Genomic DNA, 57671 nt, shown 5'->3' on the forward strand with positions numbered 1-57671 from the left:
TTTTTCAGACACCTCAAAAATTAAAACTTATCCAGTTTTTAAGTGCGACCCCTTAAAGGGTCCGCGACCGAGTGTCGGCCAGTTGGCGAATCTCGTTTCCCGCTCCAAATTTTCAAACATCACGAAAATCTAAATATTTGCAGATGTATTGATGCGACCCCTTGATGGGTCCGCGACCGAGTGTCGGCCATTGCTTCGCAACGAGTTCAAATCTGTTTCCCACTCCAAATTTTCCAGATAACACGAAAATTTAAACTCTCTTACACCCGAATTCATATTCCATAGTCACTGTTATTTTCTACGTGAAAGCTATCTGAACTTTCTGGTTTATTAGTGCTCAACTACTAGGTGCTTTTATGGATGGATGCATTAATGGTAGAAGGAAGGGTTAATAGATATGGGCTTGAGTGGTACTGTTTCGCTCAAATACGCCTGCCTAGTTCTTCTGCGCTTCATGCACTTTTGCTTTCACTTGGTATTAATGGGGGATTGTTACTAGCGTTGGCATTCACCACCGCTAACAAACCTGCTGGTCAGCAACCTTTGCCTCCACTTTTGCTAAAAGCAGTTTTATTACAGCCGCCAACTATTACGCAAAAAACCGAGACTAAGCCAAAATTAGTACATAAGACTAATGCCGAGGTAGAGGGTGGTGTTGTACTCATAGAAGCAAAAAAGAAGGAAACCCCCTTAATCGCTAGTAGACCGAAAAATGAATCTGAAGGGTCACAAGCGACTTTGGAAAAAGAAGTTTCTGCACAATCTTTGCTAAGGACAAAAGATGTCAGGCTGAGAATTCAAGATGCGACGAAAAACTATATCAATCGTTTAAACGCACTACGTTTGCAAGACATCGCTAATCAATCACCTTCAAAGAAAACCCATTCAAATGTAAAAAGAAACCTAAAACTTTCTAATCCCTACAATACCGAAAACGAAGATTTTCTCGAAAGCATAGAAATTGTTGTAGACTGCAGCACTTTTAAAGGAAAGTTATTTAGCGCCCTCAGTAAAAATAAGGGCGTCACGATTAAAGAACGTGATTTTCCCACTTTAGCGGGCGACGCAAAAAAGTCAGTTCAGGGTACGGTGAAGTGTCGAGATCACAAACGTTTTCAAACACACATTGATAAGTATTTAAACAAGCTACAATAGCCGCTATTTTTGAAGTTATACTAAAGTGTAAGCCTTGCGTTATCTCATTCTCTATTACTGATTCTATCTGCATTTACGCACTGTAATGAATCCTTATTCATCCTGATTTGCACTCATTTAGTGCGTTACTGCCTTGATTTCAACCCATTTCTCGTTAAATCTACGTTTTGGAAGTACTTCTGCACAATAAATGTGCACTCGATAGGGTATTAACAAGTCTATTTGAATATTAAATAGATTTTGGTGGGTAAATATGCATAATGCGCCGTTTTTTAGCGGTAATTTTGCTAATTACTCGTATTTTGATAGGCACATTGTTTGCAGAAATAGTTTGCAAAAAAGAGGCAGTGTAAAACGCATACCTCAAACATATTAAAAACAACTATCGCTTTCAAACTCCCTAATAAGCGCCAAAAAGAGCGCAACGGAGAGAAAGTATACTCGGAGAAACACACATGGCTTTTGATTTATCGAAGCAAAATAAGATGACTGTACTTGCTTGTGCAGTCGCTTCAGCGCTCGCGCTTAATTCGAGCGTAGTTAACGCTCAAGAAGAGACTACTATTGAAGAAAAAGATGTCGAGAAAGTTGTCGTTACAGGTTCTCGTGTGGCGCAAGACTCTTCTTTAGAAGCCGCCAGTCCAGTACTAGCAATTAACGCGGGTGATATCAAAACATCAGGTCAAATCGACTTAGGTGCTATGCTTCGTGAATCGCCACAGCTTCAAGCTTCATTGCCGGGGTCATTTTCTGCGTTTAATGGCACACCACTTGGTGCGAGCTTACTGAACCTGAGAAACTTGGGCAGTGAACGTACCCTTGTGATGGAAAATGGGCGTCGCCATGTGTCGGGCATTGAAGGCACGGGTTCTGTTGACGTAAACACGATTTCAACAGCACTAATGCGAAATGTCGAGGTGCTTACTGGCGGTGCATCAGCGGTTTATGGTGCCGACGCTGTGACCGGTGTTGTTAACTTCAATATGCGAAATGGCGCGTCTTTTGACGGCTTGGAGTTGCGTACACAGTCGGGCGTAAGTGATGAGATGGATGCTAATGAATTCTTCATCTCATTGGCAAATGGTTTCTCGTCCGATAAAGGCGAGCTAGTTTTTGCTGTTGAGTATCAAGAAACCAGTCCAGTTTTCGCGCGCGACAGAGATTTTGCTGGTTCAGGCCTCTACACTCAAGTCGCCAATACTTCTGCTACGCAAGCGGCTTTTGGCGTCGACTCTCGTTTTGCTAACACGTGGGTTCCTGATTATCGTCTGCCAATTTCTAGCGATCGCGGCGTAATCTCGTTAACAGGAAGTGCGTTCTTCGACGTGTTAGGCTCTGGCGGTGCAGCAGGGTGTTCAACCCTTGGCTCTGCGATGATCCCTGCTTGTCAAGTTATTGGCGACAACGGTCTGAGAGCCTATAACCCGGGTGATGTGTATATCGGGCCGTTTGACGCCAGCGGTGGTGACGGTGTTCCAGGAAGCCCAGACAGTGAACTTATCCTCCCTGAGTCAAAACGCATCCTTGTTCAAGCCATCGCAAATTACGAGGTTAATGAATATATTAACTTCTTTATCGACACCAAGTTTGTTCAAAGTGAAACCAAAGAGACTAATCAGGTAAACGGTTTCAACGATGATATCCCTATTTCACTGGATAACCCGTTCATTCCAGCGGAACTACTATCACAAATTAATCAATTGGAAGCAGAGGGTGAGAGCGTAAGCTTGGTCATGTCTCGTGATGTTCTGGATTTTAATGCAACATCAAACCCAGAAGCACAGCGTAAAACCTTCAGAGTGGTAACAGGCTTTGACGGTTACATTCCAAACACTGAACTTGAATATGAAGTGTTCTATAACTACGGTCGTACAGATGCAGACATCACAAGTCGTCAACGTATCGAAGATCGTTATTTTGCAGCAATTGATGCAGTTGTCGATCCCTCTACAGGCAACACAGTGTGTCGTTCAGACTTAGATAGCAGTGCGTTGCCACCAACGTCACCATTTCCTACAGTAAACGGTAACTTTGGCTTTTTAACGTTCCAACCGGGTGATGGTTCGTGTGTACCAGTTAACCTATTTGGTAAAGATTCGATTAGTGCAGAAGCTGCTAACTTCATTTTCCAGCCGGGTACAGATCAAAACGATATCGTGCAAGAGAACTTCCTTGCCGTCGTTTCTGGTACGTCCGCCGACTTGTTTGAGTTACCAGCAGGTCCAATAGCTTTTGCTTTAGGTTATGAGTGGCGCAGAGAGTCGAGCGAGTATACACCAAACACCTTCTCAGCTTTAGGCCTAACATTCGGTGAGTTGGACTCTCGAGCAGGCCCAACAAATCCATCTAATGGTGAATACGACGTATCGGAATATTTCATGGAGGCAACAATTCCTCTACTAGAGGGAATGGAGTTTGCGGAAAGACTTGAGCTTCGCGCAGCTTACAGAAGCTCTGACTACGATCCATATGGCACTCATGACGCATGGACTGTTGGTTCTATGTGGTCGCCGGTGGATACATTCAGCGTAAGAGCCACCTATTCAGAAGCGGTGCGTGTTCCAAACATCAATGAGGCGTTTGCTCCAACATTTGCGGCAACCTTGGGTGCTGGTAGTGACCCTTGTAACCAAAACTTCATTGATGCAGGTTCTGAATTCCGTGAAGCAAACTGTATTGCACTAATTGGTGACGCAGTGGCTGACGGTAGCTATGACTCAACCAACTTCCTATCCGCGTTTGTCGCAGGTACGACAGGTGGTAACCCTGATTTGGACCCGGAAGAAGCCGAGACGCTAACAGTGGGTACTGTTTGGAGACCAGAGGGTGAATTTGACGGTTTATTTGATGGCCTTGTAGTGACGCTTGATTATTACAACATCCAAATAGATGGCCTGATTGATAGCCTGACAGGTTTTGATATTGCATCTAACTGTGTTGATGCGCCAACTATCAACAACCAATTCTGTGATGCAGTAGACAGGGATGCAAGTAATGGTTTTATTACTAACTTCCGTTCAGGCTTTATCAACCTAGCAGCAGTAGAAACGTCAGGTATTGATTTCCGTGTTGACTACGGTTTTGATTTATCTAAATTTGCTGAGACCGATGGCAGACTTGAGTTTAGTATCAACGGTACTAACTTCTTGAAGAACGATGAAGTGCGTGATGTCAGCGCACCAAATGAAGTTACAGATGTGCTTGGTACGTTCACCCGTCCTGAGTGGATTGTTAACATGAACGTTGATTACCTTATTGGTGATTTCGTTATTGGTTGGCGTGGTCGTTACGAAGGAAGTCAATTACTTCCTGGCCTAGAAAATCAAGATATTGAAAACAACCCTGACTTTATCAGTCAGACGCATACTGGGTCTGCGGTGGTGCATGACTTCTCGCTATCTTATAACTTCAAAGATAACCTAGAAGTTTATGGCGGTATTAACAATGCATTCGAAGAAGACCCGTACCTTGGTACACTTTCTCGCCCAGCTGGTCCGCGCGGGAGATTCTACTTCGTTGGTGTTAACTACACCATGTAAGGTCAATCAGTAAACATTAAAACCCAACATGCGTTTTCTCATGTTGGGTTTTTTTATTTGTGCATCTCATACACTAGACTTACTAAGGAATGGCAAAGTGTACATTCTTAGTTGAAACGTCACCTAGTAAAGATTATGTTAGTCATTATGTGACTGGTCTAACCAGGTGGGGCTTTCTTTTTTAAAAGTAAAGCAGTAATTCATTTTTTGAGCTTATAGAAAGTCAGCGTGAACACGATGTCAAACAACTACGTACTTAATACCTATAATAAATTTCTAAAACTGCCCTTTGGCAAAAAACTGTTTAGCTGGTATTCAGCACGCAGAGCGCCTTATTTTTCAACCGTCTCCCCGCTTATTACTGACATTAAACCTAACTACTGTGAAGTGCTTATTAAAAAGCGCAAAGGGGTAGAAAATCACATCGGCACGGTTCACGTTATTGCTATATGCAATGGCTTAGAGATGGCTATGGGTTTCATGTGCGAAGCATCGATTCCTAAAAATCTTAGGTGGATCCCCAAAGGCATGGAAGTAAAGTATCCGGCAAAGGCAGACTCAGACATTCGCTGTGTCGCTGAAGTGCCTGCCGATGCGTGGAAGCCGGGTGATCTACCCATTGTAGTAAAAGCGTACAACGCGTCAGGCAATGTGGTTGTCGACGGCACTATAACCGTTTGGGTAAGTGAAAAACGTTAACACGTAAACGTGTGCTAAGGCGGCCGCATCAGCGGCCTTTTTTGTTTTTTCCAGCTGCTGATTATTACGTATTTACTACACGGCGTTTTGTATTTGACAGAAAAACATTATCCAACTAAGAATAACAGAGCAAACGATTGAGGCGCTAAATCGGTAGTTTATTTCATTCAACTATTTTTTGTGGCAAAGTCCTGGCGAATTATCTCAGGTTGTCACGATTGAAGAGGTTAAGATGTCTGTGATCACAAAAGAGCAAGTTACCAGTAAACCCTTTGCAGATAAGAAACACTATCCTTACGGTTTTGCCCGTTCAGGCGATTTTTCTATCAATGAGAGTAAACTGCTTCAATCTTATGGAGGCTTGTTTGCTGCCTTAGTCGATGGAAAAATAACGCCAGAGAATGATGAAGAACAGGCGTATTTAGAGTCGGCACTCGGACACCGTGAACCTGCGACACCGCAAGAAAAAGCGTGGCTAAAATACCAAGCGCGAATTAATAGGCCAAAAACGGCAAGTATTTACGGTTCTAAAAAACCTGCTGTTGACGACGTAGACGATGATACGGACATGAGCGATAACAGTGATTTAGATATTGACCTTGATGACTAAGCGATAGCCTTTGTGCGCTTGATTGTTGCACAAAGGCAAAGCGAGAGGTCCTGTTTTTTCTTTTCTGTTAAATTAATGTAAATTCCCATCCTATTTTTCGTGAAAATAATCTGCATATCGAAATATTTATCCTAATTATTACGAATATTGGGATATATATCTCACTTTTACGCAATTTGGTGTTTTATCTTCCTATTACCTTAGATATAGTCGGGGCATCGTCAACGTACGCTGACAAACCCCCCAACCCATTACAGGAGAAAAGCACTGTGAAAATGATGTCGGGCGCAGCCATGGTGGTTGAAGCGCTAAAAGATGTAGGAGTGACACACGTGTTCGGTTACCCAGGTGGTGCCGTACTAGACATTTATGACGCATTATTTGCGCAAGATGATGTCAAACACGTCCTCGTACGTCATGAACAGGCAGCCGCTCATATGGCGGATGGTTATGCACGTTCAACTGGCAAAACCGGCACAGTGCTCGTCACGTCAGGTCCAGGCGCTACCAACACTATTACAGGTATAGCTACTGCGTACATGGACTCTATCCCGATGGTTGTTTTGTCGGGACAAGTGCCTTCCAAGCACATTGGTGAAGACGCATTCCAAGAAACTGACATGGTAGGGTGCTCACGCCCCATCGTTAAGCACAGCTTTTTGGTAAAGCGCGCGGTAGATATTCCAGAAGCGATTGCTAAAGCTTACTACATTGCGAACACAGGTCGTCCTGGTCCGGTGGTAGTAGATTTGCCAAAAGACATTGTGAACGTAGCAGAAGAGCACCCATACGTGTTCCCAACTGATGTGACTATGCGTTCTTACAACCCAACCGAAAAAGGTCACCCTAAGCAGGTCAAAAAGGCGGTTGAGTCACTACTTAAAGCGGAGCGTCCTGTTCTTTATGTTGGTGGCGGCGCGGTAGCCTGCGATGCGTCAGAAAAAGTCATTGAGTTAGCTGAAAAGCTAAATGCACCGGTAACTTGTACGTTAATGGGCCTTGGTGCTATGCCGGGTACACACAAACAATTTATCGGTATGCTAGGTATGCACGGTACGCTGGAAGCGAACAAAACCATGCATAATGCCGACTGCATCATTGCGTTAGGGGCACGTTTTGACGACCGTGTTACCAATAACGTTGATAAGTTCTGCCCCCATGCTGATATTATCCACGTTGATATTGACCCAGCGTCTATATCTAAGACCGTAAATGCTCACATTCCTGTGGTAGGTTCGGTCGATAAGGTACTTGATCAGATCTTGAGTCAGGTAAATAAAAAAGATTTATCAGGCCAAAGCGAGAAGCTAGCCGACTGGTGGCAGCAAATTGAAACTTGGCGTTCTCGTCAGTGCTTAAACTACGCACAAGGCGAAGAGGTCATTAAACCCCAGCGCGTTATCGAAGCCCTGTATAAACACACAGACGGTAAAGCCTATGTAAGTTCCGACGTAGGTCAGCACCAAATGTTTGCGGCGCTTTATTATCCTTATGATAAACCGCGTCAGTGGATTAACTCAGGTGGTCTTGGCACCATGGGCTTTGGTTTACCGGCTGCAATGGGCGTGCAGTTCGCACACCCAGGCTCAACGTCTGTGGTCGTAACCGGTGACGGTAGTATTCAAATGAATATTCAAGAGCTATCGACCTGTTTGCAGTACAACTTGCCTATCAAGATTATCTCATTGAACAACCGTGCGTTGGGTATGGTGCGTCAATGGCAGGATATGATTTATAAAGGGCGTCACTCACATTCATACATGGATTCAATGCCTGACTTTGTGAAGTTGGCAGAAGCCTACGGACATGTGGGTATAAAAGTAGACAAGCTCGACGAGCTCGACGCAGCAATGGAGAAATGTTTCAGCTACACAGATCGCTTAGTGTTTATGGACATAGCAGTAGACCAAAACGAACACGTATATCCAATGCAAATTAAGTTTGGCGCAATGGATGACATGCGCTTAAGCAAGACGGAGCGAACCTGATGAAACGAATTATCTCTGTATTAATGGAAAATGCCCCGGGCGCACTATCTCGTATCGTGGGTGTGTTTTCCCAACGTGGTTACAACGTTGACTCACTATGTGTGGCACCGACTGATGATGCGAGCCTTTCACGCCTTACCATCATTACACATGGCGATGACAAGGTTATCGAGCAAATTACTAAGCAAGTGAATAAGCTTATTGATGTGCTTAAAGTGGTCGATCTCACCGAAGGTACACACATTGAGCGCGAGCTTATGTTGATCAAAGTAGCCACGCGTACTGAATCCGTTCGTGCCGAAGTAAAGCGTAATGCCGATATCTTCCGTGCGCGCATCGTGGATGTGAACGTAAACAATTACACCATTGAGATCACGGGAACCACCGATAAATTAGACGCATTTGCTACAACAATGGGGCAATGTGCTGAAATTATCGAATCATCGCGCACCGGTGTGTGTGGTCTTGCACGAGGTGATAGGGCGCTTCGTCCATAGGTGATACGATATAAAAAGCAAAGAGTGACCAAAAAGGCTGTCTTTTAGACAGCCTTTTTTTGTGCAGACAGTTACTAGGCGCGTGTAATAACGCAGTTATGGCAGAAAGAGGGAACAGGCAAGATTGTCGAACTTAATTGTGGTTTCCGTAGTAGGCTTCAACGCGCAAGGCTACGCCGTATGACGTTTTGAAATCTTCATCACGTAGCCATAAAACGAAAGGTTCAACTTCAAAAAATAACCAGTCACGCAGTGAATTATTACGCCATCTGAAGCCTGTATAGACTTCTTCAACACGATAATTAGGCTGACTTAAGCCCTCTACGGTTAAGTGAGGTACAACGGCGTTATTTTTATCTACAGAAAACAAATGGTGGATTTCGTGGCGCCACAGCCAGTCGTTAGTTTCGTCACGAAAGAAGAAACGGTTGTTTTGCCGCACCAGATGTTTTTTACTTATTTCATATTGAATTGCTACGCCCAACTCTGCGCCGAAACGATCGCGTGTGTAGTAATAAAGCTCGGTGTCATAGAGCATGGCCCATTGTTTCGAAAAAGCGAAGGCATCTTTGTATCTCGCCATGCCATAAAGCTGGTCGCGACGGCCTGCGCCAATTCGAAACGAGTAGTGAGAGTTTTGCTCAGGACGAAAGCGAAGCGCAATAGTCGTTCTGTCTCTATTATTGTTTCCCGTATCTCGGGCTGCGCGAATGGTATTGGTTTGTGTCTCGTCCTCGTTATCGCTAAGCAGTAAATCGACTCGCTCTTTCAACGCCGGTAGCCGTACTCGTATGCGAAACCGTAAATCTGTATCAGACAGCATTCCACTTCTTGGTTCCCACGCCAGTTGAATACGCCCTTCTGCTCTTGCTTGTTTTTCCCCCTTAACGTAAGTGTGCTCCTCGCTTTCAAACAAGCCGTCGAGTTGTTTTACCGTAAAGTCCATTGTGTCGGTAAAACTGCGTTGCCAAATATCGAACCACGCTTCTTCACTTTCAAGTGTTGAAGAGTGCGACGTGTTAAGGTTAGTAACGTTCTGCGTTGTAGCACGTTGGGGATTCATAGGAGTAGTGTTGTTATATGTTTCGGGGGCGCTGGTCGCATCAGCAGTGGCTTTCACCGTACTATTTAGGGGCGCGGATGGTATAGGGGCAGTGAGCAGCAAATAGCAGTAGGCCACAGTAAGACAAAGCATTACTCACTAACTCCTTGTAAAAATTAGAATAGTTGAATGTTTTTCTATTCGTGTTAAGTATAATCAGAGAATGAATTGTCGTAGTCAAAACGTCAATCTTTATTCATTGGGATAAATATTCAGGTGAAAGCGATGGCGTGCAGTGGCATACTGTATCAATCGTTGTTAGGGAGAAGAATTATATGGGTGGTATTAGTATTTGGCAGTTGCTGATCATACTGGTTATCGTGGTGCTTTTGTTTGGTACGAAGCGACTTAAAGGCATAGGCACTGACCTAGGCGGCGCAATCAAAGGTTTTAAAAAGGCGGTCAGCGAAGAAGAAAAAGACGCGGACTTCGAGCAAAAGAAGCAAGTTGAAGAAAAGTCAGCCTCAGAGCCTGTTACAACACAGACAAAGAGCGACGTTAAAGAAAAATCCTAATGTTCGATATTGGCTTTTGGGAGCTTTTGGTAGTTGGTGTCTTGGCCCTTCTCATTCTTGGGCCAGAGAGATTACCAGGTGCGATGCGCTCTACTATTAATACAATTCGTAGTGTACGAAATGTAGCAACAGGCTTTAAGCAAGAAGTTGAGCATCAGTTGCGCGTGCATGAATTGCATGAAAACTTGAAAAAAGCCGAGCAACAAGGGCTTAAAAATCTTTCACCAGAACTTGAACAGAGTGTCGATGAGCTTAAAAAGGCAGCAGAATCGGTTCAAGAACCTTATAAAAAGCAATAGATGTCTGACGCTAACAACCTAATTTCGCATTTAATTGAACTGCGCAGTCGTATTCTCAAAGCGCTGTTGAGTGTACTTATTGTGTTTCTTTGTCTTGCTGCATTTGCACAAGACTTGTATCAAATCTTAGCAATGCCGCTACTTGACGCCCTACCTGAAAATTCGAGCATGATTGCAACCGACGTTGCGTCGCCCTTTTTCGCACCTTTTAAGCTTACGTTGGTATTATCATTTTTTATTGCCATCCCTTACGTGCTCTATCAGGTGTGGGGGTTTGTAGCGCCAGGGCTGTATAGAAACGAAAAGCGCTTAGTCGCGCCGCTGCTGCTTTCGAGTACGCTATTGTTTTACGCCGGCATGGCATTCGCTTATTTCGTTGTATTCCCCATTGCGTTCGCATTCTTTACCAGTGTCGCGCCAGAAGGTGTAACAGTCAGTACTGATATATCGAGCTATTTGAACTTCGTATTGAAACTGTTTTTTGCATTTGGGGTCTCATTCGAGATACCAATAGCCATTATTTTGATGTGTTGGACTGGCGTTACGGATGCCAAATCACTTCGAGCGAAACGTCCTTATGTTGTGGTCGGAGCGTTCGTGGTGGGCATGTTACTGACTCCGCCAGATATTATCTCTCAAACACTTTTAGCCATTCCAATGTGGCTACTGTTTGAAGTTGGCGTTATTGTAGGTGGGTTCTATGCAGGTAATAAACCTAGCGATGAAACTTCTAGCGAAACGTCGGACAACACATAAAGTTCATAAAAAGAAAGGAATAAAAATGAAAACTCAACTGCTTTCTGTTGCTACTTTACTCTGTGCTTTTAGCACGTTTAACGTTTTTGCTGAATCAATAGGCGATGCGCTGGAGAAATGTCGGAATACTGACGACAGCTTGAAGCGTCTGATATGTTACGACAAGGTAGCGAAATCTTTAAACCAGTTCGATGGCGTTGATGCACAAGTTAATCAGCTTTCAGAATATAAAATGGCTAAAACGAACGCTGGAAATTCTCGACAGCAGGCACCCTCGAAGCGGCCAGACTTGCCAGCAAAGCCTGCAAAACCAGCAAAACCAGCGAATGAATTTGGTTTAGAGCATAAGCGTGACTTGGCAAGCGAAGCGTCTGAAATAACAGTGACTATTAGTTCGTTTGACAAAAATTCGCGCGATAAGCACACGATTACTTTCAGCGATGGTTCGATATGGCGTCAGACTGACGATACCTACTTGAAGCTGCAGGAAGGACAAGTTGTTTCTATTGAACGCGGCTTGTTTGGCGCTTTCTTCCTCAGCGTGGAAGGCCTTAACAAACGCATGAAAGTAAAACGCGTTAAGTAAATGCCTTGGTTCGATGGTGGCGTTAATTTACTCGATAGGCGATTTGACGCTGACGAGATAATGCTGCGGGCTAAGGATGCTGGCGTCGATAAGCTATGCATCATTACCACTCACCCCGATGAGTGGGAAAAGGCTGTTGCCCTCTACAAGCAATATCCTAATGAATGCTGTTATACCATTGGCGTGCATCCCCATAATGCAAAAGACGTGTTCGCTGAAGACTATGTTCTTTTACGTGAATTCGCGCAGCATGAAGGATGCGTCGCTATCGGTGAGTGCGGACTGGATTTTAATCGAAACTTCTCTCCTCAATCCGTTCAGCGTGAGGTATTCGAAGAACAGTTAAAAATAGCGGCGGACATTCATTTGCCCGTTTATCTGCACGAGAGAGATGCATTTAGTGAGCAGCTGTCTCTTTTAAGCCGTTATATGCCGCGTTTAAAAGGCGGCATCGCGCATTGCTTTACCGGCACCGCCGAGCAGATAAAGCAATATTTATCGTTAGGCCTTTATATTGGGATTACCGGTTGGGTATGTGATGAAAAACGTGGTGAAGAACTGCGTGAAGCCGTAAAGCATATACCAATGGACCGCCTTATCTTGGAGACAGACGCTCCTTATCTTTTTCCTAAAACTCTGCGACCACGAAAACGCAATAATGAGCCGGCTTTTTTACCTCACATAGGGCAACAGTTAGCAGAGTATTTGCAGATAGAAACTGAAATGTTACGTACTAGCAGCTATGCTAATACGTGTGAGTTGTTTTCACTACGCTTACCCTAGGTTCATATGCAAACAAACCGTAAAGCTATGCGCAAATATGATGCAGGTCTCATATTTGTCACTCTCATTGCTGCTGTTGGCTTTATTTCTGTATTGCTGAATCTTTCTCCCATTACCAAGGTTACGCCCAAATACACGCAGTTAAGCCACTTGAAAGAGAGCGACGGTGAAGCGCTGGACTTCGTGAGCGTGTCAAAAAAGTCGTTAGGTGAATGGAAGTCCGTTTCGTCGCCGGTGAATTTGGGCATGGATACCAGTGTGCATTGGTTCTCTATGATGGTGTCTCCCACCCAAAGTACAGGGAGTCGTTATTTACTGCACATTGATTATTCGTTGATAGACCATCTGGATGTTGCCGTTTTCAGCCAGGTAGGTAGCGCTCCTGTGGTAACTTATTCAAGCGGTGATGCTAAACCTTTTAATGAACGCCCCATTCTGCACGTGAAGCCGCTTTTTCCGCTGCCTGAAAGCGCACAATCACAGCGTGTTATCGTTCGGGTTCAAACCTCTGGGACAATCCGCTTGCCTATCAGGATATGGGAAGAGGCTGAGTTTATTTCATTTACTTCAAGCAGAAACCTTGCGCTCGGTATTTTCTTTGGAATATTGGTGGCAATGGGGGTCAGCAACGCTTTTCTTACCGTTACAACGGGTAACGTATCGTTTCTGTACTATTCGGGCTACATTATCAACCTGGCGCTTACGCTGGCTACGCTCCACGGTTATGGTTTTGCATATATATGGGCAGACAGTGCTTTGTTCCAATCCAAAGCTATTCTCTTATTTTCAAACGCTACCATCTTGTTTGCCACTCTGTTTACCAGAAGTCTTTTACCCATCAGCGATTACAGTGGCAAAGTAGATGCTTTGGTAAGGGCGAATGCCTGGATTTATGCGATTAATATTGTCGCCAGCCTCTTTCTTCCATACTCACTGATGATAAAGGTGTTCTTGTTTTTACTTAGCATCACTGTGATTTTTACCATGTGGCTAGGCGTTTGGTTGACATTAAAGGGGGTCGTGGTAGCCCGTTATTTTTCTATAGCATGGGGGTTCTTGTTAGTGAGCGGCTTAAGCGCGAGCTTAGACAATGTGAACCTTATAGAGCTTCCGATACCATCGAATAGTTTGTTGATTATCGGCGGTGCAGTAGAAACGTTAATTCTGGCGCTGATACTTGCTATTAATTACAGTGCTAGTCGTGATGATTTAGTCGATGCGAAGCAGTTTGCCCTAGAACAAGAGAAGCAAGCAAACATTGCAAAAGAAAGGCTTATCGAAGCGCAGAAGCGCCATCAAGACGATCTTGAATATAAAGTTGAAGAGCGCACGCTCGAATTAGAAGTCACGTTACGTGAGCTATCGGAAGTTAATCAGGAACTGGAAAGATTGAATGCCATCGACCCGTTAACCGGCGCACATAATAGACGGCATTTCGACAAAAAATTGCGCTCAGAGGGCCGACGTAGTCGTCGTGAACAAACGCCACTTTCCCTTATTATTATCGATGTTGACCATTTTAAAACTATAAACGACAAGTATGGGCACGATGGTGGTGACGAGTGCCTTATTCACGTAACAAAAATGTTTCAAGCTCACATTCATCGCCCTACTGATGACTTGTGTCGCATTGGGGGTGAAGAGTTTGCTGTTATATTGCCTAATACCGATATTGAAGGTGCGCTTCACGTTGCTCAGAGTATGCGACGCGGCCTCGAATTATCGACTTTTGAGTACGGGGGCGAAACTATTCGTTTAACGGCTAGCGCGGGCCTGTCTACCACTGTCATCGTAGATGAAGACCATGCTCAAAACTTGTTTAAGTTTGCTGATGAACTTTTATACCAAGCGAAAGCGACAGGCCGCAATAAAGTCGTCCACAAAAAATTACAGGAAAAACTATGACATCTTCTTCTTTCCCTCACCGCAGAATGCGTAGACTTCGAGCAAAAGATGCATTGCGGGGACTCGTTGCCGAGCATCGCTTAACAACCGACGATCTTATTTACCCAGTATTTGTGTTACCTGGAAAACAGAGCCGGGAAGCGGTGCCATCGATGCCTGGCGTTGAAAGACTGTCTATCGACCTACTTGTCGAAGAGGCGGCAAACTGGGTGAAGCTGGGGATTAAGACGCTCGCTCTATTTCCTGTTACACCCATGGAACTTAAGACAGAATGCGCCAGCGAAGCTTTTAACCCAGAAGGTCTTGCACAACAAGCAATGAGAGCGCTTAAAAAGGCGTTTCCTGATGTCATGCTTATGTCTGATATTGCATTAGATCCATTTACATCTCACGGTCAAGATGGTCTGCTGGACGAGAGTGGCTACGTGATGAATGATGAAACCGTTAAGGTATTAATTAAACAAGCGCTGTCACACGCAGAAGCTGGGGCCGATATTGTTGCACCGTCCGATATGATGGACGGCCGTATTGGTAGTATCCGAAAAGCACTAGAAGATGCGGGGCACATTAACACCTGCATTATGGCTTACTCTGCAAAGTACGCATCAGCGTATTATGGTCCATTCAGAGATGCGGTGGGCTCGGCTGCAAATATAAAAGGCGGCAACAAGAAAACCTATCAAATGGACCCTGCCAACACGGACGAAGCGCTCCATGAGATCGCTCTTGATATTGAAGAAGGTGCAGACATGGTTATGGTCAAGCCAGGTATGCCTTACCTTGACGTTGTGCGCCGCTGCAAAGATGAATTTAAAGTACCGACCTTCGCTTATCAAGTGAGCGGTGAGTATGCCATGCATCAAGCCGCTTTTGCCAATGGCTGGCTAAACGAAGAAGCGGTGGTTCTTGAATCACTCCTTGCGTTTAAGCGTGCTGGTGCAGACGGTATTTTAACGTATTTTGCTCCTAGAGCGGCAGCGCTGCTTGCGAAGTAACACTGAAGCGAGTTCAGCTCGTTTTTCTCAGGTATGACATAGAAGTTAAAAAAAGCGTGCATGGGCACGCTTTTTTGATCATATAAGTTCAGAAATGCTTATTTATCTATGCGGACTGGTATAAATAGTAATTACTTACATACTAGCTCGAAACCAGCCTTGTGCTGAAGCCAGCATTCATTCGCTAACTCTGCGTTAATCAGCGGGTGGGCTTTAAGCCAGCCTTCTGGGAATGTTAGTGTCCACTTACTATCTTCACAGAGAAGCTTTACCTCGGGAATGTGTTTGTTCTGACGACGTAAGCATAACACTACAGCAACACGCAGAACGCGAAGCAGTCCTTTTAACATAGGGCGATAATCTTCGTGGTATTTCTCAAAAACCTCTACGCCCATTGTTAAGCGATGCTGAGCGACTAAATCACGGATTGCGGCTCGCTGAAGGCGTGTAAATCCAGGTAGGTCAATGTAAGTAAGTATGTACTCACCATGCTCGTGATGACGCTTATATTCAATATGCAGGCCGATTTCATGTAGCTGCGCAGCCGCACCTAAGATAGTTTCAGTATCAAGATGACAAATATTTTGTTGCGCACATAACTGGTGGCACAAGTTCAAAGCAACGTGTCTTACTGAGTTCGCGTGATTTTTATCAATGTGATAGCGCTGTTTAGTTTGATTAATGGTTTGCTGACGACGGTCATTTTCAGTGACATTATCCAGCATGCCATAGATGAGCCCTTCGCGAAGCGCGCCACCAGAAATATTCATGTGTTCGATATGCAGCGCTTCAAACAAGCTGATTAATATGGCGAGCCCGGATGGAAAAATCGCTTTTCTACTGTCTTCAAGACCATCGATATTAAGTGACTTTACGTCGCCACAGTCGATACATTGTTTTTCTAGGTGATACAAATAGTCTAAGCGAATGGCGTCACTAATACCTTGGGCAACTAAAATTTCAGTAATTGCTTGCGGTGTGCCTGACGCGCCAAGACAATTTTCCCAATCAAAACACAAAAACGCGTCAGCTACCTGCGCTATCAGTTCATGAGCGGCAGATTTCGCTTTATCAAAACAGCTTTTTGATATTTCGCCGTTGGTAAAATATCGCTCCATGAAAGTTACGCACCCCATATCCAAGCTTTTTAGATGGATAGGCTGCATGTCATTACCAATAATGATTTCAGTGCTAGCACCACCGATATCAATGACCAGGCTATTTCCTTGGTTCGCTGAGGTGTAGGCTACACCGAGGTAAATTTGCCGTGCCTCTTCTTCACCACTTATCACTTCAAGTTTGTGATTGAGAATTTCTTCTGCTTTGGTAATAAACAAATGGGCATTCGTTGCGAGCCTTAGAGTGGCTGTCGCAACGATTTTGATATTCGAAGGAGGGATGTCTTGTAAGCGTTCCGAAAATACTTGCAGGCATTGCCAGCCGCGTTCCATGCTAACGTCATCAAGTGCTAGGTCATCGTCTAAACCTGCCGCTAAACGAACTTTTTGCTTTATTTTCCCAATGATCTGCACACTACCGTTAACCACATGAACAATAACCATATGAAAGCTGTTTGAGCCTAGGTCTACGGCTGCATAATATTCACCGTAAGTTTGTGCACTGTGCTGGAGTTCTGCCTGCATAATATCTCGATTCTTATTAAATAATCTTTACGCCTTGTGATTGCGCTGCTGTGGCTTGCCTCGGCCCCGGCTGTTGCCACGACGTGACGTGTTCCGGTTGCTTGGTGCACGTCTTCTGCGCGGCTTCGGCGGGGTAATATCCTCAAGAAGCGCGCTGCGATCATAATCGGTCACAGGTATAGTTTGATTAATGTACTGTTCAATCGCAGGTAAATTAAGGGCGTATTTCTCACATGCAAAACTAATGGCGATACCACTTTGCCCCGCACGTCCCGTGCGACCTATACGGTGAACATAATCTTCAGCGTCATCGGGTAAATCATAGTTGAACACATGGGTAACCGCATCGATGTGAAGGCCTCGGGCGGCAACGTCTGTAGCAACCAGAATGTCTAAGTTACCCTTAGTGAAATCTTCTAGAATGCCCAAGCGTTTCTTCTGCGGTACATCACCGCTCAGCAAGCCCACTCGATGACCATCTGCAGTCAGCCAGTCAGTCACTTTTTCACAGCTATTTTTGGTATTAGCAAAGACAATCGCTTTTTCTGGCCATTCTTCTTCTAGAAGCGTAAGAAGCAACAACATTTTGTCATCGTCAGATGGGTAGAACAGTTCTTGCGACACTCTTGTCGCCGTAGTTTGTTCAGGTGCCACTTGAACGTGAGTAGGGTTATTCATATGCTCGTAAGCAAGTTCTTGTACGCGGTAGCTGAGCGTAGCTGAAAATAACATGCTTAAGCGTTCGCCTGCAGGCGGCATGCGGCGGAATAAAAAGCGGATATCTTTGATGAAGCCTAAATCGAACATGCGGTCGGCTTCGTCAAGTACGGCAACCTGAATATTTTTCAGGGTGAACACGTTCTGTTTGTAGTAGTCCAGAATGCGTCCCGTCGTACCAATAATAATATCCACCCCTTCTTCCAAAGTTTCTCGTTGACTTTGGTAACCTTCGCCCCCATAAATCAAACCAAGCGACAGTCCGGTATGCTCACTAAGGAGCTTGGCGTCGTTATAAATTTGAACGGCGAGTTCTCGGGTTGGCGCCATAATAATAGCGCGCGGGCCACTTGATTTGCTGTTATCTACATTTTCTGCTTTGCTTAGCAAATAGTGAAATGTAGCCACCAAAAAGGCAATGGTTTTACCGGTTCCTGTTTGAGCCTGACCTGCAATATCGTGACCTTCCAATAGTGGAGGCAGCGCAAGTGCTTGAATTGGTGTACAATGTGAAAAATTAGCTGCCGTTAAGGCGTCAACAACCTTGCCGTTTATCGGCAGGTCGGAAAAATGAGTATCAGTTAAGTGAGTAGGCATAGCTTATAGCTTATCAGTGCTTGCATTAAAAAACAGTTTCTATATAACACTTATGGTCGGGCTGAGACAAATCAGCGACAGACCAATAATGGAGAAAAGAATGAGCGACAAAATTATCCAGTTATCTGACGATAAATTCGAAGCAGATGTTATCAATGCTGAAGGTCCTGTACTGGTTGACTTCTGGGCCGAATGGTGTGGCCCGTGTAAAATGATCGCACCAATCTTAGAAGAAGTTGCGAACGAGTTTGAAGGCAAGTTAACAGTTGGCAAGTTGAATGTCGATGAAAATAACGAAACTCCACCTAAATATGGTATTCGTGGTATTCCTACATTGCTGCTTTTCAAAAATGGTAACGTTGCCGCAACGAAAGTTGGTGCATTATCAAAAACACAATTAACAGAATTTCTAAACGAAAATCTTTAATTGAGAATAAATAAAAAGCCGGTGCTCGTGTAGCGCCGGTTTTTATTCTAGCAACAGGTTCAAAAGCGCCATTCTAGGACAGAAAGTTGCAACTTATTTAACATTTCGGTAGTAAAACGCTGGACGTTGTTTAAATATAGTGCTAACTTTTTACCAGCGCTCATCTCCGAGCAGCATTCTGCTTACGCCCATATCCGGGTGATATCAAATCTAAACTAGAACAGAGTGACAATAAGTCCTGTAAGCGAAGTTCAAGCACAAAGACCCACCAGTATGAATTTAACTGAATTAAAGAACAAACCAATAAGCGAGTTGGTTAACCTGGCCGAGGAAATGGGCCTGGAAAACATGGCGCGCGCCAGAAAACAAGACATCATTTTCTCGATCTTGAAGACACACGCTAAAAGCGGTGAAGACATCTTTGGGGACGGGGTACTAGAAATTTTACAGGACGGTTTCGGCTTTTTACGCTCAGCTGATTCATCGTATCTAGCAGGACCTGACGACATTTACGTGTCGCCAAGTCAAATCCGACGCTTTAACCTGCGTACCGGTGATACGATTGCAGGAAAAATACGTCCTCCTAAAGACAGCGAACGTTATTTTGCGCTCTTAAAAATCCGTGAAGTAAACTTCGACAAGCCGGAAAATTCACGTAATAAAATTCTTTTTGAAAACCTTACTCCATTACATGCTGCAGACCGTTTGCGCATGGAGCGTGGCAATGGTTCGACCGAAGATATCACTGCCCGTGTACTTGATTTGGCTTCTCCTATTGGTAAAGGCCAGCGTGGACTAATCGTAGCGCCTCCAAAAGCGGGTAAAACGCTTTTACTTCAAAACATTGCCCAGTCAATTGCTGCTAACCACCCAGACTGTGAACTGATGGTTTTGCTTATCGATGAGCGCCCGGAAGAAGTAACAGAGATGCACCGCCTCGTTCAAGGTGAAGTCGTGGCATCAACCTTTGATGAGCCCGCAAGTCGCCACGTACAAGTTGCTGAAATGGTTATCGAAAAGGCAAAGCGCTTAGTTGAGCACAAGAAAGATGTTGTTATCTTATTAGACTCAATTACTCGTTTAGCTCGTGCCTATAACACGGTAATTCCTTCATCAGGTAAAGTACTTACCGGTGGTGTGGATGCTAACGCGTTACATAAACCTAAGCGTTTCTTTGGTGCAGCGCGTAACGTTGAAGAAGGTGGTAGTTTAACCATTATCGCAACGGCACTTATCGATACTGGCTCTAAAATGGATGAAGTTATCTACGAAGAGTTTAAAGGTACGGGTAATATGGAATTACACCTGAACCGCAAGATTGCAGAAAAACGCGTATTCCCAGCGATTGATTTTAACCGCTCAGGCACACGTCGCGAAGAATTGCTTACTACGCAAGATGAGCTTCAGAAAATGTGGATCTTACGCAAGATTGTCCATGAAATGTCAGAGATTGACGCGATGGACTTCCTCATTAGTAAATTGTCTATGACAAAAACAAATAATGAGTTTTTCGATGCCATGCGCAGACAAAAGAGCTAGTCAATTAATTGATAAATAAATAGAAGGCGCCAAATGGCGCCTTTTTCATTCTTAGATTTCACAATTTTTTACTAATTAGACTTCAGTCTAATATCTTCAATCTATTGAATCGGGTAATTTCAAAGCCCTACTTACTCCAACATCAGTAATTCCAATGGTATGTTCTCTTTGTAGATGAGATGAATTACTCTACCTAAAAACACCAAGGGAAATAATTATGTATCGTAAATTGTTGTCACTCGCTTTTGTTGGAATGATATCAGTACCAGCCACTGCAACCAGCCAAATCAATGTTGATAAGCTAGCGGATAACGTTGAACCTGACGTTATCAAATGGCGCCATCACTTCCATGAATTTCCTGAACTATCAAACCGTGAATTCAAAACCGCGGAGTATGTGGCCAACTACCTCAAAAGCTTGGGGTTAGACGTTCAAACAGGCGTTGCGAAAACGGGTGTCGTTGCCATTTTAGACTCTGGAAAGCCTGGTCCTGTTGTTGCGCTGCGCGCAGATATGGACGGACTTCCTGTTAAAGAACAAAATGATTTGTCTTATCGCTCTAACCAAATCGGCGAGTATAACGGTAAAGAGGTACCAGTTATGCACGCGTGTGGCCACGATACGCACATGGCCATGCTAATGGGAGCTGCGAAAATTCTTACTGACATAAAAGGCGATCTGAAAGGAAAAGTGAAATTTATCTTTCAGCCTGCTGAAGAGGGGGCACCTGCTGGAGAAAAGGGCGGTGCTGAAGTTATGGTAGCCGAAGGTGTGCTTAAAAATCCTGATGTTGACGCCATCTTTGGGCTTCACATTAACGCCAATACCGATGTAGGTAAGGTTCGCTATAATGCCGGTGGCACCATGGCTGCTGTTGATCCTTTCAAAATTGTTATCCATGGCAAGCAAGCTCACGGTGCTTACCCTTGGAAGAGCGTCGACCCAGTGGTCACTGCTGCGCAGATGATCATGTCTATTCAAACCATTGTCAGTCGTGAGCTAAAGTTAATTGATGACGCTGCTGTCGTTTCGATTGGCTCTATTCATGGTGGTAACCGCTCTAATATCATCCCCAATGAGGTAGAGATGGTGGGGACTATTCGTACGTTAAATAAAGCGGCCCGAGAACATATCTATGAATCACTTCCTCGCAAAGTAAAAGCGATTGCAGAAAGTATGGGCGCTGAGGCAGAGCTGACGTTGCCATTAGATTATTCGTACCCTATAACGTTCAACGATCCTGAATTGACACAGGCGATGCTGCCTACAATGCAGCGCACAGCGGGTGAAGAAAATACGTTGCTTTCAAAGCCGGTTACCGGCGCTGAAGATTTTTCTTTTTTCCAGGAACAAGTACCTGGTTTATACGTGTGGGTAGGGGGTAAGCCACTTGATGTGTCAGAGAAAGACAGCCCTGCTCATCATACCCCTGAATTCTACGTTGATGATGCAGGTATGAAGTTAGGTGTAAAACTGTTAACCAACTTTACACTCGATTATATGTCACAACATTAAGTATAACGGCCGGAGACATGCGTTGAATTTGGGCAGTAGTTATTCACACTCTATGTCATGGTCTCTGGCCTTTCAGGCAATCATTACTTGTGCATTGGGGTTTGGTTTAAATACCCTTTCTGCACCTTTTGACAGTGCGGGGATAGCCGTTTTCGGAGTGGGTGTTGCAGTCTATGCTTCACTTCGGTTTGCCCCCATTTTTTCAATCCCCCTTGGCGTTATTATTAGTTTACCATTGTGGCTGAATCACGGCAGCATCGTTGGAAAAGAGTGCCTTACGTTATTGCCCATTGTTATTAGTTTCTTTGGGTACGACAAATCAATTAAACAAGTAATAAAAGTCGGTGCAGGCTTTTGGTCCATTGTTTTTTTACCCATTTTATTTCTTGAGCACTCACTTCATGACGACAACAACATCAATATGTTGTTTTCCGGGGTGCTGGTTACATGGGTAAGTGGTGTATTCGGATTGATCACGGGTCACTTTGCCTACTTAGCTATTCATGGACTAAAGCGGCATACATCGAGTAAATCCGAGCGAGTGACGCTCCATTTTCTTTTTAGCTACTTCTTCTCTGGCTGTTTTTTTGTGGCCTCAATGGCGGTAATTTATTTGTCGGTAAGCTTGTTCCAGCAGCAACAAGAGCAACAAATTCATAGCTATATGGCCCAGCGAGTCAATGTATTAGAATTTCAGCTTTCCAACTTTATTCGCCAACATCAAAACGCCATCACCAGTGCTGCTCAATTTCTTTCAAGTGACGCTGTCGAGCAAAGCTTTGATGAAGCGGCGTCGATGAGCCTTCAAGTCTTAGCGACTAACAACCCTGAATTCTTAACGTTTCTTATTGCTGAAAAAAGTGGTGATATTACCCATGCCTACCCATCTGGCATGCTTGAAAGAGCACGCCAAAACGGTGTGCCCAACGTTGCTTATCGCCCTTATTTTTATGAAGTTATGCAGTCGGGTAAGACTTATTTATCCAACGTGTTTCAGGGAAGAGGGTTTGGTAACGACCCCATCGTCGCACTTTCGGCACCCATATTAGACAAAGCGGGTATACCTATCGGAATAGTAGAGGGGTCACTTTCCCTAAAGAGCTTTGCTGCCATTGACCGTTTAAGCCTTAATGGCTTTTCAATGCTTATTGAAGACCAAAAAGGTGAGGTTATTTATGCGTCCAAAGCACTTGGTCTAAAACCACTGTCTAAGGCGCCTGTCTATTCCTGTGACCCACAATGTGGTATTGAGATTGAAAACGGTTTGCAAGAAAAAACGTGGTTGAGGTTTACTGAGACTCTGTCGTTTGCAAATTGGAGAGTGAGCTATTACTTCGACCAACGACTTCTACTTATATTGATGAGCGGCTACCTACTAAAGGATTTGTTATTGCTGTTAGTGCTATCCGCATTTGGCACCTTCACGGGTTACGTCGTGGCGAAAATGGTTGGAACTCCCATTCGTCGTCTCGTGCATTACATTGCCGAGTTCGACCCTGCGAACAAGGATATTGTGAAAACGCCCCAGCGCGCTTTATACATCAAAGAACTATCATCTTTAAACGATGAATTTACGAGTTTAGAGTCGCGTCTAAGAGACGCGTTTGCAGCGCTTAAAGATGCAAGAAAAGCGGAGCAGACGCTCAATGTAGAGCTAGGTGAGTTAAATCAATCGTTAGAATCTCGAATAACCGAAAAAACAGAACATCTAGAGCAGGCGCTCAAAAAAGCAGAGGCCGCTAACGTGGCTAAAACGCAATTCCTTGCGAATATGAGCCACGAAATTAGAACGCCGATGAACGGGATTATTGGTTCGTGTGAACTTATGCTCGACAGTGAGTTGCCGGAACACGTCCGAGCCCGCGCTAAGGTGATTTCGCGCTCAGCAAGTAATTTATTGATGATTCTGGATAGCATATTAGACTGGTCAAAAATCGACTCGGGTAAAATGAGGATTGATATACAAAGCTGCGTTTTGCGCGAGCTTCTTGAAGCATCCTGCGAGCTGTACCGGTCTACAGCATTAGCAAAAGGATACGATGTACACCTACAGGTAAAAGAAAATGTACCGGCTGTGCTAAACGTTGATACGGGCAAGCTAAGCCAAATATTGAATAATTTACTAAGTAATGCAATTAAATTTACCCGAGAGGGTAAGGTATTAGTAAGCGTAAGTTATGAAAATAACAGGCTATCAATCTCAGTTAGCGACACCGGAATTGGTATTCCTCCAGAAAAAGTAAATCTCATTTTTGAACAGTTTGAACAAGCCGATACGTCGACAACCCGGCACTTTGGTGGTACTGGGCTGGGCCTTCCTATCACTAAAGGGCTTGTTGAACTGCTGCAGGGAGAACTTATTGTACAAAGCGAAGTGGGTAAAGGTACTTCGTTTCAGTTAGTGATTCCTGCTTCGATTGACGATAAGGAATTGTGTACCCCCGCGAAAAGTAGTCAAACATCGACGCTTGCGCTTCCGCCAGGGTTACGCGTACTTCTTGCGGAAGATAACGATATCAATGCAGAGATCGTGTTAGATATGCTGAAAGCTGCAAAGGTAAAATGTATCAGAGCGAGAAACGGTGAAGAAGCCGTCAACGCAGAGCGCAAGTACGACTTTGACGTTATTTTAATGGATTGCCAGATGCCTGTAATGGATGGGTATGCCGCGGCTCGGGCCATCAGGCGAGATGGCAGAAACAAAGATAGGTTAATCATTATTGCACTCACGGCAAACGTCTTTACCGAAGACAAAAATGCCTGCCTAGCGGCAGGCATGAATGCGCATTTAAGCAAACCTATTCGCAAACAGGTGCTATTTGACTGTATTTCCAGTGAGCTTGCTCGCATTTGAGGCAACGTTAACATTATCATTATGCGCATCACTTACCATGCGTAGCACAATATAGCCAAGCAATGCTGACACTATTGAGCCGCTGAGGATACCCACACGTTCGTCAAAAATTTGGTTTATACCGGTTTGTTCAAAGGCAAGGCCCCCAATAAACAAACTCATGGTAAAACCTACACCACAAAGCAACGCGCAGCCATAAATGTGTTTAAAGTTAAGATCTTGCGGCAATTTAGCCAAGTTGAGCTTAACCATCAAATAACAGAATCCAAATACCCCAATTTGCTTTCCTACTACCAATCCCAAAAATATGCCGAATGTTACCGGGTGAAAAATACCTTCTGGACTGATATTGCCAAAGCTTATTCCTGCATTGGCAAAGGCAAATAGAGGGAGTATTGCAAAGCTGACAGTGCCATTTAGGCTGTGCTCTAATCGGGTAACCGGAGAGTAAGAGCTATCCTTTACGTCTCGCATAGGAATGAACCCAGCGAGTACCACACCAGCAAGAGTGGCGTGGACACCAGATTTAAGCATGGCCACCCATAAGATAATACCGACAAGAACATAAGCGGGTATATCGATCACGTTTCGTCTATTCATTTGCCATAACAGCAGCAAACAACCCGCTGCCACCATGAGCGCACCAGTGGTAATATTTTCAGTGTAAAATAACGCAATAATCACAATAGCGCCGATATCGTCGATAATCGCCAGCGTTACTAGAAATACTTTAAGACTCGTGGGCACTCGGCTACCCAATAGCGCCAAAATACCTAATGCAAAGGCGATATCGGTAGCAGCAGGAATTGCCCAGCCCGCTATCGCAACAGGGTTATCCCAATTGATGCCCACGTAAATAAGCGCAGGCAGGGCCATTCCACCGATAGCTCCCGCTGCGGGTAATATGATGTCTTTTGGGTTAGCTAATTCACCCTCACACACTTCCCGTTTGAGCTCTAGGCCCACATGGAAAAAGAATATGGCCATTAAACCGTCGTTGATCCAAAGTAATAGCGGCTTGTCGATGGCCCAGCTTCCAGCAGAAATTTGCACAGGCATACTAATTAGCTGATCGTAAAAAGAATCCAAGGGAGTGTTAGCTATGATGAGCGCCAACACGGTAGCTACCATAAGCAGAATACCAGGGGCTGCTTCTCGATTTAGAAAGTCAGATACCACATCTTGTACCTCTTCTATGACATCGTCGAGTACATCGTGTTCATGCTTATCTGTCATTGATAACCTCTAACGCCTTGCAACTGGGTTTAAAAATTAAAAAGGTTTTGTGAATTCTAAACACAGGCAACGTCGGCTAGTTAAGCGTGTAAATTAATAATAGTTAATACGGGAGGTCTGGGAATGAAAGATCAATTCCGTAGATTTGAAGCAAGCCTAACCGTTTTGTTATCAGCACACTGCTTGCCGGCATTTGCGGTGGGATTTTAAACATTTTTACGCTACAATCGCGGGCTTTCCAAGGTTGACCATTTTACCTACCTCGAGGATCTCTAGATGGCAAAAGTCGCGATTGTAATGGGTTCAACTTCAGACTGGCCTACCATGCAGCAGGCCGCAAAAATGCTGAAGTCGTTTGGTGTTGAATTTGAAGCGAAGGTGGTGTCGGCACATCGCACACCTAACTTGCTAGTAGAGTTTGCAGAAAGCGCTGCTGATGAAGGTTTCAGCGCAATTATTGCTGGCGCAGGCGGCGCCGCACATTTACCCGGTATGATTGCTGCCCATACACATTTACCTGTGTTTGGTTGCCCTGTTAAATCAAAAGCACTCAACGGATTAGATTCACTTCTTTCCATTGTACAAATGCCTAAGGGCGTTGCGGTAGGCACTTTAGCTATCGGTGAGGCAGGGGCTGCCAATGCGGGCTTATTGGCCGCGCAAGTCGTTGCCTTGCAGGACGAAACTGTACGAAATGCGGTTATCGCCTTCAGAAAATCGCAAACTGACACCGTTCTTGCGTCAAGCAATACATTGGAGTTAGATGAATGAGGGTAGTCGTTTACGGCGCAGGCCAACTTGCTCAAATGATGTATCTTGCGGGAAGTCCCCTGGGTATTGAGGTTCAAGCTGTGGACGTAAACAACGATACCGTTGTACATCCAGTTAGCAAAACACCATTAGATTTATCGCTTGCTCAAGCATTAGAAGATGCAGATGCGCTAACGGTTGAATTCGAGCACGTGCCTGAAAGGTTGCTCGAAGATGCCGCTAAGACGAATAAGTTGATGCCCAACATCGACAGTATTCTTGTAGGTGCCGATCGCGTCCGCGAGAAGAAGCTACTACAGAATATGCAGGTGGCCAATTGTGAGCATATGATAGTCACTGACCTTTCACAGCTGGATGATTGCGTTAAAGAGCTTGGTAGCAAATTGATTCTCAAGGCCAGCCGTGACGGTTACGACGGCTACGGTCAATGGCGATTAGGTGATGATGCTGATTTGCCAGCGCTAAAAAATTCACTTCAGGGGTTAGACTTAGAAAACGTTCCCCTTGTTGTTGAGAAAATGGTGAACTTTGATAGAGAGTTGTCGCTCATCGGCGTGCGCAACGCAAACGGCGACGTCAGAACCTATCCACTGGCTGAAAACCTTCATCATCAAGGGCAGCTGCACGTGTCCGTAGCACCTGCAACAAATGTTGATGACGCATTGCAAACTCAAGCCCATGACATATTTGTCAAACTAGCAGAAGGTATGGGTTATGTGGGCGTACTGGCCGTGGAGTTATTCCAAGTAGGCGATAAGCTGTTGGTCAATGAGCTTGCGCCTCGTGTGCATAACTCCGGCCATTGGAGTCAGTCTGGTGCGGTTACAAGCCAGTTCGAGAATCACCTGCGTGCGGTTTGTGGTTTGCCGCTAGGCGACACCTCCGCTATCGGTCCAAGCGCGATGGTCAATATTATTGGTTGCAGCAGTTTTTCACGAGACTTGCTAAGCATTGATGGCAGCCACCTTCATTGGTATGGAAAATCTGTGCGTGAAAAACGTAAGATGGGACACATAAACGTGACCACTAACAGCTATGAAAACTTAGGTGAGAAGCTGATGGCGTTGAGCAAATATCTGCCGCTTGAATACTTCCCTAAATTAGTTGGTGAAGCAAAGCGATTAAAAGGTTGACACCCACGCTTTTATCGCTAGAATACGCATCCGCTGTCTAGGCAGCGGTTTTTAAAGTGTGCCGACTTAGCTCAGTTGGTAGAGCAACTGACTTGTAATCAGTAGGTCGCCAGTTCGATTCCGGCAGTCGGCACCATTTTTCTTTTTTCCTAGGCCATTCTTACGTACACTTGTTCCAATCATTATCACGGAACCTGATGTATGCTCAGTCTATTCAAATCAATCAATCAATTACTCGTTGCTTCGTGTTTGGTCATGCTAAGCCTATTTGCATTTTCGTCGGCTTATGCCCACGGCCACCAAGAGCATCACGTAAACCAAGCGTCCGATATGTCAGTGATAAACGGCTATGCGAGAGCGACGTTTCCGCTCGCTAAAACTGGCGCGGCTTACTTCACTCTGCATAACCAAGGTGATACAGCCAAAACGCTGATCGGTGTATCCGTTTCTGAAGCAACAGCCAGCGAAGCACAAATACATACGACTGTTATGGATGGCGACGTTATGAAGATGCGTGAGCTTGAAGATGGCGTGACAATCGGTGCTGGCGAGAAAGTCGCATTCGAATCAGGCGGTCATCACATTATGCTGTTAGGTTTGCGCAAAGGGTTAGTTGAAGGGAGCGAAGTTACGCTTACCTTACGGTTTGAAAATAGCGACGAACTCAACATTGTACTGCCCGTCAAAAAAGATGAGGCAAAAAGTCATCATAACCATCATTGATTAAATTTCTGTACTGTGAACTCTGCCATCTAAAAAGACGATAAGGGCAATCAATTTAATCATTAATCTAAATCAAAATTTGTGTAGTACTATTAAGTTACATTGTTGAGGCTTAACGAATTAGCCAAAGCAAAATTTAATAGAGTTGTACATTAAGGAGTGTGAAATGAGCAAGATTGATATTGGTATATCTGAACGCGATCGCAATGCAGTAGCAGAAGGTCTTAAAAAGTTGCTGGCAGACTCTTACACATTGTATCTACAAACACATAACTTTCATTGGAATGTGGAAGGCCCACAATTCCGTGAACTACATTTGATGTTTGAAGAACACTACACCGAACTCGCTGAAGCCGTGGACGAAATTGCAGAGCGCATTCGTACTCTTGGTATAGCGGCGCCGGGCACGTACAAATCGTTTGCAGCGCTAAGCTCGATTGAAGAAGTGGAAGGTGTGCCAGAGGCGACGGAAATGGTTCGCCTGTTAACACACGGTCATGAGCAAGTGGTTAAGACCTGCAGAGAGTCATTGAAGTTGGCGCAAGATGCGGATGACGAATCTTCGGCTGCATTAATTGGCGACCGTATGCGTGTGCACGAGAAAACCGCATGGATGCTTCGTGCAACCTTACCACGGTAGGCAATGAGTTACGTTGATTAATCCCGTCTACGGGGGAATCTATCAGAAAGGGTACAGCAGGGCTGTACCCTTTTTTGTATACTGGCTTTAAGAAAAACAAAAACGACAAAAAATGCGTGTGCGCAAAAGTACCAACGCGTTTTAAATATTGAGGCTTTTTTAAATGAAAACGAATATTACTCTGTCTGCACACTCTATAAGGGTAAGCAAAATAACCAACGCGCTTGCGTGTGCCTCGGCTTTATCCCTGAGCTCTTTGGCGTTAGCTCACGGCGATCACGATCATGACGTGAACGATGTCGAGATCACAGTGACGACACTTGCAGAGGGGCTGGTTCATCCGTGGGGAATGGCGTTTTTGCCGAACGGTGACCTATTGGTTACAGAGCGCGCTGGGGGGATTAGACGTTTATCAAAAGACGGAAAATTGTCTGGACGACTTGAAAACGTACCTGAGGTCGTGGCCCAGAATCAAGGCGGAATGCTTGATATTGCGATTGACCCAAATTTTGCCACCAATAACACCATTTATTTTTGCTACAGCAAAGCGAGTGAGGATGAAGATAAGCCAGGAAGCAGCAGTAGCGTTGCGAAAGCGACCCTTTCACATAAAGGGCTTGAAGACGTAAAAGTGATATTCAGCGCCGACTCAATAGTTGATAACGGATTTCATTTTGGCTGCCGTCTTACCTTCGATGCCGAACAGGCACTTTATGTTGCCATGGGCGACCGCTACAAGTACATGAAGGAAGCGCAAAATACGAATAATCACTTTGGTAAAATCGTGCGCATTAACGCCGACGGTAGCGTTCCTAAGAGCAATCCGTTCACAACGGGAGATGCGCCTGAAGTATTCAGTTATGGCCATCGCAATGTGCAGGGCATAACCATTCACCCTGAAACGGGCGCGGTATGGGCAATGGAGCATGGCCCTAAAGGCGGTGATGAGATAAATATTCTTGAAAATGGTGCGAATTATGGCTGGCCTTCAATTACATACGGTATTGACTATAGCGGCGAAATAATCAGCGACAAAACACACATGGATGGCATGAAGCAGCCTTGGGTTTACTGGGATCCTTCCATAGCGCCGAGCGGTTTAACCTTTTATCAAGGGGAAATGTTCAATGAGTGGAACGGCGATGTTCTTGTTGGCTCTTTAAAATTCACCCACCTTCGCCGTATAGACGTAGAGAACGGTCAAGCGGGTGAGCAGTTTGAATACTTACGGGAAAATCAGGCCCGTATTCGCGATGTTGAGGTCGGTCCCGATGGCGCAATTTATCTATTAACAGATGCGCCTAATGGTAAAATTTTAAAGCTGACTAAGTAACTGAAACATCGAAAATAAAATGGCGCCAAAACGAAATGGCGCCATTTTACCGTAATCCGAACCTATTCTCCGTCTTGCTCTTTTCTATAGCGTTCAAACCACGCCATAATATTTCCCACTTTTTGAATTAAACGAGAAGGACGGCTTGCGATACCGTGGGAAGCACCAGGGATACGCACCATGGCGGCATCAACGCCCTGTAGCTTAAGCGCCTGGTAATACTGCTCAGACTCACTAATAGGTGTACGGTAATCGGCTTCGCCCGTTAGCAGCATTGTTGGCGTTTTCACATTTCCTACTAGGCTGAGCGGGCTGCGTTTCCACAGCTTATCTGCAATATTCCAAGGCTTATCAGCCATCCAATACTGGCTGAAGAAGGGGTAGGCGTCAGCAGTAAGAGCAAAGCTCATCCAATTGATAACTGGCTTGGCGACCACCGCCGCTCTGAAACGGTCGGTTTTACCAATAGACCAAGCAGTGAGCACGCCGCCACCCGAGCCTCCGGTAATGAATAGGTTGTCAGTATCGACATAACCTTTCTCTATTACTGCATCCACTACATCCATCAGGTCGTTATAGTCTTCAGAAGGGTAGTTGTGGTGAATGAGATTGCCAAAATCTTCGCCATAGGAGCTACTGCCTCTAGGGTTCGACCACACTACCACATAGCCTTGTGCCGCCATTAGCTGTATTTCCATCGCGAAGTGAGGACCATAGGCTGCATGAGGACCGCCGTGAATCTCCAGAATAAGCGGGTACTTCTTGCTGCTATCAAAACCAGGAGGCAGGGCAATCCAAGCGTCAATTGCACGCTCATCAAAACTTGAAACAACAGCAAGGTCTTGCACTTGCGCCAGCGCTTTGTGACTCAACGCGTCGCGGTTTAAGTCAGTGAGCTGTGTATCTTCTTTGCCTTTTCTGAAAAGAGCAAGGTCACCTGGCGTAGCGCGGTTTGCGGTAGTGTAGACAATGTCGCCGTTATCACTGACGGCGAAATCTCCTGAAGTATAGGGTCGCCCAAAGGCTTGACCACCAAGGGTTACATCAATAGGTTTGACGTCGCCTTTTAAGTTTACCGAGGCAAGCTTGGTTTCTCCGTGATCAAGGTAGGAGAATATTAAACCACGGCTGTCTCTGCGCCATTCAAACTTACCTAAACTTCTATCTAACGATGTAGTTAAGCGCGTAATGTTGCCACTTTTAAGCTCAAGGACGACCAAGTCGCCATTCTGATAGGATAGTTTTCTGTCATTGAGCTGAGTAAAAGCAAGGTACTTGCCGTCCGGGCTTAGAGAAGGACTACTTTCAGGGCCCTCAATATTGGTTACTTGCTCTATTTCTCCTGTGCTGACGTTTACTTTATAAATGTCACTAGACAACGGATTTAATGCATAATCTTCTCGATAAGGCGTTGCGAAGTAAATCCAATCGCTGTCATTGGAGAAAGCAAGAGAGCCGCCACTTGGAAATTCTCCTGTTGTCAATTGACGTGGTGTACCGCCTTCTACTGGTAATACGTAAATTTGGTCAAAGCCTTCCCGAAGATAGCCCCTGCCATCGCCTCGATATTGTACCGCGTCAATGTAAGTCGCTTGCTCTGCCCATTGAGCCCCCTTTGGTTTGTTTGGCATAGCCGTAAACAAAGGTTTTTGCTTTTCTTCAGTAAACAGCGTAAACGCTAGCGCTTTACTGTCTTTAGACCATGTCAGTTGGCGAGGGGTTTCGTCAGTATTCGTAAGGCGCACCGACTGCATTGTATCGAGGTAGTAAATATGAAGCTGAGATCTACCGTTAACAGCTTTGGTGTAGGCCATTATTTTACCATTGGGCGATAAGGTAGCCTGAGATAGGTTTTCATCCAAACTAATAAATGGTCGGTGTTCACCTGATTTTATGTCTACCTGCCACAACCTGCTTTGACGACTGTCGGTCATGATATCCATGCTCTGTCGAGCATAAATAACCGTTTCCTCGTTAATAAATTGGGGGTTAGCGACGAACTCTAAGTTAAAGGTATCATCATAAACAAGGGTATTGGAGGGTAATGGTAAATCACGGTCTTTGTGCTCTTGCTGCGGGTGGGCTTGACTAGCACCTACAGTGAGCACGAATAACGCAGTTGATGTTAGACAAAAACCTGTTCGGACAGACCGGGAAGCGAAACGAAACGCAGACATGGTGGTTCCTTTTTATTGTTCTGGCGCAGTGCGCGATAGATTTGGCGTTTGCTGCCAGTGCTTGACTTACGAATCAACAAAGGCAGGACGTCTTGCCTTAAACATATCGCTTTCGTTTCTTGTATGTAAAGAAAGTGCGTTAAAGATGCGAAATAACGTGTTAAAGAGATGTTTACGCTATTCTTGTTCACCTTTTAAACTTACCTTTCCCGTGAGGATATCTTTAAACATGACCCAATCCCCCATTAAGCTATAAATGGGATGTTTGAAGGTAGCTGGGCGATTTTTTTCGAAAAAGAAGTGGCCAACCCAAGCGAAACCATAACCCACCAACGGAATGAGCCATAGCAATACCCAGCTAGAGGTGAAGACGGCTGTGGCAATAATGCCTAACACTAACCACGAGCCAATGAAGTGAAGTGTACGGCATGTACTGTTTCTGTGTTCATGCAGATAAAAAGGGTAAAACGCATTAAAAGAAGTAAACTGTTTGTTTTCGTTGTTCTGTGTAGTCATAAACCCCTCATTATTCCAATGTATCAGCTTGGCTTTACGCCACGTTAACATTTAACCCTTAAACGAATAGTCGTCAACACGACAAAGGTAAAGGCTTTAATCACGTCATGCTAACCTTGTAATTTGCTGATTACTGCCCCATATTCCTGACAACACAAGATATAAAAGGCCTGCATTATGGAAAACCTCGTTGCGAATAGCCAAGCAACTATTGTTGATATTACGGTAGAAAACTTTCAGCAAATTATTGTTGAAGCATCCCAAGAAAAGCTGGTGCTAATTGATTTCTGGGCTGATTGGTGTGAGCCATGCAAAGATTTAATGCCTATTCTAGAGAAGTTGGCAGGTGAATATAGTCAGCATTTAATCCTGGCAAAAGTTGACTGTGAAGCGCAGCAAGAAGTCGCAGCGCAGTTTGGTATTAGAAGTTTACCAACGGTAATGGTGGTGCAAAATGGGCAGCCTGTCGACGGCTTCGCAGGCGTCCAGCCTGAGCAGCAAATTCGCGAAATGCTTGCTAAGTACCTTCCGAACCCAGAAGACGAACTGCTCGCTACTGCAGGCAAAGCAATTCAGCAAGGTGAATACGCAGAGGCACTTCCCGCGGCTAAAGAAGCATTGTCGCTGAATCCTGATAACGTAAACGCCAGATATATGCTGATTGATTGCTACATAGAGACAGGATCAATTGATACAGCAAAAGCCTTGCTTGAAGAAATTAAATTGGTCGACCAAGACTCCCGTTACAAAAGCTTGGCGGGTAAAATTGAGTTAGCAGAACAGGCCGCTGACACGCCTGAAATTCGCCAGCTTCAAGCTGCGGTGGAGGCTAACCCGGACGATCTTCAGCTGAAGGTAGACTTGGCCGTACAGTTACACCAGGCGAACAAAGCGCAGGATGCACTAGCGCTTCTTTACAGTGTGTTGAAAAAAGAGCTCGGCTTTGGTGATGCAAGAAAGCTCATGATGGATATGATGAATGCATTAGCAGATGGTGATCCGCTTAAATCTGAATACCGTCGAAAGGTCTATAGCCTTTTATATTAGAGAGTATTTTGCACAGGTAGAAAGCATTAAACTCGGCAGGCTACACGAAGAACTATCTTTGCACCAAAGGCGAAAACCCCTCTTGGTGTAGCCAGTTAAGCGCTTCAAAATATTTGTGAAAATATTCACGTTCGTAATTATCACTGATGAAGTCTCGATGTTTTGAGGGGTGGGTACGTTCTAGCTGAGCGCGCTTTACCATCCCTACATCAAGTACATAAGCTGAGCGAGTCAGGCCACGGGTAATATTTACTTTTATTGCTTCAGTTAACCGTGTTTGACACTCAGGCGTGGAAAGTACCCATCGGCGAGCATCCATTAATGCAGCCCAAGGCTTGTTATCCAGCACACTAATAATGTCGTGCATTTCCTCTACGAAGAATTCAGTGGTTTTTAAGTTCCATGCACCTGTTGCAAATACCTCAAGTACGTTACCTGATATATCCAGCGAGTAATTTCCATATTTGGGAAAACGCATAAAAAACCTTTTCATAGTTTCACTTATATAAGACTAACCATTTAACGGAAAAACACAAATGCGTTTTAAAACGTCAACGGCTGTCCCGGAAACGACACGTGCCTTAAAGACATAAGCTAACTAAATTGGGCAAAAGTATTTACACTTAATTTGTAAATAAATGTTATGCACTTTGGTCAAGACCATGCGCACAAGGTAGAACTTTGATACTGTTGACGTTGTTACGTATTTCGTGGTTTTTTTACATTGGTGATGGGCATGTCATATCAAAAGTTTTACACGGGTTTTCTTAACGCGAACAAAAATAAACAGCACTATGCCTGCCATAGCCATTACTTTTGGCCAGACTGTACCCGCGATGCTATGTTGGAATACTGGGACGACAGTGCAAAATATGTGGACGAAAAGTGGGGGTACTTTTTTGAAACCTTAGTACCTGAGTTACAGCAGCGCATAAGCGATATACTCAACACTCACGCCCCAGAGCAAATCGTCTTTGCACCCAATACCCATGAATTGCTGTACCGTATTATGAGCTGTATTGATGTGTCGACGCCTTATAAGGTGGTATCAACAGACAGTGAATTTCACAGTTTTCATCGCCAAGCCAGCAGACTACAAGAGCAAGGGGCGATAGAACTCATTACTGTGCCTACGAAACCCTACAGTACTTTCTCTTCACGTTTTATTGCGGCAATAGCCGAGAATGACCCTGAATTGGTCTTCTTTAGCCACGTGTTCTTCAATTCTGGTTATGTGGTTGATGATGTTGACGCCATTGTAAATAGCATTACCAACGACAACACCTTAGTTGTGGTCGACGGTTATCATGGATTTATGGCAAAGCCTACCGACTTGGCCAATATTGCACATCGTGCCTTTTATTTGTCTGGGAGTTATAAATATGCCCAAGCAGGAGAGGGCGCGTGTTTTGCCCATGTGCCTATAGGTTGTAATTTGAGGCCTATGTATACAGGCTGGTTCGCTGAGTTTGGAGAATTAGATAAGCCTCGCATTGACGGTAAAAAAGAAGGGGTGCCCTACAGCTTAGACGGAATGCGGTTTGCAGGTGCGACGATGGATTTTACGGCGCTCTACCGTCTACGCGCAGTACTTCGGATGTTCGAACAAAATAACATCAGCGTAGAAACCGTTAATGACTATGTAATGGACATGCAGCGAATATTTCTTGATAAGTTAGCTGCCTATGACCATCCATTGCTTAACGCACGTCATCTGGCGGTGACCGATGCCCAAAAAAGAGGTCATTTTCTGACATTCGAGTTAGATAATGCCGACGTGACAAAAAAATGTGCTTTAGCACTCAAAGCGCACCATATTCTCACCGACTTCAGAGGAAACCGTTTGCGATTTGGTTTTGGCCTTTATCATACGCCAGATTACATTGACCTCGCTGCGCTTTCTGACATCACTTAAATCGTTTAACACACAATCAGAAAGGAACAACGCATGGAGTGGCTTTTGCCCGCAATCGCACTGGTTCTAATTATCGAGGGAGTTGGACCACTGCTCTTTCCTAATAAATGGCGTAACTATTTGTTTGAAATTAGTCAGCAGCCTACTAATCAGCTTCGTCAAATTGGCGGAACGCTTGTTATTATAGGGGCGTTGTTATTGTTTTACTTTAGCTGAGGTATCCCGAAACCTGTCGTCTCATCCTATTTGTTTTTATTCCCTCGCGGAAAAAAGGGCTGATGTGACGCACCGCTAACGCTTTGTCGCCAGAAAATTACGTGCCCATCAATAAATAACGGTATAGCAACAGCTCGCATCCGCTGGTTTTTAAAAGCAAAAATAAAATAGTGGTATTTTTGTTCGAAAAAGGGATGATCCTTGCTCTAGAATTTTGTAGAATCCCCGCCTAATTTTCTTACACATATGATTCATGGCAAAGAACGTTGTGGTACTCGGCACTCAATGGGGTGACGAGGGTAAAGGCAAGGTCGTAGACCTACTCACTGATCGCGCAAAATATGTTGTTCGCTACCAAGGCGGGCACAATGCAGGTCACACTCTAGTAATCGACGGTGAAAAAACCGTACTTCACTTAATCCCATCAGGCATCCTTCGCGATAATGTTACCTGTATCATTGGTAACGGTGTCGTGCTGAGCCCAGACGCACTTATGAAAGAAATGACTATGCTTGAAGAGCGTGGCGTTCCTGTGCGCGAGCGATTGAAGATTAGTGAAGCTTGTCCGCTTATTCTTCCTTATCACATTGCATTGGACGTTGCGCGCGAAAAAGCCCGTGGCGCTAAAGCAATTGGTACAACCGGTCGTGGTATCGGTCCTGCTTATGAAGATAAAGTAGCCCGTCGTGGATTGCGTGTTGGCGACTTATTTCATGCTGAAGACTTCGCGGCTAAGCTGAAAGAAGTGCTAGACGTACATAACTTCACGCTTACACAATACTATGGCGCGGAAGCAGTAGACTTTGATGAAACCTTAAAAGGTGCAATGGAAGTTGCTGATATTCTGAAAGCAATGGTCGTTGATGTTACCGATGAGCTAGATAAAGCCGACAAAGCTGGCTTACCGATCATGTTTGAAGGTGCGCAAGGCACACTATTAGACATTGACCATGGTACCTATCCTTATGTTACATCATCAAACACTACTGTTGGTGGCGTTGCAACAGGTGCCGGTTTCGGCCCGCTCAAGCTTGATTATGTACTTGGTATCGTAAAAGCGTACACCACCCGTGTGGGCTCAGGTCCGTTTCCTACTGAATTAGATTGTGAAGTAGGTGAACACTTGGGTGTTAAAGGTCACGAGTTTGGCGCTACCACAGGTCGTAAGCGACGCACTGGCTGGTTCGATGCAGTTGCAATGAAACGCGCAGTACAAATCAACTCTATTACAGGCTTCTGCTTAACCAAACTTGACGTACTAGACGGTCTTGAAAGCCTTCAAATTTGTGTTGGTTACAAAGATGCAGACGGCAACGTGAAAGATGTACCGCCGATGGCAGCTGATGGTTACGATAAAGTAACACCAGTTTATGAAGAAATGCCGGGCTGGACAGACAACACTTTTGGTGTCACTGAGTTTGAAGCGCTTCCACAAGCTGCGAAAAACTATATTAAGCGTCTTGAAGAACTAACGGGTGTGCCGGTTGATATCGTTTCAACAGGTCCTGACAGAAACGAAACAATCGTTTTACGTAGCCCATACGACGCATAATAGAGCCTCGTTAATCACATTCAAAGGCCCGGTACTCACCGGGCTTTTTTGTTTCTCTCTCTTTTTGGTTCTCTGTTTATGCTTTCATCACCCTTCGACTGTGCGGGCGGGTATTATCTATGTGGACTGGTATTAAACATTAATTAACAATTTAGTTGCGTTGTTTTCGAACATCCCTATTAATATAAGATAGTATCAGTAAATTATTACGCTGCTTTACCCTGAAACAATAGTGAAGTGTGTCACCGAATTGTTGTGATGGGTGTTATGCTATCGGAGCCTTCTTATGCCAAATAGACCTTCTCTTCATGCAGTGGAAACGGGCGTGTGTTTCGTTGACGTTGTTCATAAACTTAACGACAGTTTCGATACGGGGAAAACCCAGTCCCTCGAATGGCGTAAAAATCAGTTAAAGGCATTAGAAACCTTACTTAAAGATAATCAGCACGATATCTTGCAGGCACTTAAAAATGACTTAGGCAAATGTAAAACCGAAGCCATGGTCGCTGAACAAGGTTTCTTGCTTTCTGATATTAAGCATACTCTTAAGCATCTGGATAAGTGGGTAAAACCCCGTAAGGTGTCGACGCCCATGGTGGCTTGGCCGGGTAAAAGTTTTCGAAAACCTGAGCCGCTTGGCACGGTGCTTATCATGGGGGCGTGGAACTATCCGCTCCAATTGTTACTTGCCCCTTATATCGCCGCTATTGCAGCGGGCAACTGTGCGGTACTCAAACCTTCAGAACTTGCAGAAGAGACCTCGTCGCTGGTGGCCAAGCTTATTCCTCAATATATGGACACGTCTTGCGTTACAGTAATAGAAGGCGGTAAAGACGAAGCGACGGCCCTGCTTGCCTGCAAGTGGGACCATATTTTTTACACCGGTGGTGACGTGGTGGGCAAGATTGTAATGAGCGCTGCGGCTAAACATCTAACGCCAGTAACGCTCGAACTCGGTGGAAAAAGTCCATGCTTTGTTGATAAAAACACTAATCTTGCTGTAACCGCACGACGTTTGGTGTGGGGTAAATGGATGAATGCGGGGCAAACCTGTATTGCGCCCGACTATGTGATTGTAGAAAAGGGCTTTGAGCAAAAGCTTATTGAAGCCGTTAAAAAAGAGCTGAAAAAACAATACGGCAAAGCGCCGCTGCAATCACGGGACTATGGCAATATTATCAATCACCGTCACCTGAAACGCCTTGAAAGCTACCTTGAAAAAGTAAATGTGGTATATGGCGGTGAACTCGATATGTCCCGCCCCGCGATGGCGCCCACCCTCGTGCTGGAACCGCCGCTGGATAGCCCGCTGATGAAAGAAGAAATATTCGGGCCTATCTTACCCATTATCACTTTCGACAACATGGACGCGGGCATTAAGTTCGTAAACAGCAGACCTAAGCCACTTGCGCTTTATGCATTTAGCGACAAAGACTACGTGTTAGACAATATTATCAGCAAAACCAGTTCAGGCAGCGTGTGCACTAACGACACAATGTTGTTTATGACTAATCCTGAGTTGCCGTTTGGTGGTGTGGGAAATAGCGGTATGGGTAGCTACCACGGACAAGCAGGCTTTGATACATTCAGTCATATTAAGACGGTGATGAAGCGCTCTTTCGCGCTAGACGTGTTCTTTCGCTATGCGCCGTTTTCCAAGTTTAAATTGTCTTTACTTAAAAAGTTTTTATAACAGGAGTTTTCATGGTTCAGCCCTTTCATCTTGCCATACCGGTCACTAATTTAACCGACGCTGAAGCGTTTTACGGTGAGTTGTTGGGTTGTGAAAAAGGTCGTAGCGATACCCAGTGGATAGACTGGAATTTCTTCGGCCATCAATTAGTGACGCACTGCGTAGAAACCATGCCATCGCCGCCAGCCCATAACGGGGTAGACGATCATGCTGTGCCGGTGCCCCATTTTGGCGTTGTGCTTACTATGAACGATTGGCAGGCACTGGCCAGTAAATTAGAGGCTGCTAGTACCGAGTTTATCATTGCGCCTTACATTCGCTTCAAAGGGAAGCCAGGCGAACAAGCCACCCTATTTTTTAAAGACCCTTTCGGCAATGCGTTGGAGTTCAAAGCATTCGCAGATATTTCTCAGCTTTTCGCTAAATAATAGTGAGGGCCTGTGCGGACTGGTATAACAGGCCCAAAGCTAGCGCTTTTTCCGTTTCGGTTTAAAGCGCTGATATAACAGCGCAACGCCTGTAAGGGTAAATAAAAAAGCGCTGCCCGAAAACACAATCAACCACGGCGTATTGAAGTTGCTTCTGTCTTTGTAGTCCATGATGTGAAGCATCCACATAAAATCAAAGAGTCGCCAAGTATCGGTGCGTACGCGCAACACACTGCCTGTATTTGGGTCGACGTAAAATTGTGTATTGAGCTCATCATTAAAGCTTACACGCCACAAAGGTGCAGGCAGGTTTTTTACTTCCAGAGGTGATGCATCCAATAATGTTGCGTCAACGATATCACCACTACCTGCATATTGCTGCATTGCCGCTTCACGAATATTGCTCTCTTGTAAGGGGGGCAAAGGTTCGCCTGTCAGTGCGCTATAGCGATAGATAGCATCGTTATCTACTACGCGATAAACAGGAGTAGTATGGTTCGAGTCTAGCTTTGTATTGCCTACTTTATTTAAACGGTGAGTGAATGACAGTACGGCTGCGTTGCTGTGATTACTTAAAATGTCAGAAGGGGGCACCGTAGCGCTGTGCCACGAAGTGGTCACTTTGTTCCGTAAATGGTTACCTCTTACTTCATCAATGGGTAACCAAGCCATGACGAAACCGCTTAAAAACCAGAGCCCTATTTGTACAAAAAGAATTAAGCCCAAGTAATTGTGCGCTTTACGCATAAATTTCATCATCAGGTTTTTTGGTTTTATTTTCAAAAGGCTATAACATCAGAAAACACGCACAGAGTAAATTAATAAAGAGAGTAGTTTTGAATAAAGCATTAGTGCTGGTAGATGTACAAAACGTGTATTACACCTGTCGTCAGGCGTACAAACGCAACTTTAACTACAACCAGTTTTGGCGCGAACTTAGCTATAAAATGGAGATAGCTCATGCCTTTGCATACGCCATTGACAAAGGAGACAGCAAGCAACGTGAATTTCAAAACATACTTCGCGCTATTGGGTTTGAAGTAAAACTAAAGCCCTTTATTCAACGTGCTGACGGGTCGGCAAAAGGCGACTGGGACGTAGGTATTACGGTTGATGCGCTAGAACATGCCGATGATGTTGATGAAGTAATTCTGGTGTCGGGCGACGGCGATTTCGATATTCTCGTCAATGCGCTTAAGGGGAAAGGGAAAACGGTAACAGTGTATGGCGTGCCTGCATTGACCGCTGAGAGTATTCAAAAAGTGGCGTCTAAGTATGTTCCTATCGATACTGGGCTTTTGTTGTAGTTATTAAATATTACTTAAAGGCAGCAAAACTCGAAGAAAACTGGGGCGGCAGATAAGTCAAATGAGTGCCTTTATGTTAGTACGCCTATTTGGAACAGCTAGCTGCGGAATTCCCCGCAGCGACTGATGTTTAATAAAGGGGGAGTACACCCTATTGATACTTGTTGAGTGAATAGAAGCGCTAAAACAGTTGTACTAATAAGGTTGTATTAGGCTTTTACCCCGTCCGCTTTTTTCCGACGCGGCTTCCACCCCCTCTTTAGTGCGCTTAATTAAATGCACATCACCAAAGCGGCGGTTATCAATGGTGTAGCCCATCGCTTTAAGCTCATTGACGGTTGCCTCTGTAAACCCGTCGTGCATGCGAATGGTGTCTTTAGGCAATAGCTGGTGGTGAAAACGCGGTGAGTTCACAGCTTCTTCAGCACTCATATCGTAAAGCAGGGCATTCAGTAGCGACTGAGTCACTGATGAAATAATGGTGGTGCCGCCGGGAGAGCCTGTTACCAGAACCACTTGGTTATCTTTAGTAACAAGTGTGGGTGTCATAGAAGACAGCATGCGCTTGTAAGGCTCAATAGCATTCGCATCACCCCCTACAGCGCCAAAGAAATTGGGTACGCCAGGCTTAGCGCTAAAATCGTCCATTTCGTCATTCAACAAAAAGCCAGCGCCAGTGACAACAACACCACTACCAAAAGTCAGGTTGATGGTTGTGGTATTAGCAACGGCATTCCCCCATCTGTCCATGATCGAGAAGTGTGTTGTGTCTTCGCTTTCCTTTAACCCAGGCTTAACGCTTGGGGTATCAGAAATGCTGGTAGGCTGAATGTCTGCGGCACGTTCGCTTATATAGTCAGCGTCCGTAAGGGCTTTCACCGGAACGCTCACAAAGTCCGGATCGCCCATGTACTCTGCGCGATCAGCAAACACGCGCTTACCAATCTCTGACATGACGTGAATGTATTCCGTGCTGTTTTGAGCTGGCAAATCATGCGTTGAATCATAGGCTTCGAGCATGCCAATCCACTGGGCTACCGCAACACCACCAGAACTTGGCGGAGGCGCCGTCACCAGCTCAAAGCCCTGCCAATTTAAGTGAAGAGGTTTGCGCCATACAGCTTTGTACGCCAGCAAATCTTCATAGGTAATGAGGCCGCCATTTTGCTGCATAAAATCAACAATATGCCTTGCTACTTCCCCTTTATAAAAGCCATCCTTTCCCTGTTGCTGAATAACTTTTAGTGTTCTCGCCAGTTCAGGCTGTTTGAAGGTAGTACCTGCTTTGGCCTTTGCAAAATACTCGCTAAAGTTATTGTTAATTCCCGCTTCTTTAGTGCGTTCAATATAACGAGCAATGTTGTTAGCCAGCTTTTCGTGAACCACGAAACCTTGCTCGGCTAAATCTACTGCGGGGGCAAGAAGACGCTCCCATTCTAATGTGCCGTACTTCTTGTGCGCGGCCCACATGCCAGCAACGGTACCGGGAATGCCCGACGCTTTAGCGCCAAATAAAGATTCGTAAGGCTTAACGTTACCTTGTTCATCTAGATACATATCACGATGGGCGTTTTCAGGTGCCATTTCGCGGTAATCAAGAAAGTCGGTGCTATCTTCAAACTTTATTGTCATAAAGCCACCACCACCGACATTACCCGCCTCTGGCAGAGTGACGGCCAAAACAAACTGTGCGGTAATTGCAGCATCAATAGCGTTGCCGCCTTCTTGAAGTACCTGCATAGCCGCGTCGGCACTGTAGCTGTCAGGCATAGCAACCGCCTGCTGACTAAGCCCTACAGAAGTGTTGCTGGAATTATCAACGGGGTTACTTGGCGCATGAGAACACGCTGTGACCACTAAAATAAATGCTACGACGGCCGAGATAAACCCGACGTTCGCTATCCGTCTTTTCATTACAAAACTCCTTGCTACAGACGTTGCTAACCCTTCGTAATTAGCAACTGGCTACCAATAAGCTTTAATCAACGGTATTAACCAAGCATGACCAAGCTTGCGACAAAATAGGCAATAAGCGTAAGTGCGCCTGCAAATAGTGCGTAAGGGAACTGTGTCTTAACGTGTGTTAGTACGTCAGTACCCGCGGCCAATGAAGACACGGCGGTGGTGTCGGATATAGGCGAGCAGTGATCGCCAAATATACCACCACCTAATATTGCGCCAATCACTAGTGCTGGGGGTAACCCCAAGCTTTGAATAAGCGGTACACCAATAGGAATAAGAATAGCGAAGGTGCCCCATGAGGTGCCGGTGGTAAACGACATGATCGCACCGGCGATAAACAACATAGGAACAATCAGTACCAGTGGAAGATACTCACCGACTATACCCGCAACAAATACACCTGTTCCAAGTACCTTAAGGCTATTGCCTAAGGTTAACGACAGTAACACTATGGTAACCAGTGGAAGTAGTTCACCCATCCCTTTAAAACCAATTTCTACCGCTTCTTTGTGGGTAAAACGTTTGTGGATTAAAAGTAAACCGTAAGCAATAGCGGTGGCAAGGGCAGTGGCATAAAGAACAGATTTACTTCCGCTACCCTCAGATAATACGCCGTTGCCTGTCCAGAACATAAAACCAACCATGCTTAATACCATCACTATAAGTGGTACCAACATGAATCGGGCTTTAGTAGCTGGCTGTGTGGTTTGGTCTACCTCTACGTGAGTTAGGGCTTTTTCTTCTTCAGCCATTGGGCCGTGCACTTTGTCAGCTGAAATAGTGTAGGCCACAATAAGCAGGGTGAAGATAGCATAGAAGTTAAAGAACACGCTGCCCCAGAGAATGGACGCTGATGAGGCAGGCAGCTCATACGCGTCTAGAAGACTGAGTATAAAAGCACCCCAGCCGTTTAAAAGAATTAGTATACAAACCGGCGCGCTAGTGGAGTCGATAATATAGGCTAAGCGCGCGCGGCTCATGCCAAAACGATCAAATAGCCCTCGAGCAAAAATACCCGCAGTGAGTACGCTTAAGTTCGACTCAATAAATACCGCTATACCAGTGAACATGGTTAAACCGCCCACTTGTTTGCGGCTTTTAGCCACGCCCTTGTTCACAAGAAAGTTAACCGTTGCCGTTACGCCGCCGGAATCACGGATAAATGCGAGTAGCGCGCCTACCAGCACAGAGAAAATAAGCACCCTTGTGTTACCTGGACTCGCTGCAGTGTCAACCACACGCTCGATAGCATTAATCGGCGCCATATAGCTGGTTGCGATATCGGCATTCACGAGAATCAATGTTTCTGCGCATAGTACGGCTAAAGCCAGCGCTAATATGACTTCTTTCTTCCAAAAAACGACGGCAATAGCCACAAGAGGGGGGATGACTGACATCCAATCCATACTTCTATCCAAACTTAAATTTATATGTGTCTAGGGCGCGTGTTCTTCGCCATGAAGCGAAGGTGGGCATGCCCTAAAGATGTGTCGTTGCGTAAGAAAACGCGCAAGAGAATGTGTAATTGCAGTTCAAAGTTGGCGAACATAATTCTCTCATTTATGCTAGCGTACCGTATTGTGCTTCGTGTTACCAAGGATTAGATAAACATTGTTATTCCAGCAAGTTATTTATAAAAAGCGTGCCTCCAAATTAGGTCTGAGTTCTATCTTGTCAGGCCTATTCATATTGTTCAGTGCTTGTTTGTTCATTGGTAATGCTACCGCAACAGCGCAGTCCTCAAGGGCAAGCACGACAAAAGCGGCTGAGGCAAAGGTTGATGCCGAAACTGTTAGCGCAATAAAAGGCATGCTGGGGCAAAAAATCATTTTGGATTTTCGCTATTTCTGTGAAGACAACACGCCGTCATCCCGCTGCCGCACACCCATGACCGTTATTCCGCCGTCACTTTTAAATGTGCTAAGTACGCACAATATTGGTGGCGTTATTTTGTTTTCTGAAAACATTTTAAATACTGAACAGCTAATTACGCTCAATTACACTATGCAGCAGCATATGGTAAAAGCGGGTCGACAGCCCTTGTTCATTGCAGTCGACCAAGAGGGGGGCAGAGTTGCAAGGTTGCCTTCAGATATGCTCTCGCCGTTTGCGGGTAACATGGCTATTGGCGCCACCTTTTATCAGCGGGGCAGTGCATTTGCCCAAAGCGTTGCGTCACACATCGGTCAAACACTGCTGCCGTTAGGAATTAACACTAATTTCGCGCCCTCGGTTGATGTAAATAGCGAGCCAAAGAACCCAGTTATAAATGTTCGCAGCTTTTCAGAAACTCCTGAGCAGGTGGCCGCACTTGGACAAGCATTTGTGGGGGCCATGCAAAGTGAGGGCGTTATAGGGGCTATTAAACACTTCCCAGGCCATGGTGACACACATGTAGACAGCCACAGTGGCTTGCCTCAGGTAACACATAGCAAAGCGCAGGCCATGGCCGGCGACATCCTTCCTTTTGCTAATATTATTAATAGCGAAACGCCGCCAGCAATGGTAATGAGTGCACACATTCAATACCCGTCATTAGATGACACTACGATAATAGACAAACACGGAAAGCCGCAAATTGTTCCTGCTACGTTGTCAAAGAAAATATTAACTAATTTGCTTCGCAACCAATTGGGCTATCAAGGCCTCATCGTTACTGACGCATTAGACATGGCGGGTATTTCGCAATTTTTTTCAAACGAAGAAGCTTTGGTTCGAGCATTCAGCGCGGGAGCAGATATTGCGCTTATGCCTTTTACCATAAGAAATTACGCCGATATAAAAGCGTTTGCAGACTTCCTCGATAATGCCGCTACGCGAATGGCTAAAGGCGCATCAGAAAAGCCAATAAATAGTTCCACCAATACGATTTTGGAAAGCGCTTTCTTCAAATCATCTTATAACCGTATTATCAAGGCAAAACAAAGGTTTGCGTTGCAAAGCTTTACTTCTAAACCGATAACGTGGTGGCTTAAAGAAGCAAAAGAAAACGCGTCAGTAGACAATGCTAACAGCCTGAAAAACAGAGGAATTCAAATAGAGAAAGCGCTTTCCAGGGCGTCAGTTTCGCTACTTTTTGGCAAAGAAAAGTTACCGATAACGTCAACGCGTTGGTTGGCACTAATGGCGGATGCGGCAAGGTGTTTGGCATTTGAGAGTGCACTTACTCGTTCTAAACGTAACGTTGCGGATAAGCCTTTAGAGTTTGCGTGTTTGCCGTTAACCGCGTTGCCGAAAACCCAATTAGCGATGAACTTATTAAAACAAGCCGATGTGCTTGTGGTTGGCAATATCAGCCCGCTCCATGCAAATTACGAACTAGGTGGGTTTGATTTACCAGAGCATGTAAAGCGCCGCGCCAGTGAGTCTGAGGTAATGGTCTTTAGCAAAAAGGTTATGGTGGCGGCGAAGGCACAAAATAAAACCGTGGTTTTTGCACCATTGCGTATGCCCTATGACGTAAATAAGGTGGAAGCGTTTGCAGACATTGCTATTGCTACATTCAATTACGCAGTTAGCTTAGATGCTCAAGGCAATGAAGAAAATCAGCAAGTTACGAGTTATAGTTTAAACGCATTGGTTGACATACTAACCGGTAACGCACTTGCAGAAGGGCGCTCACCCGTGTCATTAAAGCAAAAATGATAAAAAATAAAAGGGAAGCAAGGTGGACACAGAAAACTCACTAGGATCAGCGCAAGTACCATTTATAGATACTGTAATAATTGCGCTTCTACCTCTTGCACCACTCCTTATTGCCGTGGTGTTAGTGATAGGTACCCTTACCGCGCTGCACTACCTGTTGTTAGCCAAGCAAAGCCATCTTACCAGTGAACAGAAATTGCCTCGTCAAGTAGGCATGTTGGTACTTACTATCGTAGGCGCGGTAGTAATTGCAATGGCTTTACCAGTGAGTGAAAGCACACGCAATCAGGTTATTGCGCTTATTGGGGTATTAGTTTCAGGTGTAATTGCGTTTTCTTCCACCACAATGGTAGGCAATTTAATGGCGGGTATCGTGCTTCGTGTAAATCGCCCATTTAAAGTGGGTGACTTCATTAAGGTAGAAGGTTACAGCGGACGTGTTACCGAAATGGGCCTACTTGATGTTGAATTGCAAACCGAGAGCAGAGAACTCATAGCGTTCGCCAATACCTTGATGGTGAACTCGCCCGTTACAGTTACCCGCGCTTCTGGTGCAATTGTGAGTGTGGACATTAGTTTAGGCTATGATCTTCACCACAGTGTCATTGAAAAGCATCTGCTTATTGCAGCAGAGAATGCAGAGCTGACAGAGCCGTTTGTACAGGTTATTGGGTTAGGTGACTTTTCAGTGAGCTACCGCATTTCAGGTTTACTTACTGAAGTGAAAAGCTTATTAAGTGCTCGTTCACGGCTTCACAAAGCTGTGTTGGACGCATTGCACAATGCCGATATTGAAATTGTTTCTCCAAGCTTCATGAATCAACGACCTCAGCCGGATGGTTTGAAAATGATTGCTAAATCACCAGGCAAAACCTCTCAAGAGGAGTCAACACCAGAGGACGTTATTTTTGACAAGGCAGAAGAAGCTGAACAGAAAGAGAAAAGCAAGGAAACACTAATGCAGACTATTGCAGATATCGATGCAAAAATCGCAGAAACTGATGGTGATGTTAAAGAGAAGCTTAAGCATCAAAAAGCTACTGCCGAATCTCAGCTTGCCACGCTAGTACAAACTAAAACAGAAGAAGGTTAGTATTTGCTAACTTTTAAGTTTCTTTTTAAATGGAGTGTTAGGTTGTATGTGAGTGGTTACTAACGGATTGGGTTTGTGACTCCAACGTCCAGTAATTATCTCCACTCTCCGGTGTGAGGCTTCTCCAAATATCTACGCAAATGAGTCAGGGCTAGCCTCAATAAATGTCTTCGTATAGAAGATAGGCTCTTCTTTTCTTCTTGAAGATATCTAAATCCTGTTGCCAGCTTTGTTTAATTTCTGCAGGTGTTTTACCTGCCTGAATTTGAGCTCTTAATTCATCAGTTCCAGCCAATTTGTCGAAGAACTCAGGCCGAGTAAAGAAGATTTCTTCAGCCATGTCATTAGTGCGTGCGCGGTCATTGTATTGTGAAAAACGGGAATACGCGTCTAGCAATGTTGCGACATCTAAACCGCGAATAGGTGAGAATCCTTTTTCTGCTACCTTTGCGTTAGAGGTATCTGGTTTGCTAACTTCAGCGCCTGTAAGCTCCGGAGTTGTAAAACCGGCTTGCGCAAGCACACTTGCCTGCAGTATCGAATTTTCATGTTTAGGGTGAGGGGCTGCACTATTCGCTTTTACCTGAATTGGGGTATTGCCGAACTCTACCTTAGGGTGACCAATCAGCTGAAAAGGAAAGTCCGTGCCGCGACCTATGCTGACATCAGTGCCTTCAAAAAAACATAGGGTAGGGTAAAGACGTATCGACAAGTCATTGGGTAAATTAGGGCTTGGCGCTACTGGCAATGAGTAAGGGGCGTCGCGTCTATAATCTTTAATGGGCACAACGGTAAGTTTGGCATTATCATAGCTGTTCGCTTCAATATCCAACCACCGCTCTCCCACCATCATTTGCGCAAGTTCGCCCAAAGTCATGCCGTGCAGTACGGGAATGGGGTGCATGCCTATGAAAGACGCAAACTCTGGCTGCAATACGGGTCCATCAACATAGCGGCCATTAGGGTTCGGCCTATCAAGAACAATGACGTGAATACCCTGTGCGAACGCCGCTTCCATTACATAATGTAACGTACTTAAATAGGTGTAAAAGCGTACGCCCACATCCTGAATATCGAAGACGATGACATCGACACCTTGCAGCATCTCAGGCGTTGGCTTTTTAGTGGCGCCGTAAAGAGAATGAACTGGCAAGCCCGTTTTCGCGTCAACGTCGCTGTTTATCTTTTCGCCTGCGCCTTTATCCCCCCTAAAGCCGTGCTCAGGTGACATGACACTTACCACGTTAACATTGCGCTGTAGCAATGCATCAAGGAGATGGTGATAGTGCTGATTTACGTTTGTGCTATTCGAAAGGGTAGCAAAGCTGTTACCTAGATTGTCTTTTTCAAGCACAGTTGAGGAAGAGGAACGCAGGAAGTTCCGGCGGTGAACCAAAGCACTTTGATTCACTACCAAACTAACCCGCTTACCTTTTAGCAATGGTAAGTACTGCGCAAATCGCTCGGCGCCTAAAACGGGTTGCTCCGTGTCAGCATCAAGGTTGTTTGCCGTCGCGTGCTCAGTCGTTGTTGAAAGACCTTGTGGATAGGTAGACGTGATAGATTCGGTTTCACTATTATAATTTAAGCTTGTATATACATGTGTAGATGAGCTTTCTTGCGCGCACCCGTTCAGTAATCCGCAGATAACCGTCAAAGAGAGTGTTGCCATAAATACGCCAGACGTAAGGCGTCTTATCACCTTGTTCATTTGAGCTACCCTCAAAACCTTATAGAAGTGATTAACCGTAGTTATTCGCTTTTATTGACCGCTGCACGTAAATACCCGCCGTTGGCATTTAACTGAGCGACTGCCTGCTCGGCAGTTTGACCCGTTAATACCATCAAAATGGCAACTTTAGCCTTGTTACTGCACGCACTAAGCGCTGCCAATGCCACGTCTTCACTGCAGTCGGTAGCCTGCATTACAATGCGAAGGGCACGGGCTTTCAGTTTTTCGTTGGTGGCGTTCACGTCTACCATTAAATTTTGATAGGTTTTTCCGAGCTTGATCATGGTGCTGGTGCTTATCATGTTTAATATGAGCTTTTGGGCAGTGCCCGACTTCATGCGCGTGCTGCCAGTCAGTGCTTCGGGACCAACTATTGGACATATGGTTACATCAGCATTTGCAAAGATAGCGGCATTAGGGCTACATGCAATCGCGCCTGTAAAGCAGCCAAGGGATTGTGCGTATTCCAAAGCACCAGTTACATAAGGCGTGCGGCCGCTTGCTGAAATGCCAATAACCGTATCGTGTTTGTTAAGTAAAAGACGTTCAAGATCAGTGCGCCCTGCGTCAACGTCATCTTCAGCGCCCTCGACAGCATGCTGAATCGCTTTTTCTCCGCCAGCAATTACACCAACGACGAGCCCATCAGGTACGCTAAACGTAGGTCTGCACTCCACTGCGTCAAGTATGCCTAATCTGCCGCTCGTGCCTGCGCCGACATAAATAAGTCTACCGCCGCTTTTAATGCTAAGTGTTGCAGCATCCACCGCTTTCCCAATTTGCTCAATTTGCAAGGCAACGGCGTTTGCCACTTTGGCGTCTTCATTATTCAGGCGTTTAAGGATGTCTTCGGTACTCAAGGTATCGATATCAAGGGTATCGGGATTTCTGCCCTCAGATACAATTTTATTGAGCGACTGGGCTAATTCGTTAACGGTAGGTTTTTTAACCGCCTTGTTCTCAACGCTGACGTTATTGTCAATATTGACGGCTGTGGACGACTCTAAATCAGAAGGGCTATGGGAAGACATGGAAAACCTTGACGCATCGAAATTGTGATATTAAGCAAGCGCAAAGCATAGCGGTATTTTAAATTAGAAGAAACCTTGCGTTAGGTGGCGCTTTTTTTCGGCGTTAATCCTGCGCCCCAAATACGCTTCTCGTGTTACACTTTGGGTTTTCAATGTTCATGACATTAAACATTTAAGGAACGTGTTTTTCCGTGAGTCGACAAACGCAAGCTATCATTCATGCTGACGCCCTTTTACATAACTTCAAAGCCCTTGCCGCACTGGCGCCGACAAGCCAATCAATGGCGGTGGTAAAAGCCGATGCTTATGGTCATGGAGCGGTAAACGTTGCGCGTATCCTTCAGCATGTTTCTTCGCGTTTCGCCGTTGCTATTATCGAAGAAGCTATAGCGCTCCGGGATGCGGGGATCACGGCGCCAATCATTGTTTTAGAAGGGGCGCACCAAGTAAAAGAGTGCAAGATGGCATATCAAAATAACTGTATTTTGGTTATGCATTGCCAGGAACAGCTTGATTGGTTAGACAAATGTCCAGAAGATAGTCGACCTCACGTGTGGCTCAAGGTAGACAGTGGCATGCATCGTTTGGGGTTTGCGATGTCTGACATTGAAGCCATTGCGAAAAAATATCGCCACTTATTGAGCGAGCAAACGGTCATTGCGACCCATTTTGCCTGTGCAGATGACGTCGACAATCGCTTTACTGGAACCCAGCTAAGGGCATTTAAGCAAGTTGCAGATAAACTAGGCTTTCCAACTAGCGTGGCAAACTCACCCGCAACGGTTAACTTTCCGGAGAGTCGAAATGCGTGGAATCGATTAGGTGTTGGAGTATACGGCGGCGCTGTTTCTACCTCAAATGACGTTGATATAGAGATTTATTCCACGATGACCCTTCGTTCAAGCGTACTTGCTGTGCGAAATATTGCCGCAGGAGAAGGCGTTGGCTATGGTCAAACGTGGGTAGCTGACAAACCTAGTAAAATAGCTACAGTAGGCATTGGCTATGCCGACGGGTATCCAAGGCACTGTAAAAACGGCACGCCAGTGATGGTGCGAGGAAAACGTGCCTATTTAGCAGGACGCGTTTCCATGGACATGATCACGATTGACGTTACGCATATTGACAATGTGAACGTGGGTGACGAAGTTGAGTTATGGGGGCAAAACGTATCTATTCAGGAAGTGGCAGCGTGGGCTGATACTATCGACTATGAACTTATGACACGAATCTCTCAGCGCGTGCCACGTATAGTAAAATACCTATAATTTTCAACGCAGTGCCAATTTGACTCATCTTTATATAAGTTTTAATAACGCACTATTCATTAAAAGAATGAGACTTTTATCCCTATTTTGAGTCTATACTGTAACTACTCGGTCACAGGATTGCGGTGAATGTTTCGCCTCCAACTGTGTTGAGTAATGCTCATAAGTGAGGTTTGTATGCGTACTTCGTTTTCTCGTCCAAGAGTAAACCGTGGAGTAGTAAGTCGACCGTCAAGGCCTGTTCAAAAGAAGCAATAGGTTTGTTTTAGGCGAATAAGGATACAAATTAGAGTTACAAAAAAGCCCGGTTAGGTTGTGCCTAACCGGGCTTTTTATTCGATGCTTATATGATACCAGTCCGCATAGATAAATACTCACTCAGCGAAATTTAAAATGTTCGCAATCGCGCCGTTTTGCCGCAGGTATAAACGCATCTACGTCGAAAATTACTGATAAAAGCGTAAAAGTTTTATCGAAGAACGGTTCGCACTACCGATGAAAATTAACTGTTTTGTGCGCTCAGCTTGCTGTCTAAATTGTTATTTAAGCGGTCATTTAAGGTATTGTTTAAATGACTTTTGACAACGCCATCTTCAATGATCTGTGCGCGCTTCGCTTCCGCTTTTTTTGATTCCCTTTCACTTTGTCTCGAGCCTGCTTCGCTTTGTGCAGGGAAGTAGCGCTCTGGTCTATGGTTAAGCGAAATCACCATGTTCAAACAAAAAGCCGCTAAAATTGAAATCAGTACCAATGGCCAATCTATGAACATCAATGCGCTAAGCAGGATACAGCTATCAACGGTGAGTTGAAATGTACCGGCTCTGATATTAAAGCGTTGCTGTAGGTAAAACGCCATAATGCCGACGCCACCAAGGCTTGAGCTATGACGAAACATCATCAGCATGCCCACACCAATTAAAATGCCGCCAAATACCGCGGCAAAAAATGGGTTTACGTGACTAATATCTACAAACGCCGGAATTTGCTCGGTTAATACAGAAACCGTGGTAACCGAAATAAAGGTGTTTATCGTGAAACGCTTGCTAATTTGCGTCCATGCCAGCGTGTAAAAAGGAAGGTTAACTAAAAAAAATAATAAACCGAAGTCCATGTCGAAAGCATAGGTGCCCAACAGCGCAAGACCCGCAGCTCCACCTACCATTAAGTCTTGAGATTGAAATAGGTATACGCCAAAAGCAACAAACAAGCCGGCGCTTATCAGGGCGAATACATCCTCGATGACACTGTGTTTTGTTTTTTGCATAAGAAGAAACTTGCGTTAAGAAAAGACAGCGTAATTATACGTTTACATCTCTACAGGTAACAGCGAGGTGGAAAGATAACGATGTGCGATAAATTACAGAAGGTAAGTTTGCCTTTACGACTTTTAGCGCACCGGTGAATAGGGTGTTGCGCCGATGTAAACGCTGCACCAAGGTGGTTCAGTTGAAATGTGAAATTGCTAATAAATGGCGAGATGTGTTGTCACTCTACAATGGAAAACACCACAATATCTTGCTTGTTAAACTCTATGCTGCACTTCATTATGCCCAAGTGCAGCGGGCTATAGGCTTCAATCTTGCTGCCATTTGCAACAAATTCTGTATCCCAGAGCAACAAATTTGCCGTATCAAGCTGACGTTCAACGCTCTTTTTAGACACACCTGGCGTAAAGTTATCGCAAAGAATGATAACTTCGCGCCTTGCCTCAATCCAGTAAAACGTAGTCGTGATCAACAGTGCTATCGCCGCTATTGCAACAACATCAGCAATAATAGAACGCTTCATGGCCTGCACGTGTTACTTCTCCTCTACTTCTTTAGATTGTTAGCCCAACCCTTGCAGCTGGGAGTGTCGCAACGATCAGGCGCACTTATATAAAGTGCTATTAGGGGGTTTGGATCAAATCCCATTTGTTACCAAACTTATCTTTAAAAATAGCGACCGTACCATACACTTCCTCACGCGGGGTTTCCATAAACAGCACGCCCTTGCTTTGCATATCGTTAAAGTCGCGCCAAAAGTCGTTGGTATTCAAAATTAAAAATACTTTGTCGGCAGCTTGGTTACCAATAAGTGCTTTTTCAACGTCACTTTTAGCTTGTGCTAAGAGCAAACTTGTTGTGCCGTGTGGTGGAGTGACTAACACAAAACGCGCGTTCTCTCCGGTTACTTTGTCTTCGGTTAAATTAAAATTTAACACCCGAGTGAAATATTTAATGGCGCTGTCATAGTCGTCTACAAAAAAGGTAATCGCCGAGAAGTGTTGTGTCATGAATAGGATTCAGTTTAAAAAGTTAAGCACATACTACCTAAAAGCTGACTGAGCTGAAATGCGGATTGTCAGTGATAGCATGGAACTGAGCGATTTCATTAAGCGCAATATTTTGCACAATGCCGTCAATATGTATTTGTATACACTCTGTTGGCACGCTGCCACCTCTATCAATCACCGTCGTCAGTGCCTTGCCGCTTCTCTTTTCACCGTTATCTAAAACAGCGGTAACCTCAAGTTTATACATACAGGCTATTTCTATGAAGTCGTATAGTTGGCAGGGGATGTTCACATATCCTCCATTATCTCAGATCACAGAAGTTAGACCTTAACAAATGATCTTTTTTTAAGGTTTTCTCAGTATTGCTAGTACTGAAGGATTTATTTTGGTGCGCAATACACCCAAGCGCTTAAACGCCCGTTTGCTTTTTTAGAGGCCAAATTTAGCAAAGGGTTCCCGCCAAAAATTCAATACAGGAACAGTAATGAACAAGCTACTATCCGCATTTTCTTTAGTTTCACTAGCCGCGTGTAACACAGGCTTCGTCTATGCCGACGAGCTTCCCTTTAATTTGAGCGGTCACGTTAGGGTAAATTACGGGCATCAAGACTGGCAAATTCCCCAGTTTAGAGACGGTTTTGAATTCGAGTCATTCAAGCTTGGGGTATCCGGTGAATCAGACCAATTTAGCTATAAGGCCGAATACCGCTGGTACGAGAACACTGATTTCGATACCGTGCGTTTCGCCGATCTTACTTATCACTTCGATGATCAAACCGAGATAACGGCAGGTATAACCCAAACTCCATTTGGCCTACAGCCATTTGCCAGTAATAACTTTTGGTTTTCGGTAAATTATTACCTGGGCTTCGAGGATGATTATGATGCCGGCGTAAAAATAAACCACAACTGGAGCAACTGGGATTTTCAAGCCGCCTATTTCATGAACGATGAATATAATGATGCTGCCGAGTTTGGCCGTTATTCGTTCGACGTGGCAGACGACGGTGAGTATCGAAATAAAGAAGATGGCCAATATAATCTTCGCGCTAACTATTCGGCAAACTTCATTCGCGGTGCGACGACCGATATTGGTGTGTCGTACCAACACGGCAATATATTAAACCTCGATACCCTAGATGATGGGGATATGAATGCCTATGCCGTTCACGTGCGTCATACCCAGGGTGACGTGAAGGTGGAATTACAGTACATCGATTACGAATACAACTTGGCTGCGCCAGAAGGACAGGCTGACGATCGTATTGCACTTTCGTCTTTCACCTTTCCATTCTTAGCTGCTGCTGATGGTAAAACCTATTCAGCGAACCTTGTCTATTCAGTCCCGTATAAGTTTTCCCACATAGAATCGCTTACCTGTTATTCAGAATACAGTGTGGCGAAAGGTGAGGGAGCCGAAGGGAAAAATTCATCGCTGTGGACAAACGGGTGTAGCTTTGGCTGGGATAAACTGTTTGTATATGTAGATAGTATCCAAGGTAAGAATATGTGGTTTTCAGGCGGCCCAGGTGTTGGGCTAGACTTAGGTGGCAGACAAGAAACAACCCATCGTTTGAATATTAATCTTGGTATTTACTTCTAAAACCCAACAGGACTTTGACATGCGATTACTCTTTATAGCGACATTAATACTTGCGCTTATACCAATGCAAAGTTTTGCCCACGCGTGGATGAAACTGCGAATAGCGACCACAGAATATGCGCCGTATACCTCAACAGACATGCAGCAAGACGGTTATATCAATCACATCATTGCAGATGCGTTTTTAGAAACCGGCGTAGAAGTTGAATTTGTTTCTTTGCCTTGGGAAGAAGCATTAAAAGCAACACTAAATGGCGAGTACGATGCACTTTCCTACGGAAACTTTGTTCGATCGAGGGAAAACGAATTTCATCACAGTAGCCCGATTAGCGCGGAAAGCTTAGTGTTTTACGTGAATGCCGAAAAAGGCCCTGAGACCTGGTCTGAACTCAATGATTTGAAAGGTTTAAAAATCGGCACAACAGAAGGTTACTTATATAACGACGAAATAGCGGCGTTCATCAAAGATAATGACAATGTGTTAAAACGTGCTACCGATAAGGAAAACCTACAGGCCTTGATTGATGGTGAAATAGATATCTTTCCCATCGACGAGCTTACGGGGTGGTACTTGCTTCAGCGGGAATTTACTCGCGGAGAGCGCCGTGATGTAATGCCAATAGAGCCATTTATTTCAACAGTCACAACTCACCTGCTGGTGCCTAAAGGCACAGCCAATAGCCAATTAGTTCTTTCTCTATTTAACAAAGGGCTAGAAGAACTCACCCTAGAAGGCAAACTCACTCGCTTTAAACGCCTTCTTAAAGAGGGTTATTATCAGCACCCGCAAAAGAAGGTGCACTACGACAGGCGATAGTGCTTTTAACGCGCGACCTTTTTGAATTAAGCTGCACACACCACGTGTTGTGCAGCTTAACGTGAACACTCTTTTCTGCTTTAAGTTTAGCTGCTAAGGTAAACGGATATTTTGACACGCCTACTTAGAGGTTGCCTTGTTGTACACAGCTGAAACATCGTTCTTTTCTCGCTTAACTGCGTTATTGAAACTACTGGGTCCGGGTGTGCTAATGGCAACGGCAGCGGTAGGTGGCAGCCACCTCGTTGCTTCAACCCAGGCCGGTGCGAGGTTCGGCTGGCAGTTGGCGCTTCTCATCTTAGTTGTTAACCTGCTCAAATACCCGTTTTTCAGAGCGGGTGTTAGCTACACTATCAGCACTAAGCAAACGTTGCAGCAAGGCTATTTGGCAATGGGAAGGCGCTACTTGGCTGTCGCCCTCTTTCTAAACACGATTGCGTCGGTGGTAAATGCCGCTGCACTGCTGCTGTTTGCTGCAAGTTTACTGTCCTATTTTGTTCCTTTTGATATCGCGATAACACTCTCATCTTCTATTGTACTTGCGCTGATACTATTGATTTTGTTGGCGGGGCACTTCGAAGGTTTGGACAACATCGCCAAAGGCATTATGGGCGTACTGGTGGTGGCAACCTTAGCGGTGTTTATTGTTGCGCTAAGTAATTATACTGGGCAAGACATGCCATCAGAGGCGCAACCGTCGCCATGGACACTTGCCACGTTGGGTTTTCTGGTCGTCACAATGGGGTGGATGCCTGCACCTATTGAAATATCTTCAATTACTTCGCTGTGGCTAAAACGTCAATGCAAAGGTCAGGCGGTAACCCCGAAATCAGCG

Annotated in this window: 51 protein-coding genes and 1 tRNA gene (1 of these 52 running past the window's edge); 36 read left to right on the forward strand and 16 right to left on the reverse strand. The window is 45.0% G+C overall.

Annotated elements, in window-relative coordinates; genetic code table 11:
• Positions 1-360: 360 nt before the first annotated feature.
• The 6 genes from GVO63_RS13650 to ilvN all read left to right on the forward strand — a co-directional run bounded on the left by GVO63_RS13650 (position 361) and on the right by ilvN (position 8488).
• Positions 361-1155 carry a hypothetical protein gene (locus GVO63_RS13650; RefSeq protein ID WP_159580570.1) on the forward strand — a complete coding sequence of 265 codons (795 nt, stop codon included), beginning with the start codon at positions 361-363 and terminating at the stop codon, positions 1153-1155.
• A gap of 455 nt (positions 1156-1610) precedes the next feature.
• The gene (locus GVO63_RS13655; RefSeq protein ID WP_159580572.1) at positions 1611-4694 is read left to right on the forward strand and encodes a TonB-dependent receptor; all 3084 of its coding nucleotides are present in this window, start codon (positions 1611-1613) and stop codon (positions 4692-4694) included.
• Positions 4695-4931: 237 nt separating this feature from the next.
• On the forward strand, positions 4932-5393 hold the full coding sequence (locus GVO63_RS13660; RefSeq protein ID WP_159580635.1) for a hotdog fold domain-containing protein: 462 nt from the start codon (positions 4932-4934) through the stop codon (positions 5391-5393).
• A 232-nt stretch (positions 5394-5625) separates the two neighbouring features.
• The gene (maoP, locus tag GVO63_RS13665; protein WP_201281914.1) at positions 5626-6003 is read left to right on the forward strand and encodes a DUF413 domain-containing protein; all 378 of its coding nucleotides are present in this window, start codon (positions 5626-5628) and stop codon (positions 6001-6003) included.
• 269 nt (positions 6004-6272) lie between these two features.
• Positions 6273-7991, forward strand: coding sequence for an acetolactate synthase 3 large subunit (locus GVO63_RS13670; protein WP_159580574.1), 1719 nt, complete (start codon positions 6273-6275; stop codon positions 7989-7991).
• Positions 7991-8488: an acetolactate synthase small subunit gene (gene ilvN, locus GVO63_RS13675; RefSeq protein WP_105930498.1), complete on the forward strand. Its 498-nt coding sequence runs from the start codon at positions 7991-7993 to the stop codon at positions 8486-8488. The genes GVO63_RS13670 and ilvN overlap by 1 nt, the downstream gene beginning before the upstream one ends.
• Positions 8489-8621: 133 nt before the next feature.
• On the opposite strand, the gene GVO63_RS13680 is transcribed toward ilvN, so the two are convergent.
• Complete coding sequence (locus GVO63_RS13680) at positions 8622-9683, reverse strand: hypothetical protein (RefSeq protein ID WP_159580576.1); 1062 nt, start codon at positions 9681-9683, stop codon at positions 8622-8624.
• A 182-nt stretch (positions 9684-9865) separates the two neighbouring features.
• On the opposite strand from GVO63_RS13680, the gene tatA reads away from it, so the two are divergent.
• Genes tatA through hemB form a run of 7 tightly spaced genes read left to right on the forward strand, consistent with a single transcriptional unit; the run spans position 9866 to position 15429 of the window.
• The gene (gene tatA / locus GVO63_RS13685) at positions 9866-10105 is read left to right on the forward strand and encodes a Sec-independent protein translocase subunit TatA (RefSeq protein ID WP_120963418.1); all 240 of its coding nucleotides are present in this window, start codon (positions 9866-9868) and stop codon (positions 10103-10105) included.
• The gene (gene tatB, locus GVO63_RS13690) at positions 10105-10404 is read left to right on the forward strand and encodes a Sec-independent protein translocase protein TatB (RefSeq protein WP_159493209.1); all 300 of its coding nucleotides are present in this window, start codon (positions 10105-10107) and stop codon (positions 10402-10404) included. Before tatA ends, tatB begins: the two co-directional genes overlap by 1 nt.
• Positions 10405-11160, forward strand: coding sequence for a twin-arginine translocase subunit TatC (tatC, locus tag GVO63_RS13695; protein ID WP_159493210.1), 756 nt, complete (start codon positions 10405-10407; stop codon positions 11158-11160).
• Positions 11161-11185: 25 nt separating this feature from the next.
• Positions 11186-11746 (forward strand): hypothetical protein, encoded by a 561-nt coding sequence (locus GVO63_RS13700; protein ID WP_159580578.1) that lies wholly within the window; start codon positions 11186-11188, stop codon positions 11744-11746.
• Positions 11747-12529, forward strand: a complete 783-nt coding sequence (locus GVO63_RS13705) for a TatD family hydrolase (RefSeq protein ID WP_159580580.1) — start codon at positions 11747-11749, stop codon at positions 12527-12529.
• Between the two features lie 6 nt (positions 12530-12535).
• The gene (locus GVO63_RS13710) at positions 12536-14434 is read left to right on the forward strand and encodes a diguanylate cyclase (protein WP_159580582.1); all 1899 of its coding nucleotides are present in this window, start codon (positions 12536-12538) and stop codon (positions 14432-14434) included.
• The gene (gene hemB / locus GVO63_RS13715; RefSeq protein WP_159493214.1) at positions 14431-15429 is read left to right on the forward strand and encodes a porphobilinogen synthase; all 999 of its coding nucleotides are present in this window, start codon (positions 14431-14433) and stop codon (positions 15427-15429) included. Before GVO63_RS13710 ends, hemB begins: the two co-directional genes overlap by 4 nt.
• 131 nt (positions 15430-15560) lie before the next feature.
• Here hemB and GVO63_RS13720 read toward each other — a convergent pair whose 3' ends face one another.
• On the reverse strand, positions 15561-17072 hold the full coding sequence (locus GVO63_RS13720; RefSeq protein WP_159580584.1) for a guanosine-5'-triphosphate,3'-diphosphate pyrophosphatase: 1512 nt from the start codon (positions 17070-17072) through the stop codon (positions 15561-15563).
• Positions 17073-17099: 27 nt separating this feature from the next.
• Complete coding sequence (rhlB, locus tag GVO63_RS13725) at positions 17100-18386, reverse strand: ATP-dependent RNA helicase RhlB (RefSeq protein ID WP_159493218.1); 1287 nt, start codon at positions 18384-18386, stop codon at positions 17100-17102.
• 100 nt (positions 18387-18486) lie between these two features.
• Here rhlB and trxA (GVO63_RS13730) point away from each other — a divergent pair, with 100 nt between their 5' ends.
• The 4 genes from trxA (GVO63_RS13730) (at position 18487) to GVO63_RS13745 (ending at position 24722) form a co-directional block, all read left to right on the forward strand.
• Positions 18487-18813 (forward strand): thioredoxin TrxA, encoded by a 327-nt coding sequence (gene trxA / locus GVO63_RS13730; protein ID WP_159493219.1) that lies wholly within the window; start codon positions 18487-18489, stop codon positions 18811-18813.
• 273 nt (positions 18814-19086) lie between these two features.
• Positions 19087-20352 carry a transcription termination factor Rho gene (rho, locus tag GVO63_RS13735; protein WP_105930485.1) on the forward strand — a complete coding sequence of 422 codons (1266 nt, stop codon included), beginning with the start codon at positions 19087-19089 and terminating at the stop codon, positions 20350-20352.
• A 217-nt stretch (positions 20353-20569) separates the two neighbouring features.
• On the forward strand, positions 20570-21868 hold the full coding sequence (locus GVO63_RS13740) for an amidohydrolase (RefSeq protein WP_159493220.1): 1299 nt from the start codon (positions 20570-20572) through the stop codon (positions 21866-21868).
• 52 nt (positions 21869-21920) lie between these two features.
• Positions 21921-24722 (forward strand): ATP-binding protein, encoded by a 2802-nt coding sequence (locus tag GVO63_RS13745; protein ID WP_236552153.1) that lies wholly within the window; start codon positions 21921-21923, stop codon positions 24720-24722.
• Here GVO63_RS13745 and nhaA read toward each other — a convergent pair.
• A complete protein-coding gene (nhaA, locus tag GVO63_RS13750) occupies positions 24684-25958 on the reverse strand; it encodes a Na+/H+ antiporter NhaA (RefSeq protein WP_159580588.1) in 1275 nt (424 codons plus the stop codon). The two genes, GVO63_RS13745 and nhaA, sit on opposite strands and share 39 nt — an antisense overlap.
• 276 nt (positions 25959-26234) lie before the next feature.
• Between nhaA and purE the strand changes: the two genes are divergently transcribed.
• The 6 genes from purE to GVO63_RS13780 all read left to right on the forward strand — a co-directional run bounded on the left by purE (position 26235) and on the right by GVO63_RS13780 (position 30558).
• On the forward strand, positions 26235-26729 hold the full coding sequence (gene purE / locus GVO63_RS13755) for a 5-(carboxyamino)imidazole ribonucleotide mutase (RefSeq protein ID WP_159493223.1): 495 nt from the start codon (positions 26235-26237) through the stop codon (positions 26727-26729).
• Entirely contained in the window at positions 26726-27862 is a 1137-nt protein-coding gene (locus GVO63_RS13760; RefSeq protein WP_159580590.1) for a 5-(carboxyamino)imidazole ribonucleotide synthase, read from the forward strand. The genes purE and GVO63_RS13760 overlap by 4 nt, the downstream gene beginning before the upstream one ends.
• Positions 27863-27922: 60 nt before the next feature.
• Positions 27923-27998, forward strand: a tRNA-Thr gene (locus GVO63_RS13765).
• Positions 27999-28063: 65 nt separating this feature from the next.
• Positions 28064-28585 carry a copper chaperone PCu(A)C gene (locus tag GVO63_RS13770; RefSeq protein WP_159580592.1) on the forward strand — a complete coding sequence of 174 codons (522 nt, stop codon included), beginning with the start codon at positions 28064-28066 and terminating at the stop codon, positions 28583-28585.
• A 166-nt stretch (positions 28586-28751) separates the two neighbouring features.
• Positions 28752-29225, forward strand: a complete 474-nt coding sequence (locus tag GVO63_RS13775; protein WP_159493258.1) for a Dps family protein — start codon at positions 28752-28754, stop codon at positions 29223-29225.
• A gap of 163 nt (positions 29226-29388) precedes the next feature.
• Positions 29389-30558, forward strand: coding sequence for a PQQ-dependent sugar dehydrogenase (locus GVO63_RS13780; protein ID WP_159580594.1), 1170 nt, complete (start codon positions 29389-29391; stop codon positions 30556-30558).
• A 62-nt stretch (positions 30559-30620) separates the two neighbouring features.
• Here GVO63_RS13780 and GVO63_RS13785 read toward each other — a convergent pair whose 3' ends face one another.
• Together GVO63_RS13785 and GVO63_RS13790 are read right to left on the reverse strand one after the other, a co-directional pair.
• The gene (locus GVO63_RS13785) at positions 30621-32735 is read right to left on the reverse strand and encodes a S9 family peptidase (RefSeq protein ID WP_159580596.1); all 2115 of its coding nucleotides are present in this window, start codon (positions 32733-32735) and stop codon (positions 30621-30623) included.
• 177 nt (positions 32736-32912) lie between these two features.
• Positions 32913-33251, reverse strand: a complete 339-nt coding sequence (locus GVO63_RS13790; RefSeq protein ID WP_159493228.1) for a DUF962 domain-containing protein — start codon at positions 33249-33251, stop codon at positions 32913-32915.
• A gap of 177 nt (positions 33252-33428) precedes the next feature.
• Here GVO63_RS13790 and trxA (GVO63_RS13795) point away from each other — a divergent pair, with 177 nt between their 5' ends.
• Positions 33429-34298 (forward strand): thioredoxin, encoded by an 870-nt coding sequence (gene trxA, locus GVO63_RS13795; protein WP_159493229.1) that lies wholly within the window; start codon positions 33429-33431, stop codon positions 34296-34298.
• A gap of 52 nt (positions 34299-34350) precedes the next feature.
• Here trxA (GVO63_RS13795) and GVO63_RS13800 read toward each other — a convergent pair whose 3' ends face one another.
• Positions 34351-34776 (reverse strand): hypothetical protein, encoded by a 426-nt coding sequence (locus GVO63_RS13800; protein ID WP_159493259.1) that lies wholly within the window; start codon positions 34774-34776, stop codon positions 34351-34353.
• 258 nt (positions 34777-35034) lie between these two features.
• On the opposite strand from GVO63_RS13800, the gene GVO63_RS13805 reads away from it, so the two are divergent.
• From GVO63_RS13805 to GVO63_RS13825, 5 genes are all read left to right on the forward strand, one after another.
• Positions 35035-36213: an aminotransferase class V-fold PLP-dependent enzyme gene (locus GVO63_RS13805; protein WP_159580598.1), complete on the forward strand. Its 1179-nt coding sequence runs from the start codon at positions 35035-35037 to the stop codon at positions 36211-36213.
• 33 nt (positions 36214-36246) lie between these two features.
• The gene (locus tag GVO63_RS13810) at positions 36247-36429 is read left to right on the forward strand and encodes a DUF2065 domain-containing protein (protein ID WP_159580600.1); all 183 of its coding nucleotides are present in this window, start codon (positions 36247-36249) and stop codon (positions 36427-36429) included.
• A gap of 253 nt (positions 36430-36682) precedes the next feature.
• Entirely contained in the window at positions 36683-37981 is a 1299-nt protein-coding gene (locus GVO63_RS13815) for an adenylosuccinate synthase (RefSeq protein ID WP_159493232.1), read from the forward strand.
• Between the two features lie 286 nt (positions 37982-38267).
• On the forward strand, positions 38268-39674 hold the full coding sequence (locus GVO63_RS13820; RefSeq protein ID WP_159580602.1) for an aldehyde dehydrogenase family protein: 1407 nt from the start codon (positions 38268-38270) through the stop codon (positions 39672-39674).
• A gap of 11 nt (positions 39675-39685) precedes the next feature.
• Positions 39686-40102, forward strand: a complete 417-nt coding sequence (locus GVO63_RS13825) for a VOC family protein (protein WP_159580604.1) — start codon at positions 39686-39688, stop codon at positions 40100-40102.
• 39 nt (positions 40103-40141) lie between these two features.
• Here the strand turns inward: GVO63_RS13825 and GVO63_RS13830 are convergent, their stop codons facing one another.
• A complete protein-coding gene (locus GVO63_RS13830) occupies positions 40142-40849 on the reverse strand; it encodes a PepSY domain-containing protein (protein ID WP_236552155.1) in 708 nt (235 codons plus the stop codon).
• A gap of 89 nt (positions 40850-40938) precedes the next feature.
• Here GVO63_RS13830 and GVO63_RS13835 point away from each other — a divergent pair, with 89 nt between their 5' ends.
• Positions 40939-41409 carry an NYN domain-containing protein gene (locus GVO63_RS13835; RefSeq protein ID WP_159493235.1) on the forward strand — a complete coding sequence of 157 codons (471 nt, stop codon included), beginning with the start codon at positions 40939-40941 and terminating at the stop codon, positions 41407-41409.
• Positions 41410-41604: 195 nt separating this feature from the next.
• On the opposite strand, the gene ggt is transcribed toward GVO63_RS13835, so the two are convergent.
• Both ggt and GVO63_RS13845 read right to left on the reverse strand, forming a co-directional pair.
• Complete coding sequence (ggt, locus tag GVO63_RS13840) at positions 41605-43323, reverse strand: gamma-glutamyltransferase (RefSeq protein WP_159580606.1); 1719 nt, start codon at positions 43321-43323, stop codon at positions 41605-41607.
• 77 nt (positions 43324-43400) lie between these two features.
• Positions 43401-44777, reverse strand: a complete 1377-nt coding sequence (locus GVO63_RS13845; RefSeq protein ID WP_159580608.1) for a Na+/H+ antiporter NhaC family protein — start codon at positions 44775-44777, stop codon at positions 43401-43403.
• A gap of 205 nt (positions 44778-44982) precedes the next feature.
• Here GVO63_RS13845 and GVO63_RS13850 point away from each other — a divergent pair, with 205 nt between their 5' ends.
• Together GVO63_RS13850 and GVO63_RS13855 are read left to right on the forward strand one after the other, a co-directional pair.
• Positions 44983-47016 (forward strand): glycoside hydrolase family 3 N-terminal domain-containing protein, encoded by a 2034-nt coding sequence (locus GVO63_RS13850; RefSeq protein WP_159580610.1) that lies wholly within the window; start codon positions 44983-44985, stop codon positions 47014-47016.
• Positions 47017-47038: 22 nt separating this feature from the next.
• Positions 47039-48109: a mechanosensitive ion channel family protein gene (locus GVO63_RS13855; protein WP_159580612.1), complete on the forward strand. Its 1071-nt coding sequence runs from the start codon at positions 47039-47041 to the stop codon at positions 48107-48109.
• Positions 48110-48266: 157 nt separating this feature from the next.
• Here GVO63_RS13855 and GVO63_RS13860 read toward each other — a convergent pair whose 3' ends face one another.
• Together GVO63_RS13860 and murQ are read right to left on the reverse strand one after the other, a co-directional pair.
• On the reverse strand, positions 48267-49820 hold the full coding sequence (locus GVO63_RS13860) for an exo-beta-N-acetylmuramidase NamZ domain-containing protein (RefSeq protein ID WP_159580614.1): 1554 nt from the start codon (positions 49818-49820) through the stop codon (positions 48267-48269).
• 41 nt (positions 49821-49861) lie between these two features.
• Positions 49862-50872, reverse strand: a complete 1011-nt coding sequence (gene murQ / locus GVO63_RS13865; protein ID WP_159580616.1) for an N-acetylmuramic acid 6-phosphate etherase — start codon at positions 50870-50872, stop codon at positions 49862-49864.
• 191 nt (positions 50873-51063) lie between these two features.
• On the opposite strand from murQ, the gene alr reads away from it, so the two are divergent.
• A complete protein-coding gene (alr, locus tag GVO63_RS13870) occupies positions 51064-52140 on the forward strand; it encodes an alanine racemase (RefSeq protein WP_159493241.1) in 1077 nt (358 codons plus the stop codon).
• A gap of 502 nt (positions 52141-52642) precedes the next feature.
• Here alr and GVO63_RS13875 read toward each other — a convergent pair.
• From GVO63_RS13875 to GVO63_RS13890, 4 genes are all read right to left on the reverse strand, one after another.
• The gene (locus tag GVO63_RS13875; RefSeq protein WP_159580618.1) at positions 52643-53404 is read right to left on the reverse strand and encodes a YitT family protein; all 762 of its coding nucleotides are present in this window, start codon (positions 53402-53404) and stop codon (positions 52643-52645) included.
• Positions 53405-53625: 221 nt separating this feature from the next.
• The gene (locus GVO63_RS13880; RefSeq protein WP_159493243.1) at positions 53626-53937 is read right to left on the reverse strand and encodes a hypothetical protein; all 312 of its coding nucleotides are present in this window, start codon (positions 53935-53937) and stop codon (positions 53626-53628) included.
• Between the two features lie 91 nt (positions 53938-54028).
• The gene (locus GVO63_RS13885) at positions 54029-54415 is read right to left on the reverse strand and encodes a VOC family protein (RefSeq protein ID WP_159493244.1); all 387 of its coding nucleotides are present in this window, start codon (positions 54413-54415) and stop codon (positions 54029-54031) included.
• A 37-nt stretch (positions 54416-54452) separates the two neighbouring features.
• Positions 54453-54707 carry a Rho-binding antiterminator gene (locus GVO63_RS13890; RefSeq protein ID WP_159580620.1) on the reverse strand — a complete coding sequence of 85 codons (255 nt, stop codon included), beginning with the start codon at positions 54705-54707 and terminating at the stop codon, positions 54453-54455.
• A gap of 193 nt (positions 54708-54900) precedes the next feature.
• Here GVO63_RS13890 and GVO63_RS13895 point away from each other — a divergent pair, with 193 nt between their 5' ends.
• The 3 genes from GVO63_RS13895 to GVO63_RS13905 form a co-directional block, all read left to right on the forward strand.
• Entirely contained in the window at positions 54901-56019 is a 1119-nt protein-coding gene (locus GVO63_RS13895) for a porin (protein WP_159580622.1), read from the forward strand.
• A gap of 19 nt (positions 56020-56038) precedes the next feature.
• A complete protein-coding gene (locus GVO63_RS13900; RefSeq protein WP_159493247.1) occupies positions 56039-56836 on the forward strand; it encodes an ABC transporter substrate-binding protein in 798 nt (265 codons plus the stop codon).
• A gap of 136 nt (positions 56837-56972) precedes the next feature.
• Positions 56973-57671 carry the 5' portion of an NRAMP family divalent metal transporter gene (locus tag GVO63_RS13905; RefSeq protein ID WP_159580624.1) on the forward strand. 573 nt of this gene lie beyond the right edge of the window, so 699 of the gene's 1272 nt are visible here — the first part of the coding sequence; its start codon is at positions 56973-56975; its stop codon lies beyond the right edge, outside the window.

Source organism: Alteromonas sp. KUL106, assembly GCF_009811415.1.
In the GTDB taxonomy this organism is placed as follows: Bacteria; Pseudomonadota; Gammaproteobacteria; order Enterobacterales; family Alteromonadaceae; genus Alteromonas.

Bases quoted from the DNA above. Each gene is read 5' to 3' on its own strand.
- GVO63_RS13650 (WP_159580570.1), top strand. From the start codon at position 361: ATGGATGCATTAATGGTAGAAGGAAGGGTTAATAGATATGGGCTTGAG.
- GVO63_RS13655 (WP_159580572.1), top strand. From the start codon at position 1,611: ATGGCTTTTGATTTATCGAAGCAAAATAAGATGACTGTACTTGCTTGT.
- GVO63_RS13660 (WP_159580635.1), top strand. From the start codon at position 4,932: ATGTCAAACAACTACGTACTTAATACCTATAATAAATTTCTAAAACTG.
- maoP (WP_201281914.1), top strand. From the start codon at position 5,626: ATGTCTGTGATCACAAAAGAGCAAGTTACCAGTAAACCCTTTGCAGAT.
- ilvN (WP_105930498.1), top strand. From the start codon at position 7,991: ATGAAACGAATTATCTCTGTATTAATGGAAAATGCCCCGGGCGCACTA.
- GVO63_RS13680 (WP_159580576.1), bottom strand. From the start codon at position 9,683: ATGCTTTGTCTTACTGTGGCCTACTGCTATTTGCTGCTCACTGCCCCT.
- tatA (WP_120963418.1), top strand. From the start codon at position 9,866: ATGGGTGGTATTAGTATTTGGCAGTTGCTGATCATACTGGTTATCGTG.
- tatB (WP_159493209.1), top strand. From the start codon at position 10,105: ATGTTCGATATTGGCTTTTGGGAGCTTTTGGTAGTTGGTGTCTTGGCC.
- tatC (WP_159493210.1), top strand. From the start codon at position 10,405: ATGTCTGACGCTAACAACCTAATTTCGCATTTAATTGAACTGCGCAGT.
- GVO63_RS13700 (WP_159580578.1), top strand. From the start codon at position 11,186: ATGAAAACTCAACTGCTTTCTGTTGCTACTTTACTCTGTGCTTTTAGC.
- GVO63_RS13705 (WP_159580580.1), top strand. From the start codon at position 11,747: ATGCCTTGGTTCGATGGTGGCGTTAATTTACTCGATAGGCGATTTGAC.
- GVO63_RS13710 (WP_159580582.1), top strand. From the start codon at position 12,536: ATGCAAACAAACCGTAAAGCTATGCGCAAATATGATGCAGGTCTCATA.
- hemB (WP_159493214.1), top strand. From the start codon at position 14,431: ATGACATCTTCTTCTTTCCCTCACCGCAGAATGCGTAGACTTCGAGCA.
- GVO63_RS13720 (WP_159580584.1), bottom strand. From the start codon at position 17,072: ATGCAGGCAGAACTCCAGCACAGTGCACAAACTTACGGTGAATATTAT.
- rhlB (WP_159493218.1), bottom strand. From the start codon at position 18,386: ATGCCTACTCACTTAACTGATACTCATTTTTCCGACCTGCCGATAAAC.
- trxA (WP_159493219.1), top strand. From the start codon at position 18,487: ATGAGCGACAAAATTATCCAGTTATCTGACGATAAATTCGAAGCAGAT.
- rho (WP_105930485.1), top strand. From the start codon at position 19,087: ATGAATTTAACTGAATTAAAGAACAAACCAATAAGCGAGTTGGTTAAC.
- GVO63_RS13740 (WP_159493220.1), top strand. From the start codon at position 20,570: ATGTATCGTAAATTGTTGTCACTCGCTTTTGTTGGAATGATATCAGTA.
- GVO63_RS13745 (WP_236552153.1), top strand. From the start codon at position 21,921: ATGTCATGGTCTCTGGCCTTTCAGGCAATCATTACTTGTGCATTGGGG.
- nhaA (WP_159580588.1), bottom strand. From the start codon at position 25,958: ATGACAGATAAGCATGAACACGATGTACTCGACGATGTCATAGAAGAG.
- purE (WP_159493223.1), top strand. From the start codon at position 26,235: ATGGCAAAAGTCGCGATTGTAATGGGTTCAACTTCAGACTGGCCTACC.
- GVO63_RS13760 (WP_159580590.1), top strand. From the start codon at position 26,726: ATGAGGGTAGTCGTTTACGGCGCAGGCCAACTTGCTCAAATGATGTAT.
- GVO63_RS13770 (WP_159580592.1), top strand. From the start codon at position 28,064: ATGCTCAGTCTATTCAAATCAATCAATCAATTACTCGTTGCTTCGTGT.
- GVO63_RS13775 (WP_159493258.1), top strand. From the start codon at position 28,752: ATGAGCAAGATTGATATTGGTATATCTGAACGCGATCGCAATGCAGTA.
- GVO63_RS13780 (WP_159580594.1), top strand. From the start codon at position 29,389: ATGAAAACGAATATTACTCTGTCTGCACACTCTATAAGGGTAAGCAAA.
- GVO63_RS13785 (WP_159580596.1), bottom strand. From the start codon at position 32,735: ATGTCTGCGTTTCGTTTCGCTTCCCGGTCTGTCCGAACAGGTTTTTGT.
- GVO63_RS13790 (WP_159493228.1), bottom strand. From the start codon at position 33,251: ATGACTACACAGAACAACGAAAACAAACAGTTTACTTCTTTTAATGCG.
- trxA (WP_159493229.1), top strand. From the start codon at position 33,429: ATGGAAAACCTCGTTGCGAATAGCCAAGCAACTATTGTTGATATTACG.
- GVO63_RS13800 (WP_159493259.1), bottom strand. From the start codon at position 34,776: ATGCGTTTTCCCAAATATGGAAATTACTCGCTGGATATATCAGGTAAC.
- GVO63_RS13805 (WP_159580598.1), top strand. From the start codon at position 35,035: ATGTCATATCAAAAGTTTTACACGGGTTTTCTTAACGCGAACAAAAAT.
- GVO63_RS13810 (WP_159580600.1), top strand. From the start codon at position 36,247: ATGGAGTGGCTTTTGCCCGCAATCGCACTGGTTCTAATTATCGAGGGA.
- GVO63_RS13815 (WP_159493232.1), top strand. From the start codon at position 36,683: ATGGCAAAGAACGTTGTGGTACTCGGCACTCAATGGGGTGACGAGGGT.
- GVO63_RS13820 (WP_159580602.1), top strand. From the start codon at position 38,268: ATGCCAAATAGACCTTCTCTTCATGCAGTGGAAACGGGCGTGTGTTTC.
- GVO63_RS13825 (WP_159580604.1), top strand. From the start codon at position 39,686: ATGGTTCAGCCCTTTCATCTTGCCATACCGGTCACTAATTTAACCGAC.
- GVO63_RS13830 (WP_236552155.1), bottom strand. From the start codon at position 40,849: ATGCGTAAAGCGCACAATTACTTGGGCTTAATTCTTTTTGTACAAATA.
- ggt (WP_159580606.1), bottom strand. From the start codon at position 43,323: ATGAAAAGACGGATAGCGAACGTCGGGTTTATCTCGGCCGTCGTAGCA.
- GVO63_RS13845 (WP_159580608.1), bottom strand. From the start codon at position 44,777: ATGGATTGGATGTCAGTCATCCCCCCTCTTGTGGCTATTGCCGTCGTT.
- GVO63_RS13860 (WP_159580614.1), bottom strand. From the start codon at position 49,820: ATGAACAAGGTGATAAGACGCCTTACGTCTGGCGTATTTATGGCAACA.
- murQ (WP_159580616.1), bottom strand. From the start codon at position 50,872: ATGTCTTCCCATAGCCCTTCTGATTTAGAGTCGTCCACAGCCGTCAAT.
- GVO63_RS13875 (WP_159580618.1), bottom strand. From the start codon at position 53,404: ATGCAAAAAACAAAACACAGTGTCATCGAGGATGTATTCGCCCTGATA.
- GVO63_RS13885 (WP_159493244.1), bottom strand. From the start codon at position 54,415: ATGACACAACACTTCTCGGCGATTACCTTTTTTGTAGACGACTATGAC.
- GVO63_RS13895 (WP_159580622.1), top strand. From the start codon at position 54,901: ATGAACAAGCTACTATCCGCATTTTCTTTAGTTTCACTAGCCGCGTGT.
- GVO63_RS13900 (WP_159493247.1), top strand. From the start codon at position 56,039: ATGCGATTACTCTTTATAGCGACATTAATACTTGCGCTTATACCAATG.